The organism is Rothia nasimurium (genome assembly GCF_035916755.1).
Lineage (GTDB): Bacteria > Actinomycetota > Actinomycetes > Actinomycetales > Micrococcaceae > Rothia.
The window spans coordinates 57,672-115,342 of sequence record NZ_JAYWIX010000001.1 but is presented as its reverse complement, the minus strand read 5'-3'; the positions used below and the strand labels follow the sequence as shown (position 1 = coordinate 115,342).

At 60.9% G+C, this 57,671-nt stretch carries 52 protein-coding genes (2 of these 52 cut by a window edge); 16 read left to right on the top strand and 36 right to left on the bottom strand.

What is annotated here, in order from left to right:
* On the top strand, positions 1-272 hold the 3' portion of the coding sequence (gene panB, locus VSX42_RS00515; protein WP_326502485.1) for a 3-methyl-2-oxobutanoate hydroxymethyltransferase. 613 nt of this gene lie to the left of the window's left edge; the window shows 272 of its 885 coding nt (coding positions 614-885); its start codon lies beyond the left edge, outside the window; its stop codon occupies positions 270-272.
* A 101-nt stretch (positions 273-373) separates the two neighbouring features.
* Here the strand turns inward: panB and VSX42_RS00510 are convergent, their stop codons facing one another.
* Complete coding sequence (locus tag VSX42_RS00510; protein WP_326502484.1) at positions 374-574, bottom strand: SPOR domain-containing protein; 201 nt, start codon at positions 572-574, stop codon at positions 374-376.
* Between the two features lie 123 nt (positions 575-697).
* On the opposite strand from VSX42_RS00510, the gene map reads away from it, so the two are divergent.
* The 10 genes from map (at position 698) to VSX42_RS00460 (ending at position 11,705) form a co-directional block, all read left to right on the top strand.
* Positions 698-1,603 (top strand): type I methionyl aminopeptidase, encoded by a 906-nt coding sequence (gene map, locus VSX42_RS00505; protein ID WP_237195367.1) that lies wholly within the window; start codon positions 698-700, stop codon positions 1,601-1,603.
* A 26-nt stretch (positions 1,604-1,629) separates the two neighbouring features.
* Positions 1,630-2,475 (top strand): polyphosphate--glucose phosphotransferase, encoded by an 846-nt coding sequence (gene ppgK, locus VSX42_RS00500; protein ID WP_326502483.1) that lies wholly within the window; start codon positions 1,630-1,632, stop codon positions 2,473-2,475.
* A 206-nt stretch (positions 2,476-2,681) separates the two neighbouring features.
* Positions 2,682-2,888, top strand: a complete 207-nt coding sequence (locus tag VSX42_RS00495) for a hypothetical protein (protein ID WP_326502482.1) — start codon at positions 2,682-2,684, stop codon at positions 2,886-2,888.
* A 162-nt stretch (positions 2,889-3,050) separates the two neighbouring features.
* A complete protein-coding gene (locus VSX42_RS00490; protein WP_326502481.1) occupies positions 3,051-3,899 on the top strand; it encodes a glycosyltransferase family protein in 849 nt (282 codons plus the stop codon).
* Positions 3,887-5,113, top strand: a complete 1,227-nt coding sequence (locus VSX42_RS00485) for a glycosyltransferase family 4 protein (RefSeq protein ID WP_326502480.1) — start codon at positions 3,887-3,889, stop codon at positions 5,111-5,113. Before VSX42_RS00490 ends, VSX42_RS00485 begins: the two co-directional genes overlap by 13 nt.
* A 2-nt stretch (positions 5,114-5,115) precedes the next feature.
* A complete protein-coding gene (locus VSX42_RS00480) occupies positions 5,116-6,219 on the top strand; it encodes a glycosyltransferase family 4 protein (RefSeq protein WP_326502479.1) in 1,104 nt (367 codons plus the stop codon).
* A gap of 1 nt (position 6,220) precedes the next feature.
* Positions 6,221-8,023, top strand: coding sequence for an ABC transporter ATP-binding protein (locus tag VSX42_RS00475; RefSeq protein WP_326502478.1), 1,803 nt, complete (start codon positions 6,221-6,223; stop codon positions 8,021-8,023).
* The gene (locus VSX42_RS00470; RefSeq protein ID WP_326502477.1) at positions 8,023-9,243 is read left to right on the top strand and encodes a phosphotransferase family protein; all 1,221 of its coding nucleotides are present in this window, start codon (positions 8,023-8,025) and stop codon (positions 9,241-9,243) included. The genes VSX42_RS00475 and VSX42_RS00470 overlap by 1 nt, the downstream gene beginning before the upstream one ends.
* Positions 9,240-10,337 carry a phosphotransferase gene (locus VSX42_RS00465; RefSeq protein ID WP_326502476.1) on the top strand — a complete coding sequence of 366 codons (1,098 nt, stop codon included), beginning with the start codon at positions 9,240-9,242 and terminating at the stop codon, positions 10,335-10,337. Before VSX42_RS00470 ends, VSX42_RS00465 begins: the two co-directional genes overlap by 4 nt.
* A gap of 21 nt (positions 10,338-10,358) precedes the next feature.
* The gene (locus VSX42_RS00460) at positions 10,359-11,705 is read left to right on the top strand and encodes a UDP-glucose/GDP-mannose dehydrogenase family protein (protein ID WP_326502475.1); all 1,347 of its coding nucleotides are present in this window, start codon (positions 10,359-10,361) and stop codon (positions 11,703-11,705) included.
* 105 nt (positions 11,706-11,810) lie between these two features.
* Here VSX42_RS00460 and nrdR read toward each other — a convergent pair whose 3' ends face one another.
* From nrdR to VSX42_RS00445, 3 genes are read right to left on the bottom strand one after another with little or no spacing between them, the layout of a single operon-like run.
* Complete coding sequence (gene nrdR / locus VSX42_RS00455; RefSeq protein ID WP_326502474.1) at positions 11,811-12,287, bottom strand: transcriptional regulator NrdR; 477 nt, start codon at positions 12,285-12,287, stop codon at positions 11,811-11,813.
* A 21-nt stretch (positions 12,288-12,308) separates the two neighbouring features.
* Positions 12,309-13,691, bottom strand: a complete 1,383-nt coding sequence (hisD, locus tag VSX42_RS00450) for a histidinol dehydrogenase (RefSeq protein WP_326502473.1) — start codon at positions 13,689-13,691, stop codon at positions 12,309-12,311.
* Positions 13,688-14,161 (bottom strand): MmcQ/YjbR family DNA-binding protein, encoded by a 474-nt coding sequence (locus VSX42_RS00445; protein WP_326502693.1) that lies wholly within the window; start codon positions 14,159-14,161, stop codon positions 13,688-13,690. The genes hisD and VSX42_RS00445 overlap by 4 nt, the downstream gene beginning before the upstream one ends.
* A gap of 255 nt (positions 14,162-14,416) precedes the next feature.
* Between VSX42_RS00445 and VSX42_RS00440 the strand changes: the two genes are divergently transcribed.
* A complete protein-coding gene (locus VSX42_RS00440) occupies positions 14,417-14,734 on the top strand; it encodes a hypothetical protein (protein ID WP_326502472.1) in 318 nt (105 codons plus the stop codon).
* Between the two features lie 172 nt (positions 14,735-14,906).
* Here VSX42_RS00440 and VSX42_RS00435 read toward each other — a convergent pair whose 3' ends face one another.
* From VSX42_RS00435 to VSX42_RS00425, 3 genes are read right to left on the bottom strand one after another with little or no spacing between them, the layout of a single operon-like run.
* The gene (locus VSX42_RS00435; protein ID WP_326502471.1) at positions 14,907-15,257 is read right to left on the bottom strand and encodes a thioredoxin; all 351 of its coding nucleotides are present in this window, start codon (positions 15,255-15,257) and stop codon (positions 14,907-14,909) included.
* 36 nt (positions 15,258-15,293) lie between these two features.
* A complete protein-coding gene (locus VSX42_RS00430; protein ID WP_326502470.1) occupies positions 15,294-15,491 on the bottom strand; it encodes a hypothetical protein in 198 nt (65 codons plus the stop codon).
* Between the two features lie 48 nt (positions 15,492-15,539).
* Complete coding sequence (locus VSX42_RS00425) at positions 15,540-16,148, bottom strand: NAD(P)-dependent oxidoreductase (protein ID WP_326502469.1); 609 nt, start codon at positions 16,146-16,148, stop codon at positions 15,540-15,542.
* A gap of 120 nt (positions 16,149-16,268) precedes the next feature.
* Between VSX42_RS00425 and VSX42_RS00420 the strand changes: the two genes are divergently transcribed.
* Entirely contained in the window at positions 16,269-16,697 is a 429-nt protein-coding gene (locus VSX42_RS00420; RefSeq protein WP_326502468.1) for a helix-turn-helix domain-containing protein, read from the top strand.
* A gap of 98 nt (positions 16,698-16,795) precedes the next feature.
* Here VSX42_RS00420 and dnaE read toward each other — a convergent pair whose 3' ends face one another.
* The 23 genes from dnaE to dinB all read right to left on the bottom strand — a co-directional run bounded on the left by dnaE (position 16,796) and on the right by dinB (position 45,214).
* Positions 16,796-20,332: a DNA polymerase III subunit alpha gene (gene dnaE, locus VSX42_RS00415; RefSeq protein ID WP_326502467.1), complete on the bottom strand. Its 3,537-nt coding sequence runs from the start codon at positions 20,330-20,332 to the stop codon at positions 16,796-16,798.
* A 26-nt stretch (positions 20,333-20,358) separates the two neighbouring features.
* Positions 20,359-21,312 (bottom strand): RluA family pseudouridine synthase, encoded by a 954-nt coding sequence (locus tag VSX42_RS00410; RefSeq protein WP_326502466.1) that lies wholly within the window; start codon positions 21,310-21,312, stop codon positions 20,359-20,361.
* Entirely contained in the window at positions 21,312-21,884 is a 573-nt protein-coding gene (lspA, locus tag VSX42_RS00405) for a signal peptidase II (RefSeq protein WP_326502465.1), read from the bottom strand. Before lspA ends, VSX42_RS00410 begins: the two co-directional genes overlap by 1 nt.
* A 160-nt stretch (positions 21,885-22,044) precedes the next feature.
* Positions 22,045-22,746, bottom strand: a complete 702-nt coding sequence (locus VSX42_RS00400) for a DivIVA domain-containing protein (protein ID WP_326502464.1) — start codon at positions 22,744-22,746, stop codon at positions 22,045-22,047.
* A 305-nt stretch (positions 22,747-23,051) separates the two neighbouring features.
* The gene (locus VSX42_RS00395; RefSeq protein ID WP_326502463.1) at positions 23,052-23,354 is read right to left on the bottom strand and encodes a YggT family protein; all 303 of its coding nucleotides are present in this window, start codon (positions 23,352-23,354) and stop codon (positions 23,052-23,054) included.
* 6 nt (positions 23,355-23,360) lie between these two features.
* On the bottom strand, positions 23,361-24,077 hold the full coding sequence (locus VSX42_RS00390; RefSeq protein WP_326502462.1) for a cell division protein SepF: 717 nt from the start codon (positions 24,075-24,077) through the stop codon (positions 23,361-23,363).
* Positions 24,078-24,232: 155 nt separating this feature from the next.
* Complete coding sequence (locus tag VSX42_RS00385; protein WP_326502461.1) at positions 24,233-25,045, bottom strand: YggS family pyridoxal phosphate-dependent enzyme; 813 nt, start codon at positions 25,043-25,045, stop codon at positions 24,233-24,235.
* Between the two features lie 29 nt (positions 25,046-25,074).
* Complete coding sequence (locus VSX42_RS00380) at positions 25,075-25,911, bottom strand: polyphenol oxidase family protein (protein WP_326502460.1); 837 nt, start codon at positions 25,909-25,911, stop codon at positions 25,075-25,077.
* Positions 25,912-26,035: 124 nt separating this feature from the next.
* Complete coding sequence (ftsZ, locus tag VSX42_RS00375; RefSeq protein ID WP_237185432.1) at positions 26,036-27,244, bottom strand: cell division protein FtsZ; 1,209 nt, start codon at positions 27,242-27,244, stop codon at positions 26,036-26,038.
* A gap of 195 nt (positions 27,245-27,439) precedes the next feature.
* Complete coding sequence (locus tag VSX42_RS00370) at positions 27,440-28,324, bottom strand: cell division protein FtsQ/DivIB (RefSeq protein WP_326502459.1); 885 nt, start codon at positions 28,322-28,324, stop codon at positions 27,440-27,442.
* Entirely contained in the window at positions 28,324-29,814 is a 1,491-nt protein-coding gene (gene murC / locus VSX42_RS00365; RefSeq protein ID WP_326502458.1) for a UDP-N-acetylmuramate--L-alanine ligase, read from the bottom strand. Before murC ends, VSX42_RS00370 begins: the two co-directional genes overlap by 1 nt.
* Positions 29,811-30,908: an undecaprenyldiphospho-muramoylpentapeptide beta-N-acetylglucosaminyltransferase gene (gene murG / locus VSX42_RS00360; protein ID WP_326502457.1), complete on the bottom strand. Its 1,098-nt coding sequence runs from the start codon at positions 30,906-30,908 to the stop codon at positions 29,811-29,813. The genes murC and murG overlap by 4 nt, the downstream gene beginning before the upstream one ends.
* Positions 30,909-31,007: 99 nt before the next feature.
* A complete protein-coding gene (locus tag VSX42_RS00355; RefSeq protein ID WP_326502456.1) occupies positions 31,008-32,789 on the bottom strand; it encodes an FtsW/RodA/SpoVE family cell cycle protein in 1,782 nt (593 codons plus the stop codon).
* A 117-nt stretch (positions 32,790-32,906) separates the two neighbouring features.
* Positions 32,907-34,442, bottom strand: a complete 1,536-nt coding sequence (murD, locus tag VSX42_RS00350) for a UDP-N-acetylmuramoyl-L-alanine--D-glutamate ligase (RefSeq protein WP_326502455.1) — start codon at positions 34,440-34,442, stop codon at positions 32,907-32,909.
* Positions 34,442-35,560 carry a phospho-N-acetylmuramoyl-pentapeptide-transferase gene (gene mraY, locus VSX42_RS00345; RefSeq protein ID WP_326502454.1) on the bottom strand — a complete coding sequence of 373 codons (1,119 nt, stop codon included), beginning with the start codon at positions 35,558-35,560 and terminating at the stop codon, positions 34,442-34,444. The genes murD and mraY overlap by 1 nt, the downstream gene beginning before the upstream one ends.
* 21 nt (positions 35,561-35,581) lie before the next feature.
* Positions 35,582-37,177 (bottom strand): UDP-N-acetylmuramoyl-tripeptide--D-alanyl-D-alanine ligase, encoded by a 1,596-nt coding sequence (locus VSX42_RS00340; RefSeq protein ID WP_326502453.1) that lies wholly within the window; start codon positions 37,175-37,177, stop codon positions 35,582-35,584.
* A 15-nt stretch (positions 37,178-37,192) separates the two neighbouring features.
* Positions 37,193-38,887 carry a UDP-N-acetylmuramoyl-L-alanyl-D-glutamate--2,6-diaminopimelate ligase gene (locus VSX42_RS00335; RefSeq protein WP_326502452.1) on the bottom strand — a complete coding sequence of 565 codons (1,695 nt, stop codon included), beginning with the start codon at positions 38,885-38,887 and terminating at the stop codon, positions 37,193-37,195.
* Positions 38,888-38,956: 69 nt separating this feature from the next.
* Entirely contained in the window at positions 38,957-40,807 is a 1,851-nt protein-coding gene (locus VSX42_RS00330) for a penicillin-binding protein 2 (protein WP_326502451.1), read from the bottom strand.
* Between the two features lie 125 nt (positions 40,808-40,932).
* Positions 40,933-41,616, bottom strand: coding sequence for a hypothetical protein (locus tag VSX42_RS00325; RefSeq protein ID WP_326502450.1), 684 nt, complete (start codon positions 41,614-41,616; stop codon positions 40,933-40,935).
* Positions 41,613-42,608: a 16S rRNA (cytosine(1402)-N(4))-methyltransferase RsmH gene (gene rsmH / locus VSX42_RS00320; protein WP_326502449.1), complete on the bottom strand. Its 996-nt coding sequence runs from the start codon at positions 42,606-42,608 to the stop codon at positions 41,613-41,615. Before rsmH ends, VSX42_RS00325 begins: the two co-directional genes overlap by 4 nt.
* A 46-nt stretch (positions 42,609-42,654) precedes the next feature.
* A complete protein-coding gene (gene mraZ, locus VSX42_RS00315; RefSeq protein WP_135011380.1) occupies positions 42,655-43,089 on the bottom strand; it encodes a division/cell wall cluster transcriptional repressor MraZ in 435 nt (144 codons plus the stop codon).
* A gap of 300 nt (positions 43,090-43,389) precedes the next feature.
* Positions 43,390-43,788, bottom strand: a complete 399-nt coding sequence (locus VSX42_RS00310; RefSeq protein WP_326502448.1) for a DUF3040 domain-containing protein — start codon at positions 43,786-43,788, stop codon at positions 43,390-43,392.
* A gap of 142 nt (positions 43,789-43,930) precedes the next feature.
* Entirely contained in the window at positions 43,931-45,214 is a 1,284-nt protein-coding gene (gene dinB, locus VSX42_RS00305; protein ID WP_326502447.1) for a DNA polymerase IV, read from the bottom strand.
* Between the two features lie 125 nt (positions 45,215-45,339).
* On the opposite strand from dinB, the gene VSX42_RS00300 reads away from it, so the two are divergent.
* Positions 45,340-46,452, top strand: coding sequence for a polyprenyl synthetase family protein (locus tag VSX42_RS00300; RefSeq protein ID WP_326502446.1), 1,113 nt, complete (start codon positions 45,340-45,342; stop codon positions 46,450-46,452).
* An 83-nt stretch (positions 46,453-46,535) separates the two neighbouring features.
* On the opposite strand, the gene VSX42_RS00295 is transcribed toward VSX42_RS00300, so the two are convergent.
* On the bottom strand, positions 46,536-46,907 hold the full coding sequence (locus tag VSX42_RS00295) for an Rv2175c family DNA-binding protein (protein WP_237185446.1): 372 nt from the start codon (positions 46,905-46,907) through the stop codon (positions 46,536-46,538).
* Between the two features lie 107 nt (positions 46,908-47,014).
* Between VSX42_RS00295 and VSX42_RS00290 the strand changes: the two genes are divergently transcribed.
* Positions 47,015-48,478 (top strand): serine/threonine-protein kinase, encoded by a 1,464-nt coding sequence (locus VSX42_RS00290; RefSeq protein WP_326502445.1) that lies wholly within the window; start codon positions 47,015-47,017, stop codon positions 48,476-48,478.
* 136 nt (positions 48,479-48,614) lie between these two features.
* Here VSX42_RS00290 and VSX42_RS00285 read toward each other — a convergent pair whose 3' ends face one another.
* Positions 48,615-49,976: a class II 3-deoxy-7-phosphoheptulonate synthase gene (locus tag VSX42_RS00285; RefSeq protein WP_237223023.1), complete on the bottom strand. Its 1,362-nt coding sequence runs from the start codon at positions 49,974-49,976 to the stop codon at positions 48,615-48,617.
* A 145-nt stretch (positions 49,977-50,121) separates the two neighbouring features.
* Complete coding sequence (locus VSX42_RS00280) at positions 50,122-50,865, bottom strand: lysophospholipid acyltransferase family protein (protein WP_326502444.1); 744 nt, start codon at positions 50,863-50,865, stop codon at positions 50,122-50,124.
* Positions 50,866-51,157: 292 nt separating this feature from the next.
* Between VSX42_RS00280 and VSX42_RS00275 the strand changes: the two genes are divergently transcribed.
* Positions 51,158-53,203, top strand: coding sequence for an AMP-dependent synthetase/ligase (locus VSX42_RS00275; protein WP_326502443.1), 2,046 nt, complete (start codon positions 51,158-51,160; stop codon positions 53,201-53,203).
* A gap of 281 nt (positions 53,204-53,484) precedes the next feature.
* Here the strand turns inward: VSX42_RS00275 and VSX42_RS00270 are convergent, their stop codons facing one another.
* The 3 genes from VSX42_RS00270 to VSX42_RS00260 form a co-directional block, all read right to left on the bottom strand.
* Positions 53,485-54,891 carry a mycothione reductase gene (locus VSX42_RS00270; RefSeq protein WP_326502442.1) on the bottom strand — a complete coding sequence of 469 codons (1,407 nt, stop codon included), beginning with the start codon at positions 54,889-54,891 and terminating at the stop codon, positions 53,485-53,487.
* Between the two features lie 57 nt (positions 54,892-54,948).
* On the bottom strand, positions 54,949-55,167 hold the full coding sequence (locus VSX42_RS00265; RefSeq protein WP_326502441.1) for a hypothetical protein: 219 nt from the start codon (positions 55,165-55,167) through the stop codon (positions 54,949-54,951).
* A 169-nt stretch (positions 55,168-55,336) separates the two neighbouring features.
* Positions 55,337-57,671 carry the 3' portion of a pyruvate carboxylase gene (locus VSX42_RS00260; protein WP_326502440.1) on the bottom strand. The gene runs 1,115 nt beyond the window's last position, so the window shows 2,335 of its 3,450 coding nt (coding positions 1,116-3,450); its start codon lies off the right edge, out of view; it ends in the stop codon at positions 55,337-55,339.

The window sequence follows — 57,671 nt, the reverse complement described above, 5'->3', positions numbered from 1 at the left end:
TCTGCCTGCTCATGGAAATGACCCGCTCCGACGTTGCCGCCGACATCGATACCTCAGTGCGCATCCCCATCATCGGTATCGGGGCGGGTGCGGACGTCAGTGGGCAGGTGCTGGTCTGGCAGGACGCCTTCGGGCTGCGGCAGGGCAAGATGGCCCGCTTCGTCAAGCAGTACGCCAACCTCTACGACACTCTGCTCGAAGGAGCAGCCGCCTACCGGGCAGACGTGCGCTCAGGCGCCTACCCGGCAGAAGAGCACCGGTTCGACAGTTAAAAATTCTGCGTTGCCAAGAGTTCGGGATGTAGCTAACCTGGGGCTCGCGCTCGCTGCGAACCCCGGGCCAGCGTTCTCAACGCTAGAAAGAAGTTCCTTCCTTACCAGGTGCCCTTGCCCTCATCCCATTCTTCGTTGCGCTTCTTCGCCTTCTCCATGGCCTGCTCTGCTTCTTCGCGGGTAGCAAAGGGGCCCCAGAGCTCGGTGATCTTTGACTGCTGCCCCTCCTCGACCTGGCCGGTGCTCAGGTTATACCAGAACTGGGTGTCGTGGGGGCCGGGGGTGTAGTCGTTCAGTGACACAGTGTCTCCTTCATCGGTCAATAGTGTTGTACGCACCACTTTATGCCCAGTTAGGCAAAAGATACAGCTTTTGGCAACGCAGCTAGCCCGGCAGGTCGGCACCCAGCCGATAAGCTAGAAGACATGTCGACATCATCTAACAGCCACAACCTCCCCGCGGAGCCGGGCAAAGCCCCCGTGGGCAACCTAACACCCGGCGTCGTAGCCCCCATGCGCCCGGTACCGGCGCACATCGTCCGCCCCGAATACGTGGGCAAGCCCGAAGCCAACGAGGGTCAGGGTTCAAACTTTTACACCCCCGAAGAGGTAGAAAAGGTGCGGGCGGCCGGCAAAATTGCCGCCGGTGCCATTGTTGAAGCTGAAAAGATTGCTGTTCCCGGCACCACCACCAACGACATTGACGTGCTAGTCCACGAATACATCTGCGACCACGGGGCCTACCCCTCCACCGTTGACTACCGCGGCTTCACTAAGAGCGTCTGCACCTCGCTGAACGAGGTCATCTGCCACGGCATCCCCGACTCCACCGTTCTTGAAGACGGCGATATTCTCAACCTCGATGTGACGGCCTATCTGCACGATATGCACGGTGACACCAACCGCACCCTGCTCGTCGGAGATGTGGACGAAGAATCCCGCCTGCTCGTCGAACGCACCGAAGAAGCCCTGAACCGCGCCATGAAGGCGGTACGCCCCGGCCGTGAAATCAACGTCATCGGGCGCGTCATCGAAAAGTACGCCGCCCGCTTCGGCTACGGCGTGGTGCGTGACTTCACCGGCCACGGCGTCGGCAGGGAATTCCACTCCGGCCTCATCATTCCCCACTACGATGCGGCCCCCGCCTACAACACTGTCATTGAAGAAGGCATGATCTTCACCATTGAACCCATGCTCACCCTGGGCACCATCGAGTGGGACATGTGGGAGGACGACTGGACCGTCGTCACCCGCGATCGCAAGCGTACCGCTCAGTTTGAACACACCATGGTGGTCACTGCCGACGGCGTTGACATCCTCACCCTGCCCTAAACACCATCACACTCAAAGGAGCGCTCATGACTGACGCAGTCACCCCCGAGGTCCCGGCACCTGCCGCAGCTGACCTGGTTATCGGTATCGATATCGGAGGCACTGGCATGAAGGGCGGTATTGTTGATATCCGCACCGGCCAGCTGGTGGGCGAGCGCTTCCGCATCCCCACCCCTCAGCCTGCTACCCCCGAGGCATGCGCTGCTGTGGCGCGAGAGATTGTTGATGAGCTTCAGGGTCGCGAGCTTGCGCCGCTGCCCGATTCAGCGGTAGGTATCGACTTCCCCGCCATCGTGAAGAACGGTGTGACTCTGTCTGCTGCGAATGTGCACGAGTCCTGGATTGGTGCTGACCTTGAGGGCATCATGAGTGAGGCCCTGGGCGGGCGGACCGTCTATGCGCTTAATGACGCAGACGCCGCCGGCCTGGCTGAGGCAACCTACGGCCAGGGCAAGGATAAGGACGGCCTGATTGCCGTCATTACCCTGGGCACTGGTATCGGCTCTGCCCTCATTATCAACGGTCAGCTGGTCCCCAACACAGAGTTGGGTCACCTTGAGATTGACGGCCACAACGCCGAATCCAAAGCGTCCGCCCGTGCCCGTGAGCGCGACGAACTCTCCTGGAAGAAGTACGGTAAGCGTCTGCGCCGCTACTTCACCCACGTTGAGATGCTGTTCTCACCGGACCTGTTCATCATCGGTGGGGGTATCTCTAAGAACCCGGAGAAGTTCATGCCCTACTTTGAGGATGAGATTCGCACGCCCATGGTGATGGCCCAGCTGCGCAATAACGCCGGCATCGTGGGTGCTGCCCTGTGGGCCGCTGGCCACCCCAGCGAGCACGAGCGCCGCGCTGCTGCCCAGGGCTAGGCCCTACTAGCTCCCCAAGATAAGGACGCCGCCTGCTCACCTCACCTGCCGCAAGGCAGATGGTGGACAGGCGGCGTCCTTTTGTCCCCTTTTTCGCTGGCGTGTGGTTTTTTCATGTTCTCTTAATGAAAGCTCCGTAAAGTTTCTTAGACAAACATTCATCGACCGGTCTTTCGCGGGGCCGGCCTCACCGAGAAACACAGTTCATGCACCACACTCACACCACCGAACCGGTGCGCGTTGTGCTCTACAGCCACGATTCACAGGGGCTGGGGCATGTGCGCCGCAATCTAGCTATTGCCCACCATATAGCTCGGACCGTACCTGAGCTGACCGGTCGCCCCGTCGCAGGTTTGCTGGTCTCTGGGCTTCCCCAGGCCAGTGTTTTCCCGCTGCCGGCAGGTTTTGACTAGGTCTTTATTCCCAGTATCCGTAAGGCTCAGGGCGAATATGCCTCACGCTCACTAGGAGCTCCCACGTCTTTGCTGGTTGAGCTGCGTTCTCAGCTGCTACATGCCTCGCTCTTGAGCTTTAACCCCGATGTTGTGATCATTGACCGGCATATTTTTGGGGTCATGCGTGAACTGCAAGAGCCGTTGGCGGCTCTTCGTGAGCGCAACCCCTTTGCGCATGTGGTGCTAGGGCTTCGCGAAGTGCTCGATGCCCCGCAGGTTGCCCATGCTGAGTGGTATAAAAACGGTGACCCTGCTGATCTTCGGTCGGTGATTGACTCTCTCTGGATTTACGGGGACCCCTCGGTGCACAACCCGGTTGAGGCGGGTGAGATACCGGAGGAGCTTGCCGATAAGGCTAAATTCACCGGCTATCTGGCTCTTGGCAGGGGTGAGGCTGAACGTCCCCAGCTACTTCAGCACACAAAACCCTTTATTCTGACCACTGCCGGTGGCGGGGAGGACGGCGCCGCCCTGCTGCAGACTCTCGTTCAGGTGCGCGTACCTGAGGGGTTTGACCACCTGGTTGTTACCGGCCCCCAGCTAGCGACCGAGACCTTTGATCATCTGGTGCAGTTAGCGGGCCCAGGTACCCGGGTTCTTCATTCTCTACCCGGGCTGAGCCACCACATCGACCAGGCAGCTGCTGTGGTGTGTATGGGCGGGTATAACACCACTAACGAGGTTCTTGCCTCAAGCACACCAGCGCTCATTGTGCCTAGAGAAACCCCGCGCACTGAGCAGCTCATTAGGGCTCAGGCTATGAGCGCCCACGGTGTAGTTGACTACTGCCGCGCTCAAGACCTGACCGTTGCCGCCGCCGAAGATTGGTTAGCGCAAGCGGTTCGTCGCCGGGTGGATCGCACCCACATTGAACGTGATGGCCTATGGCGTACCGCCACCCTTGTTGCAGAAATTGTGGTCGGTAACCACCGCCCTACCCCGGTTCAGGAGGACTCATGCCCCGCATAGGTTACGTACTCAAGGTCTACCCCAGGTTTTCTGAGACCTTTGTGGTCACCGAGATTCTGGCGCGTGAAGCTGCCGGTGAAGACCTCAGTATTTACGCTCTTCGCCCCACGACCGATACCCGTTTCCATCCCGAGCTTGCCCGTGTGCAGGCACCGGTGACCTGGATTCCGCGAGCTAGCCAGTCAGCGAAGTTTTGGGAACAAATCGCTTATTCCCTTCCCACCGCAGCTATGCGTGAGCGTTTTGGCCGCATTCTCCCCCAGCTGCTGGAGCTTTCTGCCTCAGATGTGGTGCAGGGTGTCACGTTGGCTCAGCGTATTCAGCAGGACGGCATTACCCACCTTCACGCGCACTTCGCGTCCTTGGCCGGGCGTATGGCATGGGTTGCCCACCAGCTCACCGGTATTCCCTACACGGTCACCACCCACGCCAAAGATATCTTCCACGAGTCGGTTGATATAACCTGGCTTCGCCGGATCTGCGCTGATGCCCAGCACACCATCGCCATTTCCCGCTACAACCAGCAGTACCTCAACCGAGTGCTTGAGGGTACCGGCGCTAAGGTCGTGCTGCAGTACAACGCTCTGGAGCTCGACCGCTTCCCCTACACGGTTCCCCCGCGCCCTCAGCCGGGTCACCCTCTGCAGGTCGTGGCTGTTGGCCGGCACGTCACCAAAAAGGGCTTTGCCGAGCTACTGGACGCCCTCAAGCTCACCGTCGAGCGGGGGCTGGACGTCCGCCTCACCCTCGGTGGGTCAGGCGAGCTGACCCCGGCCCTCAAGCAGCAGGTAGCTGAGCTTGAACTATGCGACAGGGTTACTTTCCCCGGCCCCCCCCTGACCCAGCAGGAGGTCCGCGAACTTCTTGCTGATGCCCACGTCTTCGCTGCCCCCTGCATCCCGGCAGCCGACGGCAACATGGACGGTCTACCCACCGTCGTCCTTGAAGCCATGGCAAGCGGCGCGCCTGTGATCGCCACCAGCGTGACCGGTCTGCCCGAGGTAGTCCACGACCGAGAAACCGGCCTGCTACTTGAACCCAAAGATATTACCGGCCTGGCAGACGCCCTAGAGGCTGTCGCAACCGGCCATATCGACACCCTGGCCCTGTCCCGGGCAGCCCGTGAGCTCATCGAGCAGTCCTTTGATAGCCGCTCCCAGGCGCAGGCTCTTGCCGCTCTGAACCAGCCCTCTGATGTAGAAGGAAAAAAATAATCATGCGTATTGCCTATGTTTGTGTAGACCCGGGTATCCCCGTCTTTGGTAGTAAAGGGGCCTCGGTGCATATTCAGGAAGTTGTGCGCGAGCTACTGTCCCGTGGCCACGAGGTCAAAATATTTGCTACCCGCAGCGGCAAGCAGATCCCCTCAGATATCGCTGATGTGCCCCTAGAGCTCTACCGCATTGAGACCAAGGACGCCGGTGAGCGCGAACGTGCCCAGCAGCAGGTTGCTTCTCAGATGGTCGCAGACCTGCAGCAGTGGGGCGCAGACTTTATCTACGAACGCTACTCCCTTTTCTCCACAGTGCTGGCTGACAGCGGCCTGCCCGGTGTACTGGAGGTCAACGCTCCCCTCATCGAGGAGCAGCAGGCCCACCGCGTGCTCATCCACGAAGATCAGGCACACGATGCCCTAGCGCGTCAGGCAAGAGCAGCTTCTGCTGTCATTTCCGTTTCTGACCAGGTACGCTCCTGGGTAGAGCAGAAAGTTCCCGGGACCCAGGTGACCACCGTGCCCAACGGTGTGAGCATCAGCCGTATTACCCCTGCCCCCGAAAGCGAACGGGGAGTCGTGGTCACCTTTGTGGGCACCCTCAAGCCCTGGCACGGCGTTTCTGATCTTATTGCGGCTGCTGCCCTTGCCAAGCAGCCCTGGAGTCTGCGCATTCTCGGTGATGGGCCAGAGCGCGAAGCCCTTGAAGCCCAGGCAGCCCAGCTTGGTCTCGATGTAGATTTCGCCGGCGCTATCGCGCCCGCAGCGATGCCCACAGCCATTGCAGGCTCAGCGATCGGTGTTGCCCCCTACCCTGCCCCCTCAGACACAAGCGAGCACTATTTCTCACCGCTCAAGGTCTATGAATACCTCGCAGCAGGTCTACCGGTGGTCGCAACCGGCATCGGTCAGATTCCTGAGACCATCGAGGGGGCAGGTACTCTGGTTCCCGGGTCAGACCCGCAGGCCCTCGCCCGCGCTATTGACGAGCTGGCAGCAAATCCGCAGCTCCGCGCAACCTACGGTGCCCGAGCCCGCGAACTTGCTGTTCAGAAGCATTCCTGGGAGCAGGCCGTCACCCGCATCATGAGCCTGGCGGGGTACTAGGATGGCTAAACGCGTACACAAAAAGGCACTGCGCCGTACCCTCGAACTCATCGGCCCCGATATTAAGCCGCAGAAAACCCTGGCAGCTGGTGGCACTCTAGCCCTGCTCCTTGAGGTTGCCTTCCGTGTGCTCGAGCCCTGGCCGCTCAAATTTGTGGTTGATGCCCTGTCGGTGAGCCTGGGTGCCCAGCAAAGCGGACCCGCCGCGTCCTGGTCCCTCATCCTCTGGTGTGGCCTTGCCCTAATTCTCATCGTGGCACTCCGTGCCTTCACCAACTACCTGGCCACTGTTGCCTTCACCCTGGTTGGCTCCCGCGCCTCAACCCTGCTACGCGCCCGGGTTTTCAACCACGTGCAAGATTTGCACCAGGGCTTCCATGCCCGCAACCGCTCAGCAGATACCGTCCAGCGTATCGTGGGAGACGTAGCTAAGCTGCAAGAGGTAGCGGTTACCGCCGGTCTACCCCTCATGGCGAACATGCTCACCTTAGTGGTCATGCTTATCGTCATGCTGGTCATTGACCCGGTGCTTTCGCTTGTCGTCGTGGTCGCCCTCATTATCTTCCCGCTGATCTCCCGCGGCACCGCCCGCAAGATTACCCAAGCCTCTCGCCGCACCCGCAAGGCAGAAGGTCAGCTGGCAAATACCGCCCAGGAATCCCTCTCCTCCATCAAGGTCGTGCAAGCATACAGCCTGCAGGAGCACATCGGCCAGCGCTTCGTGGTAGCCAACAAGAAGTCCCTGAAAGACGGGGTACGATCACGCCGGCTTGCTGCACGGCTGGAACGCGGAACCGATGTGATCGTGGGTGTGGCTACAGCCGCTGTAATGGTCGGCGGCGCCTGGCGCGTCATGGAAAATCACATGACCATCGGTGATCTGGTGCTCTTTACCACCTACCTCAAAACCACCATGAAGCCCCTGCGCGATATGGCAAAATACACCGGCAGAATCGCCCGCGCTACAGCAAGTGGCGAGCGCGTAGCTGACCTCATGGACGTGGAAAACGACCTTGCCCAGCTTGAGACTCCCGAGCCTCTGGGAGAGGTTACCGGGCGCCTGGTCTTCAATGACGTGTACACCGAGTACGAGGGTAACCCTGTGCTACGCGGTCTGAACCTGACGGTCGAGCCCGGTGAGTTTGTCGCTGTCATTGGCCCCTCAGGTGCCGGTAAGTCCACCCTGGTGTCCCTGTTGGGGCGCTCGCAGGACCCGGTGTGGGGTACCGTCAGCATCGACCAGACCACCGTTGCCACCACCGATATCGAGGAGCTTCGCGCCAACATTTCCTTGCTTCATCAGGAGGCAGTGCTCTTTACCGCCAGCATCCGTGACAACATCCGTTACGGCCGCTTTGATGCCACCGATGAGGAAATTGAGGCAGCTGCCCGCGCAGCCCATGCTGCTCCCTTCATTGAGAAGCTACCCGATGGCTACGACACCATGGTCGGTGAGCGCGGAGGTACCCTTTCGGGTGGTCAGCGTCAGCGTATCGCAATTGCCCGTGCCCTGCTGCGTGATACCCCGATTGTGGTGCTGGACGAGGCGACCACCGGCCTTGACCCCGAATCAGCAGGTCTGGTGATGGACGCTATTGAACAGCTAGTGGATGGCAAGACCACGCTGGCGGTGACCCACGATACCGAGGTTGCCCTCAGAGCAGACCGCGTGGTGTGGCTTGAGAGTGGCAAGGTGCAGCTCGATGGTTCGCCGGCAGAGCTACTCAAGACCAGCAAGGTCTTCCGCACCTGGGTTTCGGCTGGCGAGAAGGACCACAACGAGATTCGGATGGGAGGTGCCTAATGGTTGTTTCAACGACCTCTGCTGCTCTGAGCGCAGCCCTTGAGCCCGGCTGGCTCAGTGACCAGGTAGGTTACCCGGTTGAGGCCAGGTCTATGCGCATCAAGCCGGGAACCTCCCTGCTGGTAGGTTTTCGGGGCACCGGTTCTGACGGTGAGGATGCCCAGGGCTGGCTGCGCGTGATGTGGCCAGCAGGTGCGAAGAAGGCTGCCCGCCATGAGCTCAAGGCTCAGTCGCTGGGGCGCAGCGCACCTGTGCGCCCGGCTCTACCGCACCTGGCACCGGGTTTCTACCCGGTAGCAGCTCACGGAGCAAGCGCTGCCCAGGCTCGTGGCTTTGAAGCCGGTTCAGTGGTGCAGTTCGGCTCGGTTCTCACTGACCCCAAACTCATGGACGCCCTCCAGTCAACTGGAGCCCTCGAACCTCTGGCCGATGAGAACCAGACGCTCCCCCGCGTCCTGCGGTATAACCCTGCCCGCCGCCTGGTTGTGCTGCGCGGACGCCGGGTTGAGCGGGTGCTCGCCGGTGGAGGGGCCCCCGATACAACGATTCACCGTTTTGTGGGCAATCACCTGCCGGTGCCTCCTCTTCTAGCGCCTTCAGCCGATACCGGCCTACCCGCCCTCGAATATGTGGGAACTCGTGACCTCTCAGAGGCTCAGACTGAACAACAGGCTGCCGCTGCCGGGGAACTCTTTGCCCGGCTGCACGCCTGCATTCTTACCCTGCCTGCTACCCTCATGCGAGCACTGGAGAACAAGACCCCCTCTGCTGACGCTGGCAGCAGCGGGTCTCGACAGCTTTCGGTACATGCCAGAGTCTTAGAGTCTCTCGATACGAATCTAGCCAGCAGGTGCCGGAACCTGGCTCGGGCTCTTCCCCCCGTTGCCGGTGCCCTGGTCTTGCTGCACGGTGATGCCTCGCCCGACCAGGTTATTACCGACGACGGGGGTCAGCTGTGGCTGACCGATTTTGACCGCTCTCATCTTGGGCCAGCGGCTCTCGACCTGGGCTCTTATAACTGCACCAGCTCACCGCAGGCTGCCACCGCGTTTTTAGAAGGATACCGAGCCGCTGGTGGGGCAAAAATCTCACCCGAAGACCTGCTCCTGGGAAGCGCCCATGCGCTCGCCCTGCGCGCGGTTGAACCGCTGCGGCAGGCCCGCCCCACCTGGCGTGAAGACGTTGCTCACAATCTGGCACGAATCGAGAACCTGCTATGAAACACTCCCCGGCTTTTTCGCTGATGCTCGAGGCAGCAGCGGGCAACCTGCTACCGCCGGAGCATACCATCAGGCGGGCATGGCCAAGCACAGGGGGTTCGCTGACCCTTGAGATTACCGATGCATCTACCGGTGAGCTGAGGGCAGGCACGGTGGCCTCTCACGGTGAGCTCACGCTGCTCTCCCCTGCCGGTACCGACCCGAAGCTCCCCGAACTTGCCGAAGACAGCTCGGCTGCTAATGCTCAGCTACTGGTGCACAGGGCAGGTAAACGGGCAGTGGTGCGGCACCCGCAGAAAGTCTCTAAGCACCTCAAGCGCTCAAAGGTTTCCCAGGTTGCAACAGCTACTGAAGCGGTTGGTAGGTTGGCTGCTGCCAGCGGTTTTTCTGTAGCTCGGGTCGTTGCGACCGGCTCCAGCCGGGTTGACTTTTCGCTCCTGCCAGGAAAATCCTTGTTCGACTGGGCAGATCAGGGGCAGGACGCCTGGGTCAGGTTCACCGAGATCTGGCAAGAGTTCTTAGCCCTGGGAGCTCGTGCTTATCGAGGTGGCCAGGAGATCCCGGCTAAATCCGGTGGCTTCACCCCGGCAGTGCACGGTAGTGAGCAAGAAGCGCAGGTACTAGCCCAGTGGAAGCAGCAGGTCGAAAGCTTTGGGGCTTGTGCTTCCTTTGCCTCAGGCCAGCACCTGCTCGATTACATCGACCGTCTCATCGCAGACCTATCATCGGGAGCTGAGGACGGCTATGTTCTGCTGCACCGGGATCTTCACGATAAGCAACTGCTGTGGGATGGCATCTCGCTGGCCCTCATCGATCTCGATACTGCCGCCTACGGCGAAGCCGCCCTTGACCTGGGCAATCTGCTGGCCCACCTAGAGCTACGGACCATTCAGGGGATCTACTCTCGCAACTTTTCGCAGGGCGTCATCCAGCTCCTTGAATCTCTAGCTAACAATAGTGGCATCAGCCCCCAACGGCTCGATCTCTACAGGCGGGCTGCCCGCGCCCGCATCGCCTGCGTCTACAGCTTCAGGCCAAGCGCCCACCGCTGGCTAGACACCTGGGTCGACCACACGTTATTAACCCACTTCTAAACACTCAAAGGAAAACACCCCATGAAAATCTCTGTTATCGGCTGCGGCTACCTCGGCGCCGTCCATGCAGCAGCAATGGCCCACCTGGGTCACCAAACCATCGGTATCGATGTTGACCCCCACAAAATCGAAACCCTTTCAGCAGGCAAGGCCCCCTTCTTTGAGCCCGGCTTCCCCCAGCTTCTGCGTTCCTCTCTCGATGCCGGAAAGCTCAGCTTTGCCCAGGCACCGGCCAATGATGCCCTTGCCAATGTTGATGTTCACTTTATCGCTGTTGGCACTCCCCAGTCTGAGTCAGGTAAGGCAGCTAACCTCACCTTCGTGGAATCAGCCCTCGATATGATTCTTGAGGCTATTCCCGCCGAGAAGAAAGCTGCGGCTGCACCCGGGCGTCCTGCCACCGTTATCGTCGGAAAATCCACCGTGCCGGTAGGCACCGCCAGCCGCCTGGCCAAGCGCGCCGAGCAGGCGGGGGCGGTACTGCTCTGGAACCCCGAATTCTTACGCGAGGGTTTTGCGGTTCAAGATACCCTGCACCCCGACCGCCTGGTCTACGGCCTGCCCGAAGACCCACAGGCAGCCCAGACGGGGGCAGAAGCGCTCGATGCTGTCTACGCACCGCTACTGGCTGAGGGAATCCCCCACATCAAAACCAACTACCCCACCGCCGAGCTGGTCAAGGTTGCGGCAAACTCTTTCCTTGCCACCAAAATTTCCTTCATCAACGCTATGGCCGAACTCTGCGAAGCCACCGGTGGCGATGTGACCGAGCTAGCCCATGCTATTGGCTACGACGAGCGCATTGGCAACAAGTTCCTGCGCGCGGGTGTGGGCTTTGGCGGTGGATGCCTGCCCAAAGACATCCGTGCCTTCATGGCTCGAGCCGAAGAGCTAGGTGTGCAGGACGCGGTGAGCTTCCTCAGGGATATCGATGCTATTAACCAGCGCCGCCGTGACCGGGTTGTCACCGAGTCTATTAAGGCCTTCGGTGGAGAGATTGAGGGTGCCCGCATCACTGTCCTCGGCGCAGCGTTTAAGCCCAACAGTGATGACATCCGCGACTCCCCTGCCCTTGAGGTAGCCCTGCGCCTGGCGGAGGCCGGTGCAGCCGTCACCATCAGCGACCCCGAAGCCTTACCCAGTGTTGCCGCCCGCTACCCCCAGCTCATCGGGGTCAAAGACCCCGAACAAGCCCTGGAAGGTGCCCAGCTGGTACTGCTTCTGACCGAATGGCAAGACTTTGTGGAGCTCGCCCCTGCCCGCGTAGCATCGCTGGTTGAGCGCCCCCGCATTATTGACGGCCGCAACGCCCTGGATAAGGACGCCTGGCTGGCAGCGGGCTGGGACTACGCAGGCCTGGGTCGATAAGGGTACGCTGAACTAGGTCACGCCGCTGCTTACAGGAAAGCCGCCCCGCTATCGTTCCGGCCCTACGGCTGGGAGCGCAGCGGGCGGCGTCCTTTTTAACTGGGGCTAGAGCAGGGTAGGCTGCTCCCCCTCGTCCGCCCCCGCCTCGCGCAACGCTGCGATAGCGCGCTCGAAATCATCAAGCGATTCAAAGGCCTGGTAGACGCTGGCAAAGCGCAGGTAAGCCACGGTGTCGAGCTTTGACAGGGGCTCAAGAATTGAAAGACCGACTTCATGAGCATCGATCTCGGCAATGCCCTTAGCTCGAATTGCCTCTTCAACTTCCTGCGCTAGCTTAGCCAGGTCGTCCTCCCCCACGGGGCGCCCCTGGCAGGCCTTGCGCACACCCGAGACAATCTTGGACCGGTCGAAGGGCTCGGTCACGCCGCTTCGCTTAATCACCGATACAGCGGTGGTCTCCACGGTGGTGAACCGCTTGCCGCAGTTACTGCACTGGCGGCGGCGGCGAATCGCAGAGTTGTCTTCGGTGGTGCGGGAATCAACCACCTTTGAGGTGGAATTACGGCAGAAGGGGCAGTTCATGTGGTTCCTCCTAGCGTTCTTCTAGTTGGCCCTGGGTGCCGGCGAACCGGTACGCACGGTGATGGCCTCACCGTGGGCGGGAAGGTCTTCATCGTGGGCAACCGCGACAATGGCATCACTGATCTCAGCTAGAGCATCTTCGCTGTAGTTGATGAGCTGAACCGCCTTCATAAAGACAGTGGTGTTGAGCCCCGATGCGTAGGCAGCTGAACCGCCGGTGGGCAGGACGTGGTTGGACCCTGCCGCGTAATCGCCCAGGGGCACCGGCGAGTAGGGGCCGATGAAGATCGCACCGGCGTTGCGCACCCGCCCGGCCACCTCTTCTGCCTTCTCGGTGTGAATTTCAAGGTGTTCAGCGGCGTAGGCGTCGGCCACCGCGATTGAAGCTTCGAGGCTGTCGGTGAGCACCACGCCAGACTGGGGGCCGGTCAGGGCGGTGGCAACGCGCTCGCTGTACTTGGTGGCGGACGCCCGGCGGTTGATGGCCTCTTGCACGGCTACTGCGAGAGCCGGGCTATGGGTAATCAGGACGGACCCGGCGTTGGGGTCGTGTTCTGCCTGGGAGATCAGGTCAGCGGCAACGTAGTCGGGGTTGGCGGTGTCGTCGGCAATGACAGCGATTTCGGTGGTGCCGGCTTCGCCGTCCACGCCCACGACTCCTTGCAGGGCCCGCTTGGCCATGGCGACAAAGATGTTGCCGGGGCCGGTGATGGTGTCGACGGGTTCAAGGACCTCACCGGCGTCGTCCAGCCCGTAGGCCATAGCGCCAAGGGCACCGGCGCCGCCGATGGCCCAGACCTCGGTAATGCCCAGCAGCCCGGCTGCCCCGATAATGGTGGGGTGGGGCAGACCGTCAAATTCTTTCTGGGGCGGAGTGCAGAGCACAATAGAGCCAACGCCAGCTGCCTGAGCGGGCACGGTGTTCATAATGACCGATGAGGGGTAGACGGCCAGGCCGCCGGGCACGTACACGCCGGCGCGGCGCACGGGGGTCCAGCGGTTGGTGAGGACGGCCCCGGGGGCAACTTCGATGGTCTGATCGGCAGGGCGCTGGGCGGCTGCAAAAGCGCGGGTGCGTTCGATGGCGATTTCTAGGCCCTCACGCACGGCAGGGTCGAGGTTCTCTACCGCCCGGTCGATAGCGCTCTGCGGTACGCGCAGGGTGCCCTGCGCTACTCCGTCGAAACGGGCGGAGAGTTCCCGCAAATAGTCAGCCCCTCGGTCCTGCACATTCTCGAGAATTTCGTGCACGGTAGTGAGCGCCTTGCCCACGAACTCTGTGGTCTGGCGCGGGACGATGCGGCGCAGCTCAGCGTAGGAATGATTGCTGCCGCGCAGGTCGATGGTGCGCAAGGTGAAGTCTGCGCGGGCAGTGGAGTTCTGGGTGTTGTCTGTTGTGCTCACTCTTTGATTTTAACGCGGCCGTCAAGCCGCTGCGGGTTAGGCCTGGGGGTTTCCGGCTGGTGAGATTCTACTGCCTTGAGTTTTTCTGCCACGGCCTGCCAGCCGGGCGGACGCTTGCGGGCAGACAGGGACTCGACCACGGTGATGTAGGACTCGGCGATAAGCTCGGCTAGCAGCTCACCGGTCAGACCTGGATGAGGTATGAGACTGTACCAGTGGGTTTTGTTCATGTGCCAGGCCGGACGCGCCGCCGGGTGTGTTTCGATGATGGCTGCAACATCGGCCGGGTGGGCTTTGAGGTTGACCAACTGGGTGCCGTCCTTCTCAGCTAACACCATGAACCACTTGCCACCCACGCGGGCGGCTTCGGCGTCGCTGCGGGAGGTGAAGCGGTAGAGCTCGGCTGCGGGCAGGGCCAGGGCGTGCGCGGACGCCGCCTCGTAGAGGGCGCGGGAGGTGGAAAGGGGCATGAGGTTCAAGCTTAGTGGTCACTCTTCATAGTAGCCAGAGGCTCTGTTATGTCGTAGCCTTCAGCAGCCGGAGAGGGTGCAGGAGTAACTATAAGCGCACCAATAGCTAAAATTGCAACAAGGCCACGGCATATTCTCTGACTCATCTGAAACCTCATGGGGCTTATTATGGTTGACTCTCATCTAGAGTGCATTAAATGTTTTGTAGAACAAGAGCAGTTCATACAAGAGTATAAGCATAAATTGCACCTATTTGTGCCCTACAACACTTTTTTCGTAGTTCTCTTCAAGAAGACCACTCACCCCAATGAGCTCCTTGCCCTAAGACTGCCTTATCTATCCACCTGTCAGCAGATGAAACTCTTGTACTACGACCTCATCGAACCCAGCGCTCATGAAACAACACGTGATGGCAAGATATTCTGGGCAGGGACTCGAGAGGATGATATTCCGCTCTGGTCAGAAAAGACCCAGCAGAGGGTGGAGAAAATTCTTGAGGAAACACAGCGCGCCTGGATGCCGGGGCCGGTTGCCAGCTGGGAGAAGCTAGTCTCTTACCCAGGTAATTTCTAAGATGACATCGAGAAGTTCATGAAAGGTATAGAGGGTTATTCATAAGGGGGCAACCACACCCCACCCCACCAAGAAACAACAAGGCTTATTCATAAGGGGTTCCGCAGGCTCACGCTCGCTGTGAGCCTGCATCACCTTGCAAACAAGTTTCGATAAGACAGCTCAAGGAGCCTTACAGGGCAGCCTTAATTTCAGCTGCGCTCGCCGTAGGTGAGCCCACCTCAGCCAGGCCGCGCTCGGTTACCGCCAGCAGAGTGGGGTAATGGTCCACACCCAGCCCCAGCACCTGCTGCTGCTCGGCAGCGGCGCGGGCAGCGACGTCCGGATCCTGCAAAGCCGCTCGCACGGCCTCGACATCTAGCCCTAAGCGCTGGGCTGCGAAGCCGTAGGCGGCTTCACTCGAGAGGCTCAGCCCCTCACCGTAGAAGGTAGCCTGCAGGGCAGAGACAGCTTCTAGGGCGCGGTCTTCGCCTGCTACATGGCGCAGGGCCATGAGCCCGCGGGCAGCATCATCGGAGTTCATGACAGTTGACCCTTCAGCCAGCATAGCCTCGTAGCCCTAGTCGAACTCCACCCCGGTTAGTGCCGAGATGCGTGCGTTTGCCGCCAGAATATGGCCGTACTGGCCGATGGGGGCCGAACGGCCGCCGGTGAAAAGAGCACCGTGACGCACAGTTAGGTTCACCTCCGGGTCAGCCACCAACTCCCGTACGGTCGGGCCAAAGCCGTAGCACCAGCCGCAGTAGGTATCGACCACATAAATGAGTTCGTGTATGCTACTCCCCTTCAGATCCAGTACCTATGCCTACTTGCCCTGGGCTGCTGCCTCATCGGCAGAAGCAACTGTAAAGCGGGTGCCTGCGTGGGCGGGGTTCTCCAGCTCGTCGATGGCGGCAACGGCGAAGTCCTGGGTAGAGACGAACATACCGGCGGGCACGTCCTGCTCGGTGCGGTAATCACCGGTGCGGGCACCGGGGGCGATCATGGGTGAGGGGGCCAGCATGGTCCAGTTCAGACCGGACGCTGCACGGTAGTCCTCGAGCACGGCAGCGAAGGTCTTGGCTTCGGGCAGGTACTCTTCGGGGAAGTCGGGGGTTTCGAAAAGCTTGATATCGCCAGCCTGCAGGGCGCCAGCACCGCCGACGATCAGGAGGCGGCCGGTGGGGGCAGCAGCGATCAGGGCGCGGTGGGCTGCGATAGCTGCGGAGTAGTCGTCGCGGCTAGCAACGGAGATGACGGTTGCCTCGGATGAGTTGATGACCTCTACCAGGGCTTCGGTGTTGGCCAGGTCGAGGGCTGAAGTACCGGCTGAGCCGCTGCGGGTGTAGCTGGTTACCTGGTGGCCGCGGTCCTCAGCTTCTGCGACGATTGCTGAGCCGACCATACCTGCTGCACCGATTACTGAGATGTTCATGGGTTGTTCTCCTTGAAGAAGTGGTTTTTGTGTTCTGATAGTTCTATAGTATGTTTTAGAAACTAATTACCTCAACGTAACTGTTGAAAGTTTTTTAAAAAACTTTTCGAAAGGCCTACCGTGACATCATCGCCCCAGGTCAGCGCGGACGCACGCCCCGTCTCCCAGCCGGCAGCAGAGCAACTGCCGGCCAACGTCCTCGACCAGAACTGCCCCTCACGCACCGTGCTGCGCCACTTGACCGACCGGTGGACTCCCCTGATCGTCACCGTACTGGCAGACGGTGAGCCGGTACGATTCAAGGATCTCAAAAGCACCATCCAAGGGGTCTCCCCCAAAGTACTAACCGAGACCCTGCGCTCCATGGAACGTGACGGGCTACTGACCCGCCACATCACCGCCAGTGTTCCCCCGCGCGTGGACTACCAGCTCACTGACCTGGGGCTGACCACCGTTGAGCCGCTCACCGCCGTCCGCCTCTGGGCAGAAACTCATCTGGAAGAGGTGCAAGCTAACCGCGAACGCTACGACGCCGCCCAGGCTCTCTAAGAACACCCTTTAGAAAAGAATGTGCCGCCCGAATTCGAATGTAGGAGTCTTACTCCCCCGCTCGAATTCAGGCGGCACATTCAGTGCTTCTTAGCTACCTAGAGGTCCAGGCAGGCCGGGCCCAGCAGCACCTTGAGGTCGCCAAAGAGGGCCGGGTTGGGGTTGACCCGCAGGTCGACGCCCAGGCGAATGAGCAGGCGCTTGGTGCGGGTGGTCATGGCGATACGGACCTCTGATTCGCCCTTATGGTTCTTCAGAATGTCGCGCAGCTGACCCAGGGTCTCCTCAGTCGCCTTGTACTCGGGAATGGCGATAGTGACCGGGCCGCCGGTGCCGTCCGCTGAAATCTCGGGGATATTCAGCTCCTGGGCACTCAGGGTCACCGACCCGTCGTCGCGGCGCTGCAGGCGCCCCTTGATGGTACAAATCAGGTCTTCGGCCAGCACACCGGCAATCGGCTCGTAGGCGCGACCAAAGAACATGACCTCGATAGAACCAGTGCGGTCTTCAATCTCGATACGGGCGTAGGGGTTGCCCGAGTTCTTCGCAATACGGCGGGAGACGCTAGTGATCATGCCCGCGATAGTTACGATCGCCCCGTCGGGCTTGATTGAATCTTCTGAGATCAGACCCTGAATGGTGGAGTCTGAGAGGGAATCTAAAGCATCTTCGAGACCACGCAGGGGGTGGTCAGAGACGTAGAGGCCCAGCATCTCGCGCTCGAAGTTGAGCTTATCGCGCTTCTCCCATTCGGGGACGTCCGGAATCTGCACAGCCAGCTCGTTCGCCGGGTTATCGTCGTCCAGCCCCAGACCGCCAAAGAGGTCGAACTGGCCAGCAGCCTCCTGACGCTTGACCGAGACGGTCGCGTCGATGGCCTCTTCGTGGATCATGGAAAGCGGACGCCGGTCGTGGCCCAGCGAGTCAAAGGCGCCAGCCTTGATGAGGGAGTCCACTGTGCGCTTGTTACAGACGACAATCGGTACCTTGGCCAGGAAGTCGTTGAAGTTCTCGTAGCGGCCCTTTTCTTCACGGGCATCGACCATGGCAGAAACCACGTTGGCACCCACGTTACGGATAGCGCCCATGCCGAAGCGGATATCGTCGCCCACAGGGGTGAAGTTCAGGGCAGACTCATTCACATCGGGCGGCAACACCGTAATCTTCATGTGGCGGCACTCGTTCAGGTACAGAGCAAGCTTGTCCTTATCATCGCCCACCGAGGTCAGCAGCGCAGCCATGTATTCCTGGGGGTAGTGGGCCTTCAGATAAGCCGTCCAGTAGGAGACCAGACCGTAGGCCGCCGTGTGGGCCTTATTGAAAGCGTAGTCAGAGAAGGGCAGCAGAATATCCCAAAGGGCCTTGACCGCCTCCTCGGAGTAGCCGTTATCGAGCATGCCCTGATGGAAGGTGGCGTACTGCTTATCCAGCTCATCCTTCTTCTTCTTACCCATAGCGCGGCGTAGAATATCCGCCTCGCCCAGGGAGTAGTTAGCCACCTTCTGGGCGATCGCCATAACCTGCTCCTGGTAGACAATCAGACCGTAGGTGGTATCGAGAATCTCCGCCAGGGGCTCTTCGAGCTCCGGGTGGATGGGGGTGACCTCCTGCAGACCGTTCTTACGCAGGGCGTAGTTGGTGTGGGAGTTCGCGCCCATGGGGCCGGGGCGGTAAAGCGCCAAGACCGCCGAAATGTGCTCAAAGTGGTCAGGCTGCATGAGCTTGAGCAGCTGGCGCATGGGCCCACCATCGAGCTGGAAGACACCCAGGGTATCACCGCGCGCCAGGAGCTTGTACGACTCGGCGTCATCCAGTTCCAGAGTTTCAAGGTCCAGATCCTCGCCGCGGTTGAGCTTAATGTTCTCAATCGCATCCGAGATAATGGTCAGGTTACGCAGGCCCAAGAAGTCCATCTTAATGAGCCCCAGCCCTTCACAGGTGGGGTAATCGAACTGAGTGATGACCTGGCCGTCCTGCTCACGGCGCATGATGGGGATAACATCAATCAGGTCGTGGCTCGACATGATGACGCCCGCCGCGTGCACACCCCACTGGCGTTTCAGGCCTTCCAGTCCCTTGGCAGTCTCAAACACCTTGGAGGCGTCCGCGTCCGACTCAATCAGGTCACGTAGCTCCTGGGCGTCGCTGTAACGCTTATCGTCCGGGTTGTAGACGTTAGCGAGCGCAATGTTCTTGCCCATCACGTCCTCGGGCATGGCCTTGGTCAGGCGCTCACCGGTGGAGAAGGGGTAGCCGAGCACGCGGGAGGAGTCTTTGAGTGCCTGCTTGGCTTTGATGGTGCCGTAGGTGACGATCATTGCCACCTTGTCTTCGCCGTACTTTTCGGTCACGTAGTGAATCACTTCAGAACGGCGGCGATCATCGAAGTCCACGTCGAAGTCGGGCATGGAGACGCGGTCGGGGTTGAGGAAGCGTTCGAAGATGAGGTCGTGTTCGAGGGGGTTGAGGTCGGTGATGCGCATGGCGTAGGCCACCATGGAGCCTGCACCGGATCCACGGCCGGGGCCGACCCGGATCCCGTTTTCCTTAGCCCAGTTGATGAAGTCAGCAACGACCAGGAAGTAGCCGGGGAAGCCCATCTGCGAGATGATGCCCACCTCGTACTCGGCCTGCTTGCGCACCTCGTCGGGCACGCCCTTGGGGAAGCGGTAGTGCAGGCCGCGCTCAACCTCTTTGACGAACCAGGATTCCTCGTTTTCCCCCTCGGGCACGGGGAAGTTTGGCATGTAGTTGGCCTTGGTGTTGAACTCCACGGAGCAGCGCTCGGCGATTTCCATGGTGTTATTGCAGGCCTCGGGGTAGTCGCGGAAGAGTTCGCGCATCTCAGCCGGTGACTTGAGGTAGAAGTTATCGGCATCAAACTTAAAGCGCTTGGGGTCCTGCAGGGTGGAGCCTGACTGCACGCACAGCAGCGCGGCGTGGGCCTTGGCGTCCTCTGCATGGGTGTAGTGCAGGTCGTTGGTGGCGACCAGGGGCAGGTTCAGTTCTTTGGCCAGCTTGAGCAGGTCGGCCATGACGTTCTTCTCGATATCAAGCCCGTGGTCCATGAGCTCGCAGTAGAAGTTTTCCTTGCCGAAGATATCGCGGAAGTCGCTGGCTGCCTGCATGGCCTCCTTGTACTGGCCAAGGCGCAGTCGGGTCTGCACTTCGCCCGAGGGGCAGCCGGTGGTGGCGATTAGCCCCTTACCGTAGGTCTGAAGCAGCTCGCGGTCCATGCGCGGCTTATAGAAGTGGCCTTCGAGTGAGGCCAGAGAGGACGCCCGGAACAGGTTGTGCATGCCCTGGGTGTTCTCTGCCCACATGGTCATATGGGTATAAGCACCACCGCCGGAGACGTCATCGCGCCCGCCCTCACCAAATTTCACACGGGTGCGGTCCTGGCGGGCGGTACCCGGGGTCAAGTAAGCCTCCACACCGATAATGGGCTTGACCCCGGCGTTGTTGGCCTTGTTCCAAAAGTCGAAGGCACCAAAGAGGAAGCCGTGGTCGGTGGTTGCCAGGGCGTTCATGCCCAGCTGCTTGGAGTGCTCAAAGAGGTCGGTGAGGCGGGCAGCGCCATCGAGCATGGAGTACTCGGTGTGCACGTGCAGGTGGGTGAAGTCGGTGTTAGCCATGCGGGTTGCGTCCTTAGCGTCGGGCTCTAGAAGTTGCCCTCACGCAGGGTGTCGAGAGCGTACTGAAGGTCAGGGGTGTAGGGGCTTTCGAATTCCACCTGCTCGCCGCTGGTGGGGTGGGTGAAGCCCAGGCGGTGGGCATGCAGCCACTGGCGGGTGAGGCCCAGGTGCGCGCTCATGGTGGGGTCTGCCCCGTAGGTCAGATCTCCCGCGCAGGGGTGGCGTAGGGCAGAGAAATGCACACGAATCTGGTGGGTGCGGCCGGTCTCAAGGTGCACCTCAACCAAGGACGCCGGCCCAAAGGCTTCGAGTACCTCGTAGTGGGTGATGGCCGGCTTGCCGTCCTCGTTGACCGCGAACTTCCACTCGCTGCCGGGGTGGCGGCCGATGGGGGCATCAATAGTGCCCTTGAGGGGGTCGGGTAGCCCCTGCACCAGGGTGTGGTAGACCTTGGTGACGGTTCGGTCCTTGAAGGCATTTTTCATGACCGAGTAGGCTCGCTCGTTCTTGGTCACAACCATCAGGCCCGATGTGCCAACGTCCAGGCGGTGCACAATACCCTGACGCTCAGCAGCACCGCTGGTAGCAATATCGATACCGGCGTGCTTCAGGGACCCGACAACCGTAGGGCCGTGCCAGCCCATCGACGGGTGGGCCGCAACACCGGTGGGCTTATCGACCACCACGATGTCGTCATCCTGGTAGACAATCGAAAAACCGTCCACCTTCTCAGCCTCAATCTGCGTTAAATCACGCGGCGGGGTGCCGGCAGCCTGCACGGTCATTCCCTCAAGCAGTTTGGACGAAGCTTTAGCCTTCACTCCCCTGCCCTTGACATCGAGAAGCTGAACCTCGCCGTCCTTAACCCAGCTACTCACCGTTGTACGCGACTGACCACTCATCTCAGCAAGCAGGGCATCAAGCCGGGTACCGGCTTGGTCGGCTCCCACCACAAATGTCAGTTCAATCTTCTGAGACACTAGACCCCCACCTCGTTCTTCTTGGCCTTTTCGGCTCGTACTTCACGCTGACCGTCCATGCGGTAGCCCAGAAAAGTCAGCAGAACAATCACCGCCATCGATACGCAGATAGCGGCATCGGCAATATTAAAAATTGCAAAATTCGGTACAGAAATATAATCGACCACGTGCCCGATGCCGAAGCCAGGTTCCCGGAAGAGGCGGTCGTGCAGGTTGCCCACAATGCCCCCTGCCAGGGTTGCCAACAGAATAACCCAGGGCAGGGTCTTAGCCCGTACCACCAGGGTCAGCGCGACCAGGGCACCCACTGTTGAAATCAGGGTGAACAGCCAGGTCGCTCCCTCGCCCATAGAGAAAGCGGCACCCGGGTTCAGGTAGTAACGCCACCAGAGCAAGCCGTCGATTACGGTGATGGTCTGCCCCACGGTCATGGTTGTCTCTACCAGGTGCTTGACCCACTGGTCAGCCCCGTACACCAAGGCAAACAGTGCCAGGGCCAACAGGGCCTTAGCTACCCCAGAAATCGTACGAACCGGCACCAAAACTGTGCCCTCCTGCTGGGTTTTAGCCACCGCACTCCCTGCCTTCAAACATCAAAAACTGCACACACCAGCTTATCGCGTTCGGCACCCAGCTGGTACCGCAGGGCAGTATCTTAAACATCTCAGGCGACCCCTCTTATCGATGAGTCGCCTGAGCATATTGAGGCTACCGCCTAAACACTAGGAAAGCCTAGGAGTTGTTGCTGAAAACCCCGTTACGCTGGCCAAACGCGCCAAAGCCCTGGGACTGTGATGCCGCTGCGGCGGGAGCGCCCTCAGCCTTGGGTTCAAGAGCGGGGGTCTCTTCGAGGGTGGTCAGCTGCTTGTTCAGGTAATCGCGCAGGGAGGTGCGGTACTGGTTCTCGAAGGAACGCAGCTTGGCAACAGAAACTTCGAGGTCACTCTTGGTCTTTTCAAGATCACCCAGAACACGGTTGGACTGTTCCTGGGCTTCTGAGACCAGCTGAGCTGCTTCTTCGCGGCCCTCGGTGATGAGGCGTTCACGCTCGCGCTTGCCCTCGAATACATAGTCATCGTGGACCTTCTGGGCCATAGCCAGCAGGCCGGTGGCGCTAGAGGGTGACAGGGTGGGCTCAGCGACGGCAGGAGCTGCGGCTGCCGCAGGGGCAGGGGTAGCAGCTGCAGCGGACTGAGAATCGACTACGATTTCGGCCTCGGCCAGGGCACCGCCCTGCTGCTGGGCAGGAGCCAGTGAAATCTTTGCCTCTGCCTCTTCGAGCTGGCGCTTGAGGCTAGCGTTTTCGGCGTTCAGGCGGCGTAGTTCAATGACGATCTCATCAAGGAAATCGTCAACCTCTTCAGGGTTGTAGCCTTCCTTGAACTTAGTCGGCTGGAAGCGCTTGTTGATTACTTCCTCAGGCGTGAGTGCCACGATCGTTCACCTCTATTTTCTAAAAAATCTTGATGCTTTGGCCCGTAGTGTTCCCGGTGCGCAGTATGTGCTGGAGTCATGCGCATGAAGCTCGAACTTTCAGCGCGCTAAAAGTTCGGGTAGTCCCCTATTTACTACAACACAAAATTACCTGGCGAAGGGGCACCGCGCAACACTATGACCCCAGTTAAGTATGAGCCACTGGTCACGTCACCACTTGAGGGGACAATCCCCAGCCCGCTGGCTGACAAGCTTTATCAGCCACCTGGCACCCCTGCGCGCAGCAGGTATATGCCCGTCCGCTTCTAAACGGAGAGGTTATAGGCCAGGTTGGTGAGCAAGGAATAGACGAACCAGAGAGCCATCAACAGAATCATGAAGCCCACATCCAGGGAGATACCGCCCAGGTTAATGGGTTTAATCAGGCGGCGGGCGGCGTTCATGGGCGGGTCAGTGACCGCATACACAAACGAAGCAACTACCAGCACTAGACCCCTGGGACGCCAGTAGCGGGCAAACATCTGCACCCAGTCGAGCACCAGGCGAATCATGAACACAACAATCAGCAGGTAGGCCGCGATGGCCAGCAGTGCAAAGAAATAGCCCACTGCGGTTTAGGCCTGGTTGAAGGGAGCGACGTCGTCGCTGTCCAGAGCTACCGGAACCTCGGTCCCCTCGGCACCAAGAACCTCAAGGTTAGCGGGGGTCAGCAGGAAGACCTTGTCGGTCACGCGCTCGATGTGGCCGTTCAGGGCAAAAGCTAGGCCGGCAGAGAAGTCAATGAGACGCTTGGCGTCGGTATCGCCCATGTCGGTGACATTCATAATCACGGGAATGTTCTCGCGGAAGGACTCACCGATAATCTTGGCGTCGTTGTAAGAGCGGGGGTGAATGGTGGTGATACGGCGCAATTCTTCGCTGCTTTCGTCGGAGAAGGAGGGGGTCAGGGCGGTTGAGGTATAGCTAGATGCCTGCTGGTGGTTACCGGGGAAGTCCCAGTCGATACTGGTGCTTTCGGCCTGCTCAAGAAGCTGGTCGTCGGCCTCGGCAACAGAAACGCTACCGGTGGTTGCTTCGGGAGCCGGACGGCTACGGGGCGTCTCAGGTGAAATACCCAGAAGGACGTCGCGGTCGGCGGTTGATGAGATATGGGCGCGCCCTTCGGCGGGAGCCAGCTCATCAGGGTAGGCGTCATACTGGTCATCAGCCTCAAAAACGGTCTCTTCGTAGATCGTTTCGGGGCGGCTCTGGGGCCGCTCTGTGCGCTGCGCTTCGTCTTCTACCTGGCCCAGGCCCAGGTAGGCCATTGCCTGGTGTAGTGTGCGAGCCATTCTTACCCTCCCTATGAGTAGCCTGTCCGCCGGTCGACGGGGCGTACAAACCTCTGTTCCTATCAACCTTTTACGGTATCAAAAAGTTGCCTGTCTTTCTCGCAGACAAGCCCAAGGAAAACCTCAGTATTCCCGGTGAATTATGGTCAGCTGCCCTAGAGGGCCGGGCGTGATCCCATAATCGAAGAGCCGATCCGCACCGAGGTAGCTCCCCAGCGTATGGCCTCAGCCAGGTCGTGACTCATACCCGCTGAGATAGTGGTGGCCTCGGGGTAGTGTTCCAGCAGTTGCTGGGAGTAGCCGTGCAGTCTCTCAAAGGCGGCTGCGGCGTCCTGGCCCAGCGGGGCAACCGCCATGAGCCCGCCCAGGGTAAGGCCCGGCAGGGAGCTGATGTGATCGGCGAGGGCTAAAATCTCGGTGGGGCCTGCTCCACCGCGCGCACCCAGGGCAGCCTGCCCGGCGGTGGCTTCAACGGTGGTATCGAGCCCTACCTGGATAAGGCAGCGCAGCCCTCCCTGCGCCAGTGCTACTGGAGCGTCCACCTCACCGTTCTCATAGCGGGCCAGGCGATTGACGTAGGCCTTAGAAAGGGCATCTGCAAGCTGGGGGCGGTCAACCGACTGCACCTCGTGTGCGTACTGCATCACAGACTTAGCCTTGTTGGTCTGCAGCTGGCCGATAAAAGACCAGCGCAGCGGGTCATCGCTGCCCGTGTAGGCGGCCAGCTCACGAGCCTTGCCAGCGGCCTCCTGGTCGCGGTTCTCACCTACAGTGCGTACACCCGCATCGTACAGGGCTGCGGCATCTGAGGCCGGGAAAAACTTAGTAACCACAATCAGCTCGGGCACGGGGGACGAGGCGGTTCGGGCTCCGCTCATATCTTCCGCGGCGTCCTGGATACGGGCCTGCACCTGGGCTAGGCGGTCGCTGAGTTCTGCACGGCGTTCGAGGCTGTAGGTCAGGGTCATATTTCCATTCCTTAGAGCGGGCATCTGGGTTACAGATGGGAGGGGTTAGGCACCTCAGTGGCCAAAGGGCCAGCTTCTACCCAGACCAGGCCAGCAATGCGCCCGGCAGGTTCCTGCCTCTGAGTATGGCCGCGGTGTGAGAAGAGGTGCTCATGTTCAAAGGTACAGGCCGCAAGGTCGCTATGCACGCGGGTTACCTGTGGCAGGGAGGCGAGGACGGCGCGGGCCCCAGCAGGTAGGTCAAGGGCGGGAGTACCCCATGAGGTGCTGGAAGAGACCTGGGGAATTAGCTCAGCAGATTCCTGCCGCATGGCCTCGGGGACCTCGTAGCAGCGTCCGCAAATAGAGGGGCCAACCCAGGCCTGAATGTTCTCGGCCCCCCTCTGCTCCATGGCCTCAACCTGGCGTTGGATTACCCCATCGAGCAGGCCCCGGCGCCCGGCGTGGGCCACGCCTAGGATCGGCTGGCCCGTTACAGCGTGCTCCCCCACAAAGACCAAGGGAATACAGTCAGCCACCATGATGGCCAGGGGCCTGCCCTCACGAGAGACGGCGGCATCTGCGACCGGTGCAATATCGAGAATCTCTTGAGGGCTAAGACCCTTCTCAGTTTCGGCAGTAAGCCGGTCTGAGACATCCGCATCGAAGACCACGGTGCCGTGCACCTGGTTGAGGTAGGTAAAGCCGCAGGACGCCCCTTCCCCCAGCAGCGCTTCTTCAAGGGTCTGCCGGTGAGCCAGGGTCTGGTCAAGGTCATCGCCCACGTGCAGGCCCAGGTTACCGGCAGCAGCCGATGTGAAGGCCACGTTGACCCGGGTGCCGCTTGCTAGAGTTACTAGCCGGTGGGAGAAAAGAGCGTCGGCCATGGGCCTTGCCTACCTTTCGAAAAGAGAGGGAAATGCTGAAGGGGGGTGAAAGCTAGGTCTAGCTTTCACCCCCTCTCAGCCTTTAGACGGGTAATTTTCCGTCTAGGGTGTGGGTCTGAAGTTTTTACTTCAGGAAGTCGGGCACATCGAGGGTGTCACGACGTGCTGACTGGGAGTCCTCAACAACGGGGGGCAGATCAACGTCGAAGCCAGCGTTGGTGGGAACGTCGTTGCCGCCCTTGTTCCAGCTGTTACCTGCTGCGGGTGCTGAGCCAAAACCAGCGCCTGCAGCGGGAGCTGCTGAAGCGCCGCCGAAGTTCTGCTGGGTACGTGCAGCCTGGTTAGCGGCGGGGTTGGTGTTGTTGGAGTTGGTTTCGGGGTTGACCGAGTCAAAGCCTGCGGCAATAACGGTCACACGAGCCTCGTCACCCAGAGCGTCGTCGATGACGGCACCGAAGATGATGTTCGCGTCGGGGTGAGCAACTTCCTGCACCAGGCGGGCAGCTTCGTTGATTTCGAAGAGGCCCAGGTCTGAACCACCCTGGATGGAGAGCAGGACGCCGTGAGCACCGTCGATGGATGCTTCCAGCAGGGGTGAGGCAATAGCCAGTTCGGCTGCCTTGACGGCGCGGTCTTCACCGGAGGCTGAGCCGATACCCATGAGAGCTGAACCTGCGCCCTGCATAACGGACTTGACGTCTGCGAAGTCGAGGTTGATCAGGCCGGGGGTGGTAATCAGGTCGGTGATGCCCTGGACACCGGAGAGCAGAACCTGGTCTGCTGACTTGAAGGCGTCGAGCATGGAGACGTTGCGGTCTGAGATGGAGAGAAGGCGGTCGTTGGGGATAACAATCAGGGTATCAACCTCGTCGCGCAGGGCGGCGATACCGGTCTCGGCCTGGTTGGAACGACGGCGGCCTTCAAAGGTGAAGGGACGGGTAACAACACCGATGGTCAGTGCCCCCAGGGAGCGGGCGATGCGGGCAACAACGGGAGCGCCACCGGTACCGGTGCCACCACCTTCACCTGCGGTTACAAAGACCATGTCGGCACCCTTAAGTACCTCTTCGATTTCCTGTTCGTGGTCTTCTGCTGCCTGACGTCCAACGTCGGGGTTAGCGCCTGCACCCAGGCCGCGGGTCAGTTCGCGACCTACATCGAGCTTGACATCGGCGTCAGACATGAGCAGAGCCTGAGCGTCGGTGTTGATCGCAATGAATTCAACGCCACGCAGACCAACCTCAATCATGCGGTTGACAGCGTTGACGCCACCGCCGCCGATACCGACGACCTTAATGACTGCCAGGTAGTTCTGGGGAGTTGCTGTATCCATGGATTCCCTACTAATTTGTGCCTTGTTTCAAACCAACTCAACCTTAGAGTGAAAGTTGAGATTGGAGTAAACCTATTGTTTCAATCAATGAAAGAGTATCAACTTCACCTTGCAATGTCGCCCTCGTTTCACCCATGACCTTATTTTTCTCAGAAAATATCAAGGTCAAGAAGGAACTTTAGGTAGAAGTTGAAACTATTTTACGGTGGGGACGAGGGGGCTTGAGATATCGTAGGTTTCTACGACCTGCTGGCTACCCACCGAGTCCATAAGCTGAACTAGAACCTTAGCTTTAAGGTCGCTATCCTCCGGGGTTCCCCAAACCACCTGCGTTCCGTCCACCATTTCTAGGGTAATGGTTGATGCAGAGTCGGCCTTAGCCTCAGACACCCGAGACAGAATCGAGGTTGGCAAGGCCGCCAGCACACCGGTTACGGTACTAAAAGCAGCCGATCCCAGAATATCCAGGCCTCCGGCAACCAGCGGAACGCCGGCGCCCTCAACCGAGGCCGCGGTGCCCAGTTGCACTCCCTCATTATCAACCAGCACGAAGCTACCCTCGTTCTCCACCACAGCCACGGGCACCCGCTCATGCAACTGCACCACCAGCTCGTGGGGAGGATTTGCCTGCAGAGTCACCCCGTAGAGCACATTCTCATTGCCGATTAGAGAAGCAACCTCAGACTCGCTAATACGGGTCATGGGAACTCCCTGGAGCTGGCTCAGCTGCTGCTGCACGGTAGCCTCATCCAGCAAAGAAGCACCCTCTACCGTAATCGTCCGGGTAGCCAGCAGGGGCGAGAAGAAAACAACCCCCACAAAAATCAGGGTAGCGAGCACCAGGGCACCTGCCCCGTAGGCCCATTTCTTCCAGCTACCGGCCGCCCGACGTTTGGGTCGCAGCTGCACGGGAGCAGAAGGCAGACTCTGAGGCTCGCTCTGCCGTTCCTCTTCCTGGGCCTGGCGCCACTGGGCGAAACGACTGTGTTCAGAGATATCCACCAGGTTATCGCCAGCCCCTGGTAGCTGGCTTACCTTAGCGGAATTCAGGCGAATACGGGGCTTCTTTTCATCGGTCACTAGAGTGCAGCACCTTCACGGGCAGAAAGCTTCTCTACCAGCACCCGCCCCAGGGCAGTCACGTCACCGGCACCAACCGTCATAATGATATCGCCGGGCAGGGCGGCTGCTACAACAGCGTCAATCGCCTGGTCGATGCTTTCGGCGTAGTGCACCTCGGAGAAACCGGCCTCGGTGATGAGATGGCTGGTTACGCCCTCCATCGGCTTCTCGCGGGCGGGGTAGATATCGAGCACGTAGCTACGGTCAGCCTGAGACAGCGACTCAGCGAACTCGGTAGCGAACTCCTTAGTGCGGGAGAAGAGATGGGGCTGGAAGATGACGTAGAGGTTATGCCCGGCAGCGACCGTACGGCCGGTTTCCAGGGCACGGTGTACCTCGGTGGGGTGATGGGCGTAGTCATCAAAGACCTTGACCCCGGCAGCTTCACCGTGCAGGGTGAAGCGGCGGTCGGTACCCGAGAAGTGGGCCAGCGCCTTCACGGCCTCTTCGGGGCTGGCGCCTGCCAGCAGGGCACAGACAAAGGACGCCGTAGCGTTGAGCTGGTTATGAATACCGGGCACCGGCAGGGTCAGGGTAATCTGCCCCGCGAACTGCTGGCCACCTACGGTGAAGTCCCAGACCAGGTTTGAGGAACAGTCGGTACCCTCGGAGGTAATACCGGTTAGGCGAACCATGGCGCCCTCCCCCTCGCCGTAGGTCACGACCTGAACACCGGCGTCCGCCGCCTTCGCGGCCAAGGTAGCCGCGCCGGCGTCATCCGCGCAGGTGACGAAAACGCCACCGGGAGCCATGGAGGCGATAAAGCGATTGAAAGCCTCAAAGACCCGCTCGTTAGTGCCGTAGAAGTCCAGGTGGTCAGGCTCGGCATTGGTAATAACCGCGATTTCGGGGCGGTAGCGCACAAAGGAGCCGTCGGATTCATCGGCTTCAGCCACGAACCAGGACTCCGGCCCAGACGCCCCCAGGTGGGCATTGGTGTTATAGCCGGCGATGGTAGAGCCGACCGCAAAAGAGGGGTCCAACCCCAGGCCGTCTAGCATCACCGAAATCATGGATGAGGTGGTGGTCTTGCCGTGGGTACCGGCGACCGCAATCACCTTCGAATCCCGCATGGTTGCGGCCAGAGCCTCAGAGCGGTGCAGCACGCGCAGGCCGTGGGCACGGGCGGCAACGAGTTCAGGGTTTTCTTCGCGGATAGCGGTTGAGATGACTACGGTGTCCGCATCCTCGATGTTCTCAGCTGCCTGGGGTACCGACACGCGGGCACCCAGTTCACGCAGGCTATCAACTGCAGCGCTCTCGGCCTGGTCAGACCCGCTCACGGTCATACCGGCGCGCAGCATCAGCCGGGCGATAGCCGACATGCCGGCCCCACCAATACCCACAAAATGCACCCGGCCCAGGTCGGCCAGGGCCGGACGCTCGGGGAAGGGAGGGTTGAGGGGAGCGGGAAGGTCGATTGAAAGATCCATTAGTGAGGTGCTCATGCGCGGGCCGCCTTCAGTACTTCGTCTGCCATGACCTGCGCGGCATCGCGGATGCCGTGCCGGTAGGACTTTTCTGCCATGTCGGTAAGTTTATCGGTGTCTGCTAGCAGGGCCGGTACATTCTGGCGGAACCAGCTAGCGGAGAAATCTGAATCGTCTACCAGCAGGGCTGCCCCGGCAGCCACCAGGGAACGGGCGTTGAGAGCCTGCTCACCGTTGCCGATAGGCAGGGGAACAAAGATAGCCGGTAGGCCCACGGCTGCGACCTCGCTGACGGTTGCCGCACCAGAGCGCACAATCATAAGGTCAGCAGCTGCGTAGACATCTTCCATGGAAGTAATGAACTCAACCTGCTGGTAGCCGGGGGCTGTGCGGGGCTGGCCGGACTCGTCCTTAACCGCCTTGTCACGACCTGTGATGTGCAGCAGCTGGTAGCCAGCCGGGCCAATCTCGTCGATGATTTCGGCAACTGCCCGGTTGAGGCTCAAGGCTCCCAGGGAGCCGCCGGTGACCACCAGGGTGGGCAGGGCCGGATCAAGGCCCAGACGCTCCCGGGCAGCACCCTGTTCAGAGGCGCGGTCGAGATCGGCGATGTTCTTGCGCATGGGCATACCCACAGTGCGAGCACCGGCGATGGGGGTATCGGGGAAGGCAGTAGCCACCAGGGCAGCCTTCTTCGCGCCCACCTTGTTGGCGAGGCCGGGTTTGGCGTTGGCCTCATGAATTACTACGGGCACACCCAGCTTGCGGGCTGCCAGGTACATGGGGGTGCACACGTAACCGCCTACGCCCACCAGCACTTCCGCCCCGGTGTCGGTCAGAATTTTCTCAGCCTGCTTGAGCGAGGCCCGGAACCGGCCGGGAAACTTGAGGGCGTCAAGGTTGGGGCGACGGGGGAAGGGAACCTTCGGGATAAAACTGATGTCGAAGCCTGCTGCCGGTACGAGCCGGGCCTCCATGCTATTTTCGGTGCCGACGGTCATGATGGTGACATCGGGCTCGCGCTCCTGGAGGGCTCGGGCGATAGCCAGCATGGGGTTGATATGCCCGGCTGTGCCTCCGCCTGCCAGCACGACAGTGGGTGCGTGGGTCATCAGGTTTCACTCCCTTGGTGTTCTGTTTCGACCCTTAGTTTACGCGGATTGGGCCACAGGCACACCTTGAGGCCCCTGGTCGTGAGCCACCTTACCCCCTTAGTGTTCCTCGGGGAGCTTGCGGGCTTTGCGGATAGTGCGCAGGCCAGCGGGCAGTTTTTGCTCCTTGGGAGCAGGGGCTTGCGGCTCGGTGGTCTGTGGCTTGGATGCGGTGGTGGGCGCAGCCGGGCGGGCAGTCTGCTGGGGTCGGCCTGCGGTGGTGCGGGTGTGAGCCTGCTGCACGCTGATAGAGGGGCGGGCCCCACTCGCCGAACTAGAGCGTCGAGCCATAGCGGCCTCAGCACTGGCTTCAGCTGACAGGGGGCTTGACCGGCGGACAGTCTGGGCGGACGGACGCGCCGTAGCTGCCGAGGGCCTCACAGTGCGTGCATTCCCCTGGGGACGTTGGGGGGCGGATGCCGCCGGTCGGGCCGGGGAGCGCCCGTCGACGAGAGCGCCCAGGCGGGTGGTGAGTTTTTCTAGGGTCCAGCCGGTGCCCTCCGGGTCTGCGGCGATGATAGCCTGCTCCCGCTCAGCGATACGGGCCAGGGCAAGGCGGCGGGCGGCGTCCTTTTGCATCTTGCTGTTGGCAATACCTGTGCGCTCCCCCACAATTGGGTTGAGCGGGGTCTGGCGGGCAAAGGCGATGAGAATACCGATGCCGGTTAGCGACGACACCAGAGCGGAGCCACCAGCAGAAATAAAGGGCAGGGGCACACCGATGACGGGCATAAGCCCTACCACCATAGCCATGTTGAGCAAGGCCTGACCTGCAATCCAGGTAATGATGCCGATGGTGGCGTAGCGGATAAAGAGGTCAGAGGAGCGCAGCAGGATACGCATAGCGCAGTAGATTAGGGCTGCGTAGAGCAGCAGGACGGCGATAGCACCAATCAGACCCAGTTCTTCACCGACCACCGCGAAAATGTAGTCGTTGTGGGCTTCAGGCAGGTAGTTGTACTTCTGGCGGGACTGGCCCAGGCCCACGCCCCAGAAGCCGCCGGTAGCGAGTGCTGCCAGGCCAGAGTTGGCCTGGTCGCAGGTGGCCTCAACGCAGTCGCGCCAGAAGGCAAAGGTGTTGAAGAGACGCTCGATGCGGTTGGGGCTGATGGCTACCATCATGATGGCGGCCAAGGTGCCCAGGCCCGCACTAATCGTCACTAGCCCGCGGGAGGGGCGGGCTGCCAGGAAGATTGCGCTGAAGAAGAGGGCGTAGATGAGCACCGTGCCCACGTCGTGGCCTGCCAGGATCAGGGTGACAATCAGGCCAAAGCCTAAGAAGGCAGGAACGAGCCCCTTGTAGGCAGTCTGGGCCAGGGTCCCGCGGTCGATGCGCCCCTGACGGGAGTAGACCGAGGCCAGCCAGAGAATCATGATGGGCTTGGCGAACTCTGAAGGCTGGATCGAGAAACCTGCGATGTTGATCCAGTTACGGTTACCGTTGACGGTGGTACCCACAAAAATTACGGCGATGAGCAGCAGGGCTGCGATTCCCAGCAGAGAGTGCACTGCCCAGGGCCGCCGGTACCAGGTGACCGGCACCAGATAGCCCACGAGCACCATTGCAACGAGACCCAGTACCGCAAACATACCCTGGGAGCGGGCCTGGCTGAAGGCACCTGCGCCCGATGAAATCTGCTCCACGCTTGAGGCAGAGAGCACCATCATCACACCAAAGAGGGTGAGCACAGTGGCGGTCACTACCAGCACAATCGGCACGTCGGTCAGCACCATAGCCCCCAGACGTACCTGGGCTTCTTCCCACTTGGCACGCCCTAGCCCCCAGACACGTCGGAAAAAGCCAGGACGCTGCGGTGACCGGGTTTCTGCTGCCAGGCTCATAGTCTTCTCGCTTCTCTTCTCTCGTGGTAGGACGCCCCGCGCCAAAGGTGCGGTTAAAGGTGAGGGAGAGTGGGAAACCAGTGGCTACCGGTTGCCTGCCCTCCACACCGATAGGTTTTAGGAGTTAATTTGGTTGACCAGGTCAGCCACCGCGTCGATGAAGGCGTTTCCGCGCTCTGCGTACGAGGTGAACTGGTCCATTGAGGCTGCTGCGGGAGCCATGAGCACGGTGTCGTTCTGTTCCGAAATCTCGTGGGCCTTGGCAACCGCCAGTTTCATAACGGCTCGTCCGTCGGTGGCATCGGCCAGCAGGGAGCTTTCGCTGATCTTGTAGACCGGCACATCCGGGGCCTGCTCAGCCAGGGCTGATACCAGGGCGGCAGTGCCGGTGCCGATCATGACCACGGCCTTGAGGCGGTCCTTGTGCTCAGCGACCAGCTCATCGTAGGTCACGCCCTTCGAGAGGCCACCGGCTACCCAAATCACGGGGTTGAAGGAGGCCAGCGAAGCATTCGCTGCGTGGGGGTTGGTGGCCTTAGAGTCGTTGACCCAGAGCACCCCGTGGGTGTTGGCCACCAGCTGGATGCGGTGGGCACCGGGCTCGTAGTTCTGCAAGCCTGCCTTGACCTGTTCGGGTTCAATACCGGCTGCGCGGGTCAGGGCAGCGGCAACCAGGGCGTTTTCTACGGTGTGCTTGGTCGGCAGCTGGCCGGTATCTGCAACTTCGGCCACTTCCAGGGCCTGGTTGCGGCGGTCATCGAGGAAGGCCCGGTCAATGAGCAGACCGTCAATCACACCCAGCATGGAAAGACCGGGAGTATCAGCCCAGAAACCGATGGCGCGAGCACCCTCGACGACGTCCGCGTCTTCGACCATCTGTACGATCTCGGGGTAGTTGGCGTTGAAGATGCAGGCTACCTGGGTGTTCTCGTAGATACGGGCTTTATCGGCCAGGTAGTTCTCGTAGCCAGCGTGCCAGTCGACGTGGTCTTCTGCCACGTTCAGCACGACAGAGGCTAAGGGCGACATGGAGTAGGTCCAGTGCAGCTGGAAGCTGGAGAGCTCCACGGCGAAGAAGTCGTAGTCGACGGGGTCACGCAGGGCATCCAGGATGGGGGTGCCGACGTTGCCCACGGCAATGGCCTTGTAGCCTGCGGTCTGCAGGATAGATTCGGTCATGCCCACGGTGGTGGTCTTGCCGTTGGTGCCGGTAATAGCCAGCCAGGGGGCGACCTTTCGTCCTTCGCGCTGGCGCAAGCGCCAGGCTAGCTCTACATCGCCCCAGATTTGAATCTTCTGGGCTACGGCATCGGCCAGAATACCGATGGTGGGGGCAAGTCCGGGTGAGGTGACCACGAGGTCGGCGGGCTGCCCCTCGACCAGGGGAAGGGCGTCCATGGCTCCGGGGCCCAGCACCGAACCGGCGGCGCCCACAATCTTGAGGGTATCTGCCTTGCCGCGGGTGATTTCGTTATCGTTACCGTCCACCACAACTACGCGGGCGCCCAGTTCAATGAGGGTGTCAGCGGCTGAGAAGCCAGAGATACCCAGGCCCGCTACGACCACGCGCAGGCCGCCCCAGTCGGATTCCCAGCTGGTCAGCGCTTCCAGGCGCTCATAGCCGTAGACGGGGTTTGCGTTACTTGCCTTCATTAGAAGACACCTCCGTTGCTCAGTAGCCAGTCACCGTAGAAGATCCCCAGGGCGATGGCCACAAACAGGCCTGCTAGGATCCAGAAGCGGATGACCACGTTGACCTCGGTCCAGCCCTTGAGCTCAAAGTGGTGCTGCAGGGGGGCCATGCGGAAGATGCGCTTACCGCCGCTCATCTTGAAGTAGCCCACCTGCAGGATGACAGAGATGGCAATCATGACGAAGAGGCCGGCAATGATGGGGAGCAACATCTGGGTGCGGGTGATGATAGCGAAAGCAGCTAACGCACCGCCCAGGCCCAGGGAACCGGTATCACCCATGAAGATGGTGGCCGGTGAGGTGTTCCACCAAAGGAAGCCGATCAGGGCGCCAATCAGGGAGGCAGCCAGCATAGCCATCTGCCCTGAATCGGGTACCTCGTAGCAGACGTTATCGAGGGAGCCGGGAGCGCACAGGTGCTGCTGCTGCCACATAGAAATCAGCAGGTAGCCGCTGAAAACCATGATGGCCGCACCGGTTGCCAGACCGTCCAGGCCGTCGGTGAGGTTTACCGCGTTGGTGGTGGCGGTAGCAATCAGGTTGGCCCAGATGATGAAGAGGATAATACCCACCACAGGCCCGGCAAAGGCCAAATCGAGCCAGGAGATATCGCGGGTGAAGGAGAGGTTGAAGGAGGCAGGTGACCAGCCGCGTTCGTCCTTAATCAGTAGGGCGCCCACAGCAAAGAGGGTACCAATCAGCCCCTGGAGCACAATCTTGCCCTTGGGGGTCAGGCCCTCGCTCTGCTTCTTCCAAATCTTCTGGAAGTCATCGATGAAGCCAACGCCCGCCATGCCCAGCATGAGGAACATTGCCAGCAGTACCGAGGCTGACGGGGCCAGGGTGGTGCCGGTGAGCAGGGCTGAGAGACCCAGCGCCAGGAAGAAGCCGAGGACGGTTGCTGCCATCATCATGACGCCGCCCATGGTGGGGGTGCCCCGCTTGGTCTGGTGTGAGGTGGGGCCGTCTTCGCGAATGAACTGGCCGAACTGCTGCTTCACCAACCATTTGGTGTAGAGCGGGGTTCCGGCGATCGAGATGATCAGGCCGAAAGCGGCAGCCAACAGGATGGAAATCATGTGGTGTCTGTGCCTTCCCGGTTATGAGTTATCTGTAGTCTTGGCGGCAGCATCGGGCTGGGCGCCACTGTCTGAGTTTAGTGCCTGAACAAAGTCACCGGCGCTTAACCAGGGCTGTGATTGCCCACTATCACCTTCATGGTGGGTGAGGTTGCCCTCATAGTCAGCAACTTTTTGGCCGAGAAGGCCCAGGCCAGCCCCGTTTGAGGACTTGAAGAGGACGATATCGCCCGGCTCTAGGGCGCCGCGCAGGACTTCGAAGGCTTCCTCGGTGTTGGCAACCCAGGTCGCCTCATTGCCCCAGGAGCCTTCCAGGTGGGCGGTGTTGTAGATGGGCTTGGCGATATCGCCTACGGCGATGAGCTTAGAAATGTTGAGGCGTACTGCCAGCTGGCCGATGCGGTCATGTTCGGTCAGGGTCTGGTCGCCCAGTTCCAGCATGGCACCGAGCACGGCCCAGGTTCGGTTGGTGGAGGGCAGACGGCCCAGCTGGGCAAGGGTCTGCAGGGCAGCGGTCATGGACTCGGGGTTGGCGTTGTAGGCATCGTTAATGACGGTCACGCCGTCGGCCCTGTCGGTACGCTGCATACGCCACTTGGAGGCTGCCCCAGCGGTGTTGAGCTGCTGGGCAATGCGGGCGGGAGCAATTCCTACCTGGTAGGCAACGGTGGCTGCCGCCAGAAGGTTGTGGACGTGGTGTTCGCCAATGAGCTGGGAGCTAATGTCGTAGGCCTGCCCGTCGGGGAAGGTCAGGGTGAAGGCGGGTTTACCTTCATCGGTGGTGGTGAGTTTGGACGCGGTGATGCGGTTTTCTGCCACGCCGGGGTTAGCGGTGTGGGTCAGCTCCGCTTCGCGCCCCTCAACGCCGAAGTAGGTGACGGGGGTGGACGCCCGGTTCAGCATACGGCGCACCCGGTAGTCGTCGATGTTCAGGCTCAGGCCCAGGCGGACGCCCTCTGCCATCTCGCCCTTGGTCGCTTCGATGTTATCGACGCCACCGAACTCACCGGCGTGGGCGGTGCCCACCTTGAGCACAACCCCGTAGTCCGGGGAAATCATGTCGGTCAGGTACTTGATGTTGCCTACCCGGTCAGCGCCCATCTCAATGACCAGATATTTGGTGTCTTCTTCGGCCCGGAAAACGGTCAGCGGCACTCCGACTTCACCGTTGAAGGAGCCGATGGGGGCTACGGTCTTGCCCTCAGCGCCAAAGATGGCTGCCAGTAGATCCTTGGTGGTGGTCTTACCCGCAGAACCGGTAATACCCACGACCGTCACGTCGCCGCACTCACGCAGGCGGGCCACGATGTAGGCGGCCAGACGGCCCATAGCCAGCACAACGTCGTCCACCAGAATAGAGGGGTAGGGCTTACCGGCGGCGTCCTGAACCTCACGTTCAACAAGAGCTAGAGAAGCCCCCTGCTCGAAGGCAGAAGGTAGGAAGTTATGGCCGTCCGTTACCTCACCGGGCTTAGCGATAAAGAGGCAGCCGGGGCCGACCTCACGGGAGTCAGTGGTAGCAGAAGTACAGGTCAGGGCAGAAGCACCGGCGGAGTCTAGGCCCAGCAGGGTACCCGCTACAGCTTCTTCAATCTCAAGCACTGAAAGTTCAATCATAGGTTTACCTTTAGGTTACTTCTGGTGGTTCTGGTAGGCCGGGAGCACACTAAAGCCGGCAGCATGAAGGGCGCGGGCGGTCTCTACCCGGTCGTCAAGGTCGATATCGGTACCGGCAACGTCCTGGGCTACCTCGTGGCCGCGGCCAGCGACCAGAATCGAGTCCTTGGGGCCGGCCAGGGCGATAGCTTCGTCAATGGCAGCGGCACGGGGCTCGATGTTAAGCACCCGGTGGGCGCGGGCACCGGCTTCAAGAGCCGCAAGAGCACCGGCCTCAACAGCCTCGCGGATGGGGGCAGGGTCTTCGCCGTGGGGGTCATCGTCGGTGACCACTACGATATCGGCGTAGGTGGCCGCAATTTTGCCCATGAGGGGGCGCTTGGTCTGGTCGCGTTCACCGGTTGCACCGAAAACGATAATGACTTTGCCGTCCCTATCTGCCGGCTCGATTGCTTCAAGCGCACGTTTCAGGGCATCGGGGTTGTGGGCGAAGTCCACCAGGGCGGTGGGTTCGGTAGAAATCAGCTGCATGCGGCCGGGGACAACGGGGGTCAGGGTCTCGGTGCGAGCCAGCGCTTCGGTAATGCGGTCGCGCTCTAGCCCGTCGCGGGCGCTCTCAAAGACCATCACGGCAGCTAAGGCAGCGTTCGAGACATTGAAGTCTGCCGGGAGTAAGGTGGCGCTGGGCAATTCAAAACCGTCGCCACGGCGCAGGGTAAAGGAGTGGCCAATACCGGAGCGCTCTACCTGCACCAGAGCCCAATCCTGGGCAGCAAGGGAGGTGAGAGCGTCCGCCCCCGGCTCATAGCCAGCACCAAAGTTGGTGAAGAGGCGCACCACCGCGCGGGCCCCCAGAGCCTGGACAGCGCGCTCTGCCATGGCAAGACCCCAGCGGTCGTCGGCGGTGATGACGGCGCGACGGGTACGGGCCGGAGTGAAGAGCTCAGCCTTGGAGTCGAAGTAGCTCTCCATGGTGCCGTGCAGGTCCAGGTGGTCCTGGGTCAGGTTGGTAAAGCCCGCAACGTCGTAGCGGATGCCATCAACCCGGCGGTAGTCCAGGGCATGCGAAGAAACTTCCATCGCTGCGCTGGTAATACCCTGCTCGCGCATGAGAGCGATCAGGGAGTGAACATGGGGGGACTCGGGGGTGGTGAGCTTGGAGGGAATAGCCTGGCCACCTGCAAGAATCTCAATAGTTCCAATCAGGCCGGTGGTGTGGCCCAGGGCCTGCATGATCGAGTTGGTCATGTAGGTGGTGGTGGTCTTGCCGTTGGTGCCGGTCACCGCAAGGAGACGGGGCGCTCCCCCGCTGCTGGGCTGGGAGGCGTAGATGCGGGCAGAGAGCGGCCCCACAGCGGCCCGTACCTGGTCGGTGGTTACAAGACCCAGCCCCTCTGGGAGCCCCAGCTCGCGCACAATCTCAAGGCCCGCTTCATCGGTCAGCAGGGCGGACGCTCCCAGCTCAACAGCTGCGGGCAGGAAGGTAGCCCCGTGCACCTTAGCTCCGCCCAGGGCAACGTAGAGGTCGCCGGGCTGCACCTCGCGAGAGTCCATGGTGATACCCGTGATGGGGCGGGCGGACGCCTGCACCAGCTGGGCCTCTAGGCCCACCTCGGCCAGCCAGTCGGCAACCTCAGCGCAGGTGCGCTCGGTAACCTGGCGGGGGCGCAGCGTCTGGGCGCTGCCCTCAAGTGCTCGGTTTTCTGTCACGGGCTTTCCCTCCAATGGGCGGTCTAAGTCAAGGTGCGCTGTGCGGCGCGAGTGCTAATAGGGTCTACTTTAGCCGTTTTCGTCGTGGCCCTCAGCGAACTTAGGGGTCTCTTGCGGCTCGGTAGTGGAGCGCGGCACATTGTAGATGTGCAGAGTTTTCTCCATAATCTCCGCAAACTGGGCCGTAGTGTTGGCCAGGCCGACAGCAGAGGCTGTGGTTGTGGGGCGGTGCATGGTCACCGAGACCAGGAAGCGAGGGTTCTCGGTAGGAGCGACCCCCACAAAAGAGGTGGTCCAGCCGTCATAGGTGCTAGAACCTTCGCCCACGTTTTCTGCGGTACCGGTCTTACCGGCAACCCGGTAGCCATTAATCTGGGCCCCCTTAGCGCCACCCTGGTAAACCACAGCTTCCATCACCTGCAAGGTCTTACGGGCTGTTTCCTCACTCACCATGCGGGTGCCTTCAGCGACCTCGCGGACTTCCTCGGTGCCGTCCGTATCAATCACAGCGTCAATAATTCGGGGCTTGAGCATAACCCCCTTATTCGCCATAGCCTGGAAAATCATGGAAGTCTGCAGGGCCGACTGGGCAACACCCTGACCAAAGAGAACCGTGTACTGCTGGCGGATATCCCAGTCTCGCCAGTCGCTGACCAGGCCTTGGGACTCACCGGTCAGCTCAATACCGGTGAACTCCCCCATGCCAAACTTCTTAAGCCAGTTGTAGCGCTGCTCCTTGGTGAGCTTACTGCCCATCATGACGGTACCGGTGTTCATCGAGTCAGCAATAATACCGGCAACGGTACGCTTCTGGGCAGGGTGCACGAAAGGGTCGGTGATGGTCTGCTGGTCAATTTCGAGCTCAGCAGGCACATCGTAGACGGTCTCAGGTTCGGCAATGCCCTCTTCAAAGACGGCAGCAGTGGTCAAAATCTTCTCGGTAGAGCCAGGCTCAAAGACCTGGGTGATAGCACGGGGAATCATATCGGCCAGCTCAAACCGCTCCGCACCGGGGTCCATGGTCGAAGAATCTGCCAGGGCCAGAATTGAGCCGTCACGCACGTCCATCACAATGGCCGTACCCCACTCAGCCTTCAACTCCTCAGCACGGGCCTTGACCACCTGCTGGGCAAAGTACTGCACGTCCTGGTTGATGGTCAGGCGCACGCTCTTACCGTCCTGGGCAGGGGTATTCTGCTCATCACCAATAGGGATACGGATGCCGTCGGCTGAAATTTCGTAGATACGTTCACCGTCAATACCGGCCAGGTGCTCCCCCATAGTGCGTTCGATACCCACCGAGTTATTCACCTGGCGGGTCTCACCGCTGGTACCGTCCACGGCTTCTTCAATAATGCTAAAGCGGCCCACCACCGAGCCACCCACCTGGCCGTTAGGGTACTTACGGTCAGACAGAATCTCACCGTAGATATAGGGAGCGCCCAGGGCATCTACCTTGTTATAGATCGCAGGAGTGACGTTCTCCTTCACGATCTTGTATTTGAGGTCGCCATCGAGCGCCGCCTTCACATCGGCGTCACTCATTTCAAGAATATCGGCCAGCTCATACACCAGCTCGGTGGGGGTCACCTCAACCGGGTCACGACTTTCCTCGGTGTAGCGTTTAAAGTTCGCCACGGCAGACTGGTCAACGGTGATGTTGTAGCGCTGCACACTGCGCGCCAGCACGTTGCCGTTGATATCGAGAATCTCCCCGCGCAGGGCCGGGATAGTCTGCTTACGGGTACGCTGGGCCTTCGCAGCGTCGGCTAGACCGTTCGGGTCAAGACCCTGCAACCAGGCAAGGCGCAGACCCACGACGCCCAGGCCACCGATACCCAGGGTACCCGCGATAAAGCCGCGCCGCCCAACGGTGCGTTTGATGCCCTGTACGGGTTCGTTCTGCTCAGTGCCGCTCATCGTCCCCTATTTCTCTTCCGCTGTGGTTCACTCTTTACTGTGGCCCGCGCGCCGCGCGGTAGGCCCGCTAGCCCATAAGGCGAACAGGTGCCCGCCACCAGGGCAGGCACCGTATCACGCGCTTGCTATTGACCGCCTGCGCTCGCCGCAGCGGACGGCTGGGCTGAGGTCTGGGCCGCGGGTGAGGCGCTGGCAGGAGCTGAGGCCTGGGCACTTGCTGAAGCGGCAGCGCTGGCTGATGCTTCTGCTGAGGCCTTGGCTTCGGCTTCTTCCTTCTTGCGCTGTTCCTCGGCTCGGGCGCTGGCTTCTTCGTAGGCCTGGGTGTCGGCCAGGGCAGGGGGTGCAATCAGGTTCTTTGTTGCAGCTTCGCCTTCAACAGCAGCCAGGGGGGTGCCGGTGATTTCACCCGTTTGCAGGTCGAGAGTGGCCTGGCTAGAGGCAGCTACCAGCCCTAACTGGCTTGCGCGGATAGCCAGGTCCTGGGGGGCCTGGTGAAATTCGATTTCCTGGGCCAGGGCCTCATTCTGCTGGATTAGGGCCTGCTCTTGAGCACGTAGCTCAACCAGGTCATACTGGCGGGAGGCCATGACGATGCTCAGCACCAGCACGGTGAGCAGGGCAACGAGCATGGCGCCCAGAGCCACGAAGACGCGCCAACGGTTGGAGGTAGCGCGCAGGGCCCGGGAGCGTGAGAGAGGACGGCGGGCGGGGGCTACTTCTTGGGGTTCGTCTCGCACCACAGACAGGCGAGGCTTGTTCAGCTGCCCGCCCTCGTCGGTTGAGGTGGGGAAACGGGGTTCCGCGCTCATCGTGTTGCCTTTGGTGTCTTGATTTTTTCTGCTGCCCTCAGTTTTGCGGACGCCGCCCGCGAGTTCTCTTCAATCTCCTGCTCGGTGGGGGGTTCAGCACCGCGGGTGATGATTTTGAGTTCGGGTTTGTGCTCCTCAAGTTCGACTGGGAAACCCTTGGGAGCACTTGAGGTAGCCCGGGCAGTGAAGGCTCGTTTGACGATTTTGTCTTCGAGGCTGTGGTAGCTCATGGCCACGCAGCGTCCGCCCAGGTTGAGGGCGTCGATTGCTGCGGGTATGGCGCGTTCTAGGGCATCGAGCTCGTGGTTGACTTCAATACGCAGGGCCTGGAAGGTGCGCTTAGCCGGGTGCCCACCCTTGCGTTGAGCTGCAACGGGGACTGCCTGCTGGATTACCTTGACCAGCTGGCCTGTGGTTTCAAAAGGGCGCTCGGCGCGGGCCGCTACGATACGGGAGGCAATGCGGGCTGCGAATTTTTCTTCACCCCACTGGCGGATGATCCGACGCAGCTCTGCTTCGTCGTAGGTGTTGACCACGATGGCGGCGGTGAGCTCTTCGGTGTTGTCCATACGCATATCGAGCGGGGCGTCGTAGGAATAGGCAAAGCCGCGCTCGCGTTCATCAAGCTGCATGGACGACACACCCAGGTCAAAGAGCACACCGTCGACCTGGGTGACGCCGGCTTCTGCCATGGCACGCGGAATCTCGTCGTACACGGCGTGCACAGGGATGAAGCGGTCGCCGAAGCGGGCCAGGCGCTCACCGGCGAGCTTGTGGGCCATGAGGTCTCGGTCGATACCGATGAGGGTGAGGTCTTCGAAGCGCTCGAGCATGGCTTCAGAATGCCCGCCCATGCCGAGGGTCCCGTCGATTACAACAGCGCCGGGTCGGGAGATTGCGGGCGCGAGGAGGTCGAGGCAGCGGTCTAGCATGACCGGCACGTGCCTGTCTTTGGCGTCCTTGCCGGGTGAGAGGTTCTCTACCTGAGTCAAGGGATGCTCCTCGTGTTGGTGGTTTTGTGGTCCGCGGTCTGTGGGGTTAGAGCATAAGCCCTGGCAGGATTTCATCATCGGTGCCAGAGAAGGCTTCTTCCTGTTCCTTCAGGTAGGCCTCCCAGGCTTCGGTGCTCCATATTTCTGCCCGTGAGCCTGCGCCGATGACCGTGAGGTCTTTTTCCAGCCCGGCGTAGTCTCTGAGGTTTTGAGGTATGGTGATTCGCCCCTGCTTATCGGGCACCTCGTCTGAGGCCCCCGACAGAAAAACGCGGATGTAGTCTCGTGCCTGCTTCGACGACAGAGGAGCTGTGCGCAGCTGCTCGTGGATGCGCTCAAACTCGGTCATGGTAAAGACGTAGAGGCAACGCTCCTGCCCGCGGGTGAGCACAAGCCCTGCTTCTAGCTGCTCGCGAAATTTCGCGGGAAGAATCAGGCGCCCCTTGGCGTCCAGACGCGGGGTGTGGGTTCCGAGGAACATGGCACCACCGCCTCTACCTGTCGTCCTTGTTCCCCTGTAGCAGGAGGGAAACTACACCAGTGTTGTTCTATCCCCTCCACTTTACTCCACTATGCCCCACCGAATGTACCAAATACGGAATTTTTACCGGGTTTTTGAGTGTTTTCACACGGAATACCGTCCTTGCAGCTCACCACCCACTCTCGGGCTTGTTCGAGACCCATCTGTGGGGGATCTTCCCGCCGCTCTATATATGACGTTTGAGGCATACAAAAACCGCCCGGCGCAGACCGGGCGGTGGATAAAAATCAGGAGGGAGAATTAGAAGCGGGAGCCACCTTGGCGCTCGTCCCACTTATCTTCGAGGTTCTGCATAAAGCGGGAGTTGCCTTTCGCTTTTGAGGGAGCTGGGTGAGCGGACGCTCCACCACCGGCAGCTTTCGCACCCTTGGGGGCGGTGGTGGCAAAGTAGACTCCGGCAGCTGCTAACACGAAGCCGAGAACGCCCAAAAGAATAATCTTGGTGGACACCCCGGCAATAATAACACCCAGGCCAACAACGGCAACGAGGGCACCAATGACGAGGTTGCGGGGGGATGAGGTAACAGCGGGAGCCACCAGGGGCTGGGGGCCGGTCATGGTTGACGTAAAGGCGGGGTCGTCGTTGAGCTGCTTTTCGAGCTGGGCCAGCAGTTCCTGTTCCCGTTCTGAAAGCGCCATGGTGTCTCCTTAGCTTGTGCGATGAGCCTGAACGCGCAGATGGGGCGAGCAGCCCATACGCGAGTGCGCGTTAGGTTGTCTACTCATCTTACCGGTAGCCCTTGGGTGCAGCCTAGACGCTCCCTGAAAATGACCTCTCATTTCATCGCTCTTTTCGGCCGCCAGGGGTGAGCAGGCTAGCGGGGAGCAGGCCCTTGGCACCAAAGCGGGCGTTGATGGTGTCCATGGCTTTTTCGGCTTCTTCCCATTCTTCGGCAAGGGAATCCTGGGTCGGCAAGGCAGCCTGGTTAGCCGCTCCGGGTGAACCCGGAGTGAAGAGTTGCATCTGCACACCGGCGTCCCGCCCTTCAAGTTTTTCTGCGCGCACGCCGAGCAGGCGTATTGACCGCCGGGAGGAGCCGTCGGCCTGTAAGACCTCGAGCTGCTTGAGGTGGGTGATAACGGCGTCAAACATGACGCGACCAGATACGGTTGCAAGGGGTAAGGGGCAGGAGCGGGTGAGGGTTTCGAAGTCCGAGTAGCGGATTTTGAGGCTGAGCGTTCGGGTTTGCCGCCCGGCAGCCCGCAGCCGTCGGGCGACGGTTAGGCAGAGGGTGTAGAGTTCTGCGGCAATCGCTTCGGCATCGATCTGGTCGGTGGTGAAGGTGTGTTCGGCTCCGATTGATTTTTCGATGCGCTCAGGGGTGACCTCGCGGCGGTCTATGCCGCGGGCTAGTTCATAGAGGTGCAGGCCTGCTGCTTGCCCACAGCGGCCCTGGAGCCAGGGCAGGTCGTATTCCCGTAGCTGGGCGACGGTATGAATGCCCAACCCCTCAAGGTAGGCGGCGCTTTTAGCTCCGACGCCCCAGAGCTTGCCAACCGGCAGAGGGTCGAGAAATTCTTGCACCCGGTGGGGCGAGACCACCCAGAGGCCGTTGGGTTTGGACCCGGCCGAAGCCATCTTGGCAACGAATTTACTCGATGAAATCCCTACGGAACTCGGTAAGCCCAGCTCGGTTTTAATGCGGTCGCGGGCCTGCTGGGCGATATCAACGGGGCTCCCCTGGGCACGGACGGCGCCGGTGAGGTCAAGGAAGGCTTCATCAACGCTCACCTGTTCTAGGCGGTCGGTGATGGCTCCCAAGATGGTCATGACCTGGGCCGAGTAGCTGCGATAGTGGGCGGACGGCTCCAGCAGCAGGGCAGCTGGGCAGAGCTGGCGGGCACGGGCCAGGGGCATGGCTGAGCGCACCCCGTAGCGGCGGGCTTCGTAGGAGGCGGAGAGGACGACCGAGCGCGGCGAATTGCGGGCAACGATGAGTGGGCACCCGCGCAGCTGGGGCCGTGTAAGAAGTTCGACATTGACGAAGAAGGCGTCCATATCGAGGTGCATGATGATGCGGGCAGGGGCGTCCGAACGCACACCCTGAGTAGTCTGCTGGCCCATCAACCCACCCCCATCTATCGAAACTATGTTCTAATCTATCCTAGCCAGTCAGGTACGTTTTGACCAGGTGCAGGCCCCTATCTACTAGACTGGTGTGCAGAGCTATCCCCAGACCCAAGGACGTCATGACCCCCCAGCCAGCCCCCGCTACCGGCCCCGACGAGTCCGCAGCCTACCTTGAGGCTCTCGAAGCCGAGATGGGCCGCTTTTTTGATACCCAGCAGGAACTTATGGCAACCGTCTCGGTTGAGACCCTGCCCCTGCTGGAGTCCGTCCGCGCCCTTTCCACCGGCGGTAAGCGTCTTCGGGCGCTGCTAGCCTACTGGGGCTACCGCGGAGCCGGTGGAACGGGAGTGACCGAGTCCATCGTTCGGGCGGGTGTGGCGATTGAACTCTTCCAGACCGCAGCCCTGATCCACGATGACATCATCGACGCTTCCGATACCCGACGGGGTGCCCCCAGCGTGCACCGCCGGTTCGAGGCCATGCACCGGGAGCTGGGCTATAAGACCAGCTCCTCATCCTTCGGTGTATCAAGTGCTATCTTGGCCGGGGACCTGTGCCTGTCGTGGTCAGAAATGGTGTTCTCGTCTATTCCTGAGCTTACCGCCGCCAGCGAGGCCCGCTTTATCTTTGATCTGATGCGCACCGAGGTCATGGCCGGCCAGTACCTCGATATTGTGGGCGAAGTCGTTCCCGAAGAAAAGCCAGAAGTTGCCCTTGAACGGGCCAAGAACGTGATTCGCTACAAGGCCGCTAAATACTCCTGCGAACATCCCATTGCCCTGGGCGGGGCCCTGGGTCTTGGTCTGAAGCACGGGGAGACCTCCGAACTGGTCACCGGCTACCGGGCCTTTGCCCTGCCCCTGGGCGAAGGTTTTCAGCTGCGCGATGACGTGCTGGGGGTCTTCGGCAAGCCCGAAACCACCGGCAAGCCTGCCGGGGACGACCTGCGAGAGGGCAAGCGCACCGTCCTCACAGCCTTTACCGCCATGAAGAGTAATGCCAATCAACGGGCCTTCCTCGAAGAATCCCTGGGCTCCCCCACCCTGGAGGCAGAAACCATCCAAGAGCTCCAGCGCCTCATGCGGGACTCCGGCGCCCTCCAGGCTGTCGAAGAGATGATTCAAGCCAAGGGGGACGAAGCCCTAGCCGCCCTTGAAGCCCTCGACCTCGAAGCGTCCGTACAGCAGGCCCTGCAGGCCATCGCGGCCAAGGCCCTGCACCGCTCCTTCTAGCGCGCCACTGTAGAGCTGATAAAACGCAGCAGGCTCACACCGGAGTGTGAGCCTGCTGTTCTCTATCTAAATCTTTAAAAGCCTTACCAGGCCAGGGCCGAGGCACGGCGGCGGATTTCGGTCTTGCGACCGTCAATCAGGGCATCGATAGGGCGGCCCGGCAGGGTCTCGTCAGCGGTGTAGAGCCAGACGATAGCTTCTTCTGCGGTGAAGCCGGCATCAGCCAGCACGCTCAGGGTGCCCTTGAGGGGCTCAAGCACACGGTCTTCGCGCATGAAGAGGGCTGGGACCTTACGGACGCCGGTTTCGGGGTCGCGCACGGCCAGCAGGGTTCCGTCAGCCAGCAGGTTGTGGACGCGGGTGACCTTGAGGTCAAGGGCTTCTGCGATATCGGGGATGGTCAGCCAGTCGCCAACCAGAGCAATTACTTCGGGTGTAGTTTTTTCATCAGTCACCTATCCATTGTGCCCCAGAAACCGGGGAATCGGTAGGCAAGCCCGCCCGAGAGCTCCCAAGGAGAGTTTTCGGCCTCTTCCCAGGGGCCGCCCGTACAATGGTGAGGATGACTGATGACTTCTCTGCTGCCCCCTGGCTGACCGGGGTGATATTCAAGGGCCATTTTGAGGTGGGCCACCTGATTGCGCGCGGTGGCATGGCCGAGGTGTACCATGCGGTTGACCTGTGGTCAGATAACCCGGTGGCTCTCAAGGTCCTACTCCCCCATCTCTCTACCGACCCCGCCCAGCAACAGAAGTTTTTTAGGGAGGGCTCGGCGCTCAAGAAGATTCAGCATGAGAACGTGGTGGGCGTCATCGACGAGGGCACCGAGCTGGTGCACGGCCAACAGGTCATGTTCCTAGTTCTGGAATACGTACACGGCTGCACCCTGGCCCAGCTCATGCAGCTACGCCCGGTTCTGTCGGTGGGCGAGATGCTCGATGTCATGATCCCTGCGGTTGAGGGCCTGTCTGAGGTGCACGCCCACTACCTGATCCACCGCGATATTAAGCCCGCCAACATTCTCTTAGAGGCCGATACAGAGGGCGTTAAGCTCTCTGACTTTGGCCTGACGCGCAGGGCCGACCAGAGCGCTACCGGCCAGCTCATGGGCACCCCCTCCTTTGTGGCTCCCGAGATCCTCGACGTTGCCTCGCCCGTCGGGCCTCCTGCCGATATTTTTGCCCTGGGCGTGATGATGTACCGCATGCTCACCGGCCGTATGCCTTTTGCCGGGGCCGATAACGACCAGCAGGTGCTCTACCACAACATGAACACCGACATTCCCTCGCTGATCCACCTGGCTGAGGGCATCTCGTCCGATATCGCGGGTGTGGTGAGCTGGTGCACCCGCCGCAACCCCCGCGACCGCCCCCAGGACGCCACCGAACTCTACCGGGCCCTGCGCGATATTGAGGCCCGCGCCAGCGACCAGGAAAAGGGCTACCGTCTAGATCAGGCAGACCAGCCCACTACCACCCTCTGGGAGGACGTCGCCGACATCGCCGAACAGTCGGGGCGGGTACGCCACGGACAGACCGCTATCACCGCCTTTGGGGCCGCCGATGACCTACTCGATGCAGGTTCTTCTGGCCCACCCAGCGAGCATGAGCAGGCTGTTCGCTCTGCCGCGGACGCCCCCGTTGAGGTCTACGCGCCCACAGACTTCCCGGGGGTTGGGCCCAAGACCGAAACCCAGGCCGTCCTCGATGCCCAGCTCTCTGAGCATGAAGCTGACCAGGACCCGGCGGTGGTCGAGCAGCCCCCTATCTCGGCCGGCTATAACCGGCAGCGGGCTGCCGCCTACCGTAGCGAGCGCGCGGACGCCGCACCCGCGTCCGCCCCGCAAGCAGCCTCGGTGCGCCCCTCCGACCCCGCCCAGTGGACCGACGCGCAGCGGCGTACCCCTGCTGAGCGCTGGCGTCCGCCCCTGTCCACCGTCGCCCTGGCCCTGCTTGTAGCCTTGGTCCTGCTGGGCTTTGTGACCGCAGGTTTTGTGGGTTGGTGGCTGGCCAGCCTGATTCTCTAGCCCCGCCCATTTCTGCCCGGCCCTAGTGCCTGCGTAGAAGCCACACAAAGAAAAAGCCGCCGTGGCCCTGCCTCTTGAAACCTGTGTTCAAGAGGCAGGGGACGGCGGCTTGCTCTGTGCCCTAAAGGCCTTGGCTTTAGCGGCGGGCCAGGTACTCAGCGACCTGGAAAGCGATTTCCAGGGACTGCTGGTGGTTCAGTCGCGGGTCACAGAGGGTCTCGTAACGGTCTGCGAAAGCTGCTTCTTCGATGGGATCAGAACCGCCTAGGCATTCAGCAACGTCGTCGCCGGTCATCTCTACGTGGATACCGCCGGGGAAAGTACCGAGAGCCTCGTGCACCTCGAAGAAGCCCTGAACCTCGTTCATGACGTCGTCGAAGCGGCGGGTCTTGTAACCGGACGGTACAGAGATGGTGTTGCCGTGCATGGGGTCGGTGACCCATACGACCTTAGCGCCTTCCTTCTGCACGCCCTCAACGATAGCGGGCAGGTTTTCGCGAATCTTGCCGGCGCCCATGCGGGTGATGAAGGTCAGGCGGCCGGGCTCGCGGTTGGGGTCCAGCTTGTCAATCAGGGCCATGGCATCGTCGGCAGTGGTGGTGGGGCCGAGCTTAACGCCGATGGGGTTGCGGACCTTGGAGAGGAAGTTGACGTGGGCATCATCCAGGCCGCGAGTACGCTCACCGATCCAGAGGAAGTGGGCGGAGGTGTCGTAGGGCAGATGGGTGCGCGAGTCGACGCGGGTCATAGCGCGCTCAAAGTCCAGTAGCAGGGCCTCGTGTCCGGTGTAGACGTCGGTGGTCTTCAGGGGGCCGAAGTCGGTGCCGCAGGCTTCCATGAACTTGATAGCGCGGTCGATTTCGCCGGCGATGGACTCGTAGCGGGCGTGGGCGGGGTTGGAGGTGAAGCCCTTGTTCCAGGAGTGCACCGAACGTAGGTCGGCAAAACCGCCCTTGGTGAAGGCGCGAATCAGGTTAAGGGTGCTGGCGCTGGTGTGGTAGCCGCGCAGCATACGGTTGGGGTCGTGCACACGGGATTCTTCGGTGAAGTCAAAGCCGTTAACCATTTCACCGCGGAAGGAAGGCAGGGTGACGCCGTCGCGGGTCTCGTCGTTCGATGAGCGGGGCTTAGAGAACTGCCCTGCCATACGGCCCATCTTAACCACGGGCATAGAGGCACCGTAGGTCAGCACAACGGCCATCTGCAGCAGAGTGCGCACGCGGCCTGAAATCTTATCGGCAGTAGCACCAGCAAAAGTTTCTGCGCAGTCACCGCCCTGCAGCAAGAAGGCTTCACCTTCAGCAACGCGAGCCAGGTCGGCGCGCATCTGGTCAACCTCACCGGCAAAAACCAGCGGAGGAACGCTGTTCAGTTCATTGATGACGGCGGTAAAGTCCGGGTGCTCAGCCCACTGGGGGTGCTGGTCGATGTGCAGGGAGCGCCACTCTTCGAGTTCGGGGAAGTCGTTCGGGGTAGGCACGGCGCCGGGGTTGGTCACGGGGTGACTCCTTTGTATGTGGTCGCTAGAGCCTAGCTGAGGGTTAGGCTCTTGTCTCTTATTCAAAAGTATTGGGGCTTGATATGGAGGGTTCAAAGCTGTGTCCACCATGTGACATACAGCTCTGAGAACAGGGGCGGACGAGCTAGGAGCGGGTTTCAAGCAGGCGGCTGGTGGCCTCGTCCGCGCTGATTCCTTCCGCCGTCATGAGCTTCTTAACGTCGGCCGCATAGACCGGGGTGATGGGGCGGCCGGTCATCTGGCTAATCCGCTCAATAACCAGGTCTGCTAGTTCCCGCTGGGCGGCCCATTCATCGTCCCGCCCCAGATAGGGAGTTACGTCGATGGGTTCACCGATGACGGTCTTCACCCGGATCGGTTTGCCGTCCTTCCGCAGGCGCAGGCGGTTGGAGCCGGGCACCTGCACATCCTCGTTACCGAACTGGGCAACGGGGATAATGGGGACGCCGGTCTCCAGGGCCAGGCGGGCCACACCAATTTTGGCGCGGTAGAGGCGAGCATCGGGGCTACGGGTCCCTTCGGGGTAGATGCCCACGAGCTTGCCCTCGCGCAGGGCAGCGACAGCAGCAGCCAGAGATTCAGCCGACTTAGCACCACCGGAGCGGTCAATGGGCAGCTGGCCCACAGAGGTGAAAAACCACTTCATCAGGCGCCCCTTAAGACCGGGAGTAGTGAAGTAGTCTGACTTAGCCAAGAAAAATACCTGACGCGGAGCCGCAAGAGGCAAGAAAATAGAGTCAATAAAAGACACGTGGTTACTTGCCAAAATAGCGCCGCTTGCTGCCGGGATATTTTCAGCCCCCACAACCTCGTGGTGATAGGCCCGCTGCAAGAAGGGCTTGAGCACGGTGCGTAGCTGCATATACATGGTGTCTCTCCTTGCGATAGAGCAATGTTAGGGGTCTCGTGGCTAGAGCAGTCAGCGAGCGGCTTTCCACTACATATTGTATGCCCGAGGGCGACCAGCTCAGAAACAGGAGTTACAAAGCCCTCCCCAACGAGGTGAAGCTATTCCCCTCAGAGCGTCACACCCCTCAAAAGTAGGGTTATCGCCAGGGGCGGGCTGTAAAATGGCCAGGAAGAACCGCGTGCCCGGCATCGTCGCCAGTGCACCTTAGCCCTCCCCCGCAGCCGGGGCCCGTTAGAGACAAGGTAACACCGTGAAAGAAATTCACTCCCCCCAGATTGTTACTGTTGATCCGGCAGTTAACATCACCGACATGGTGGAACGCCGCGCTCAGGACAGCCGCAATCCTCTGGTCTACCGGGTGCAGAAATCAACCGGCAACTGGGTTCCCGTCACCGCCAAGGACTTCCGCCGTCAGGTCATTGATCTGGCTAAGGGCCTTGTGGCAGCAGGTATTGGGGCAGGCGACGTCGTTGGCATTATGAGCCGTACCCGCTACGAGTGGACCCTGATTGACTTCGCTATCTGGTACGCGGGCGCTGTATCTGTACCCGTCTATGAGACCTCATCTCCTGCCCAGGCTGCCTGGGCTCTGTCGCACTCCGGCGCCAAGGCTGTCTTCGTTGAGAACAGCAAACTGGCAGACGTCATTGGGCAGGCTCGTGAGCTCACCGATGAGGAGCTCTCCCTCGATGCTCTCAAGGACGTCTGGGTCATCGAAGATTCGGTTCTCCCCACCCTGGTCTCCGGTGGGTCTTCTATCTCTGACGAGGATGTCGAAGAACGCCGTTCCCTCGCCAACCTCGATACCGTGGCCACCATCGTCTATACCTCCGGCACCACTGGCCGTCCCAAGGCCTGCCCGATTACCCACGGCAACTTCGTCCGCCTCTCTGCCAATACCAAACTCACCATCCCTGAGATTGCCAACGAGACCAACTCGACCCTGCTCTTCCTCCCCCTGGCCCACGTGCTGGGTCGCCTGATTCAGGTGCTGGCCTTTGACGCGGGTCTGACGGTAGGCCATGCCCCCAACATCAAGAACCTCTCCACCGACCTGGCGTCCTTCCAGCCCACCATGCTGCTGGTTGTGCCCCGCGTCTTTGAAAAGGTCTACGAGGGAGCTATCAAGAAGGCGGAAAAGGGCGGTAAGGTCAACGCCAAGCTCTTCCAGCGATCAGTGGACGTGGCTATCAAGTGGTCCCAGGCCAAGATTGCGGGCAAGATGACCCGTGCCCTTACCCTGCAGCACAGGTTCTATGACAAACTGGTCTACTCCAAGCTGCGCGACGCCATGGGCGGCAAGGTACGCTTCGCGGTATCCGGCGGCGGACGCCTGGCCCCCCACTACGGCCACTTCTACCACGCTGTGGGCATCGAGGTCGTTGAGGGCTACGGCCTGACCGAGACCACCGCTCCCCTGGCCGTTGGCCGCATCCGCAACTTTGATATCGGCAACGTGGGTACCCTGATTCCCGGTGGCTCTGCCCGTATCGCTGAGGACGGCGAACTCGAGTTCAAGGGCATCGGCCTGATCTCTGGCTACCTCAACAACCCCGAAGAGAACGCTGCGGCCTTCACCGAGGACGGCTGGTTCCGCACCGGCGACCTGGCCCGTATCGACGATGACGGCAAAATCTTTATTACCGGCCGCAAGAAGGAAATCATTGTGACCGCCGGCGGTAAGAACGTCATGCCGGTACCCGCCGAAGACCGCCTGCGCCAGTCCCCCTTCGTCTCCCAGGCCATGCTGGTGGGCGACGAGAAGCCCTTCATCTCGGCACTCATTACCCTGGACCCAGACGTCCTGCCCGATGAGCTCGAGCGCATCGGGCTGCCCCGCACCCTCTCCCTCAAGGAGGCCTCCACCAACCCCCGCGTCCGTGAGGCTATCCAGAAGTTCATCGACGACGCCAACGCCTTTGTGTCGAAGGCCGAATCTATCCGCGAGTTCCGCATCCTCGATAAGGACTTCACCGAGGCCGAGGGACACCTGACCCCCTCTATGAAGGTGCGCCGCAAACAGGTGCTGGCTGACTTCAACTCCTATGTTGAAGATATGTACAACCGTACCAAGTCCACCGTGACCGAGACCGCCGCTCACACCGCTGAGCGTGTTCAGGAGCTGCGTGCCGAGCAGACCGAAAAGTGGGATCAGTTCAAGGCTGTTCAGGCTGAAAAACTACACGAGTTCACCGAGACCCAGGGGCAGAAGCTACACGAACTGGCAGATAAGATTCAGCAGGTCGCTCCCCTACCCGGGGCTAAGGATCAGAACAACGAAGAGCAGGCTCAATAAAGCTTATTCATAAGCGGTTTCGCAGGCTCACGCTCGCTGCCGACCCTCTCGCCCGGTTCGCTTCGCTGACAAGGGCAATTCACGCCCCGCCTGACGGCGGATTCCGTTCGCTCCTGCGTGCTCGCTAACTCGCACCCGCTCACTCCATCCGAGCCAGCAGCTTCGCTGTGAGCCTGCTACACCTACCCTAATAAATAAGCAGTAGCCCCTTTATCTGCCCGTATATAGAAGAATCCCCGAGCCAATTTCAGCTCGGGGATTTTGTATTTCTATTGGAACACCTAGTCGAGCTCAAGCCCCAGCAGGGCGTTCTCTACGACCTCGGTGAGGGCCGGGTGGATCCAGTACTGGCCGCGGGCCATATCGCGGGCACTCAGGCCAAAGCTCATGGCCTGAATCAGGGGCTGAATCAGGTTGGGTGACTCCTCACCGATTAGGTGGGCTCCCAGTAGTTCGCCGGTGTCCTTGCGGGCGATGAGCTTGCAGACGCCTTCGCTATCGTCCATAGCCCAGCCGTAGGCTACGTCGCCAAACTTCTGCTCCTTGATAGTAATCTCGAACCCTTCAGCCTCAGCCTGCTCCCGTGCCTGACGTTCGGTCAGGCCAACAGCGGCAATGGGCGGGTGAGTAAAGACCGCAGCGGGAACATAGCGGTGGTCGGTGGCCCGTAGCCGGTCGGGATGCAAGATGTTCCACTGCACGGTGCGCATCTCGGCGTTAGCCACGTGCTTGAGCTGGTAGGGAGAGCTCACATCGCCCAGAGCCCAGACGCCCTTAACCGGCTGGCCACCAGAGAGCACCCGCTGGTACTCATCCACCTGCACCAGGCCCCGCTCATTCACATCAAAGTAGGTGGCAGCGTCGAGGGTATCGGAGTTCGGGGTGCGGCCCGTTGCTACCAGCACAAGGTCGGCGGGCACGGTAACCTGCTCACCAGCGTCCTCAAATATCACCGTCACAGAGCCGTTGTCGGCAGACTCGATGGCCTTCAGGGCGTGGTTGGTGCGCAGGTCCCACTGGCGGGCAGCTTCGCGGGTAAAGATCTCGGCGATGGTGTCATCGTGGCTGCGCAGCAGGCGGTCTGAGCGGATGGCCTGGGTCACCTGGGCGCCCAAACCCGAGAAGACATGAGCGAATTCAGCTGCGATAAAGCCGCCACCGATAACAACCACGCGCTCGGGAAGCTCGTCAATACGCATGACGGTGTCTGAGGTGTGTACCTGGGGCAAGTCGATACCGGGGACCTGTGGCAGGGTGACGCGGGAGCCGGTAGCCAACACTAGCTGGTCGGTGGTAAGTTCAAGGCCGGACGCCGTAACCACGCTCCGAGGCCCGGTCAGCTTCGCGTATTCCTCGTAGACATCCACGTTCTCGAGGGACTTACGCCAAGCCAGCCCGCCCTCGCTGATAGCGTCGATACGGCCAAAGATACGGTCACGAATCTGCCGCCAGGCGGTGTGCTTGTGCTCTAGCTCTACTCCCAGACGGGCAGCGTCCTTAGCGCGCACCACGGTGGAGGCCGGGTAGACGTACATCTTGGTGGGAATGCAGCCCACGTTGAGGCAGGTGCCGCCAAAGCGTCCGCCGTCGATGATGGCAATCTTCTTGCCGTCAAAGTCCTCGTTGGGCAGAGAGTTGCCGGAGCCAGATCCGATAATGATGAGGTCGTAGTGGTGGGGTGAGCTCATGGGGCTACCTTTCATGTTGGGGTATGTCTGTGGTGTTCAACGGGATAGGCTAAGATTTCATTCCCGGCTGTCAGCTCCACTGTGTGCCTGTGCTGCAGCTTCTGCGTTACCGCGGAAGTTCTTTTGCATCTGACGGAATACCAGCACGTTACCGACCACGATGTGCAGGAAGCCCAGAATCATCACATAGATGTTCCAGCCGCCCTGTGGGGCGAGCACACCCAGTAGGAGCAAGATCGCGCCAAAACCAATAATCATCAGGTGAGTTACGTTCATGTTCCCTAGCCTACAGGTAGGGACCAGATTCCTCTCAAAATCCTTGTGCACAGCACATACTTTCGTCACTTTTCTGGTCCCTACATGAGATAACAAGAGAGCGGACGCCCGCCCCGACTTACGCAAGCCGGGTGCGGGCGTCCGCCCCTTGGGTACTCCTGATACGGGGTTACTTGACGTTGACCACGATCAGCAGGTCACCACCAGCTACCTGAGAGACCTCGTTGTAGACAACGCGCTCGACGGTGCCTGAGACCGCTGAGGTGATGGATGCTTCCATCTTCATGGCCTCGATGGTAGCTACCTGGTCGCCAGCTGAGATTTCGTCGCCGGGCTTGACCGAGATAGACACGCCACCAGCGAAGGGGGCTGCGATGTGGCCGGGGTTAGAAGCGTCCGCCTTCTCAGCTTCCTTCACATTGGACTCAACGGAGGTGTCGCGGACATTGACGGTGCGCTGCTGGCCGTTCAGGGTGCAGATCACCTCGCGCATGCCCTTTTCGTCGGGTTCTGAGATAGCCTGCAGGGTTGCGATCAGGCGCACACCCTTACCCAGCGAAATCACGTGTTCGCGCTTGAACATCATGCCGTAGAGGAAGTCGCGGGTGTGCAGAATCGACAGGTCGCTGAATTCCTCGCGAGCCTTCTCAAAGTCGCGGGTGGGCCCGGCAAAGAGCAGGCGGTTGAGGGTGGCGCGGCGGGTAGCTGAGTCCCCGTTCAGGGCTTCCAGGTCTTCGGCTGACAGGTCGTTGACCGAGGGCTTGGAGAGCTTACGGCCTTCCAGGGCACGGGTACGGAAGGGCTCGGGCCAGCCAGCGGGCGGGGTACCCAGCTCGCCGTTGAGGAAGCCAATGACCGAGTCGGGGATATCGAACTTCTGCGGGTCCTTCTCGAAGTCCTCGGGTGAGACGCCCATGCCAACCAGCTGCAGGGCGAGGTCGCCAACCACCTTCGATGAGGGGGTTACCTTGACGATATGGCCCAGCATGCGGTCAGCAGCTGCGTACATGTCTTCGATATCCTCGAAGCGCTCCCCCAGCCCCAGGGCGGTTGCCTGAGCGCGCAGGTTGGAGAGCTGGCCACCGGGGATTTCGTGGGTGTAGACACGACCGGTGGGTGAGGACAGGCCCATCTCGAAGGGCTTGTAGATGGCGCGGACGGCTTCCCAGTAGGGTTCCAGCGCGCAGGCAGCTTCCAGGGTGATGGAGGGGGCGCGGTCAGTGTACTGGAGGGCGCCAACCAGGGCGGAGAAGGACGGCTGGGAGGTGGTACCTGCCATGGAGGCGGTTGCTACGTCGACGACGTCCACGCCTGCCTCAACGGCAGCCAGCAGGGTGCCGACCTGGCCACCTGCGGTGTCGTGGGTGTGCAGGTGAACCGGCAGGTCGAAGCGCTCGCGCAGGGCGGTAACCAGGCGGCGGGCGGCTTCCGGACGCAGCAGGCCGGCCATGTCCTTGATGGCAAGGATGTGGGCGCCGGCTTCTACCACCTGGTCAGCCAGGTTCAGGTAGTAGTCCAGGGTGTAGGTCTGCTCGGCAGGGTCCAGCATGTCGCCGGTGTAGCAGATAGCGACCTCAGCAACTGCGGTGCCGGTGGCACGCACGGCCTTGATAGCCGGGGTCATCTGGGAGACGTCGTTGAGGGAGTCGAAGATACGGAAGATATCGACGCCGGTCTCGGCTGCTTCCTTGACGAATGCATCGGTGACCTCGGTGGGGTACGGGGTGTAGCCCACGGTGTTGCGGCCGCGCAGCAGCATCTGGATGGGCAGGTTGGGCATGGCCGCACGCAGGTGGGCCAGGCGCTCCCAGGGATCCTCGGAGAGGAAGCGCAGGGCGACGTCGTAAGTTGCACCGCCCCAGGCTTCTACTGAGAAGAGCTCGGGGGTTACGTGGGCTACTGCGGGCGCAGCGGCTAGCAGGTCGCGGGTGCGGACGCGGGTGGCCAGCAGGGACTGGTGGGCGTCACGGAAGGTGGTGTCGGTGATCAGCACTTCCTTGGTGTCGCGTACAGCCTTGGCGAACCCTTCGGGGCCCAGTTCGAGCAGGCGCTGACGCCAGCCTGCCGGGGGCTCGTGGGTAGAAGCGTCGAAGGGTGAGCGGTAGGGCTCTTCGGTCTTATCACCGGGGAAGGCAGGTAGCTTCCAGCGGGGGTCAAGGCCCTCGATACGCTCGCCGTGGGGCTTATTCACGGTGACATTTGCCAGGTACTGCAGGGCCTTGGTGCCGCGGTCAGCTGAGGGCTTCTTGGTCAGCAGCTCGGGGTGCTCATCGATGAAGGGGGTGGAGACGTCACCAGCGCGGAAGGTGGGGTCTTCTAGCACCGCCTTGATGAAGGGGATGTTGGTTGCGACGCCGCGAATACGGAACTCGGCCAGGGCGCGAGAAGCGCGGCGGACGGCGTCCTCAAAGGTTCGGCCACGGCAGGTGAGCTTGACCAGCATGGAGTCGAAGTGGGGTGAAATCTGGGCACCGGTGTAGACGGTACCGCCGTCCAGGCGGATG

Excerpts from the sequence above, each read along its gene's own strand:
- VSX42_RS00300 (WP_326502446.1), top strand. The coding sequence starts at position 45,340 with ATGACCCCCCAGCCAGCCCCCGCTACCGGCCCCGACGAGTCCGCAGCC.
- VSX42_RS00465 (WP_326502476.1), top strand. The coding sequence starts at position 9,240 with ATGAAACACTCCCCGGCTTTTTCGCTGATGCTCGAGGCAGCAGCGGGC.
- murD (WP_326502455.1), bottom strand. The coding sequence starts at position 34,442 with ATGAAGGCAAGTAACGCAAACCCCGTCTACGGCTATGAGCGCCTGGAA.
- VSX42_RS00470 (WP_326502477.1), top strand. The coding sequence starts at position 8,023 with ATGGTTGTTTCAACGACCTCTGCTGCTCTGAGCGCAGCCCTTGAGCCC.
- VSX42_RS00340 (WP_326502453.1), bottom strand. The coding sequence starts at position 37,177 with ATGATTGAACTTTCAGTGCTTGAGATTGAAGAAGCTGTAGCGGGTACC.
- ppgK (WP_326502483.1), top strand. The coding sequence starts at position 1,630 with ATGACTGACGCAGTCACCCCCGAGGTCCCGGCACCTGCCGCAGCTGAC.
- ftsZ (WP_237185432.1), bottom strand. The coding sequence starts at position 27,244 with ATGGATACAGCAACTCCCCAGAACTACCTGGCAGTCATTAAGGTCGTC.
- VSX42_RS00265 (WP_326502441.1), bottom strand. The coding sequence starts at position 55,167 with ATGAACGTAACTCACCTGATGATTATTGGTTTTGGCGCGATCTTGCTC.
- murC (WP_326502458.1), bottom strand. The coding sequence starts at position 29,814 with ATGAGCACCTCACTAATGGATCTTTCAATCGACCTTCCCGCTCCCCTC.
- VSX42_RS00445 (WP_326502693.1), bottom strand. The coding sequence starts at position 14,161 with ATGCCCCTTTCCACCTCCCGCGCCCTCTACGAGGCGGCGTCCGCGCAC.
- VSX42_RS00310 (WP_326502448.1), bottom strand. The coding sequence starts at position 43,788 with ATGGCGCTTTCAGAACGGGAACAGGAACTGCTGGCCCAGCTCGAAAAG.
- mraY (WP_326502454.1), bottom strand. The coding sequence starts at position 35,560 with ATGATTTCCATCCTGTTGGCTGCCGCTTTCGGCCTGATCATCTCGATC.
- VSX42_RS00290 (WP_326502445.1), top strand. The coding sequence starts at position 47,015 with ATGACTGATGACTTCTCTGCTGCCCCCTGGCTGACCGGGGTGATATTC.
- VSX42_RS00355 (WP_326502456.1), bottom strand. The coding sequence starts at position 32,789 with ATGAGCCTGGCAGCAGAAACCCGGTCACCGCAGCGTCCTGGCTTTTTC.
- VSX42_RS00485 (WP_326502480.1), top strand. The coding sequence starts at position 3,887 with ATGCCCCGCATAGGTTACGTACTCAAGGTCTACCCCAGGTTTTCTGAG.
- murG (WP_326502457.1), bottom strand. The coding sequence starts at position 30,908 with ATGACCCACGCACCCACTGTCGTGCTGGCAGGCGGAGGCACAGCCGGG.
- VSX42_RS00385 (WP_326502461.1), bottom strand. The coding sequence starts at position 25,045 with ATGACCCTGACCTACAGCCTCGAACGCCGTGCAGAACTCAGCGACCGC.
- VSX42_RS00460 (WP_326502475.1), top strand. The coding sequence starts at position 10,359 with ATGAAAATCTCTGTTATCGGCTGCGGCTACCTCGGCGCCGTCCATGCA.
- VSX42_RS00390 (WP_326502462.1), bottom strand. The coding sequence starts at position 24,077 with ATGGCTCGCACACTACACCAGGCAATGGCCTACCTGGGCCTGGGCCAG.
- VSX42_RS00380 (WP_326502460.1), bottom strand. The coding sequence starts at position 25,911 with ATGGCCGACGCTCTTTTCTCCCACCGGCTAGTAACTCTAGCAAGCGGC.
- dnaE (WP_326502467.1), bottom strand. The coding sequence starts at position 20,332 with ATGGCTAACACCGACTTCACCCACCTGCACGTGCACACCGAGTACTCC.
- VSX42_RS00480 (WP_326502479.1), top strand. The coding sequence starts at position 5,116 with ATGCGTATTGCCTATGTTTGTGTAGACCCGGGTATCCCCGTCTTTGGT.
- VSX42_RS00280 (WP_326502444.1), bottom strand. The coding sequence starts at position 50,865 with ATGTATATGCAGCTACGCACCGTGCTCAAGCCCTTCTTGCAGCGGGCC.
- VSX42_RS00270 (WP_326502442.1), bottom strand. The coding sequence starts at position 54,891 with ATGAGCTCACCCCACCACTACGACCTCATCATTATCGGATCTGGCTCC.
- VSX42_RS00435 (WP_326502471.1), bottom strand. The coding sequence starts at position 15,257 with ATGAACTCCGATGATGCTGCCCGCGGGCTCATGGCCCTGCGCCATGTA.
- VSX42_RS00490 (WP_326502481.1), top strand. The coding sequence starts at position 3,051 with ATGCGTGAACTGCAAGAGCCGTTGGCGGCTCTTCGTGAGCGCAACCCC.
- mraZ (WP_135011380.1), bottom strand. The coding sequence starts at position 43,089 with ATGTTCCTCGGAACCCACACCCCGCGTCTGGACGCCAAGGGGCGCCTG.
- VSX42_RS00475 (WP_326502478.1), top strand. The coding sequence starts at position 6,221 with ATGGCTAAACGCGTACACAAAAAGGCACTGCGCCGTACCCTCGAACTC.
- VSX42_RS00330 (WP_326502451.1), bottom strand. The coding sequence starts at position 40,807 with ATGAGCGGCACTGAGCAGAACGAACCCGTACAGGGCATCAAACGCACC.
- VSX42_RS00425 (WP_326502469.1), bottom strand. The coding sequence starts at position 16,148 with ATGAACATCTCAGTAATCGGTGCAGCAGGTATGGTCGGCTCAGCAATC.
- dinB (WP_326502447.1), bottom strand. The coding sequence starts at position 45,214 with ATGGGCCAGCAGACTACTCAGGGTGTGCGTTCGGACGCCCCTGCCCGC.
- VSX42_RS00325 (WP_326502450.1), bottom strand. The coding sequence starts at position 41,616 with ATGAGCGCGGAACCCCGTTTCCCCACCTCAACCGACGAGGGCGGGCAG.
- nrdR (WP_326502474.1), bottom strand. The coding sequence starts at position 12,287 with ATGAACTGCCCCTTCTGCCGTAATTCCACCTCAAAGGTGGTTGATTCC.
- VSX42_RS00495 (WP_326502482.1), top strand. The coding sequence starts at position 2,682 with ATGCACCACACTCACACCACCGAACCGGTGCGCGTTGTGCTCTACAGC.
- map (WP_237195367.1), top strand. The coding sequence starts at position 698 with ATGTCGACATCATCTAACAGCCACAACCTCCCCGCGGAGCCGGGCAAA.